Raw genomic sequence first — 57671 nt, 5'->3', positions numbered from 1 at the left:
ACTTTTTAAACTCGCAATTATTCTACAAGTCAGGAAGTGACGTCTATGTTTCGCACAATGATGAAAGCAAAGATCCACCGCGCCACGGTTACTGAGGCGAATTTAAACTATATCGGTAGTATCACGATAGATGAGGATTTAATTGATCTTGTGGATATGCTGCCAGGTGAGAAAGTACAAATCGTGAACAACAACAATGGTGCACGTCTTGAAACGTATATTATTCCAGGGCCGCGCGGCACAGGAGTCATTTGTTTAAATGGCGCAGCAGCAAGATTGGTTCAAACCGGTGATACGATTATCATCGTTTCTTATGCCATGATGAGTGACGAAGAAGCGAAGAAACATCATCCAACGATTGCTATTATGGGAGCAAACAACACGGTTGCCCAGCTGCTGAAGGAAGAAGAGCATTCAACTGTTCTTTAAGATCATAGGCAAAACCACTCCCATGCATGAAATCGGCCTCGGTTACAAAGAATGAGGGTAAGCTTTCGAAGCAAAGGTGGGGATGCCAAATGTTTAAGCATTTATTTTCCACAATGAATGAGGTTTTGGAAGAAATCCAGAAGGAATATCCGAACAGCGATGTGGAGAAAAAGGCAGAGCTTGACGAACAACTGCAAGTGTTGAAGACGATGAGTGATGAATTCATTGAGGCGTGGCTGCTTTTTGAGGAGAAGCTGGGAAAGTTCTATGGGGCGGAGCCAGTCATCAGTACCAAAACCTTACATGACGAGCTGATGGAGCTCGATGTGTCGGGCAAGCAAACGGAGGAATTCATGCGTGGGCAAGGGTACTACAAGTTGTTCATGTATGACCAGGCGATCAAAGAATTCGAGGTGTTGATTAGGCGGCAACCTGATTTCTTATTAGCTCGCGTATATTTGGCTATGGGACATTTGCGCAAAGGGGAGTTTGGAGATGCGTATCAGCACTTCAAATTCCTGCTTCCATTGACGGAAAATTCGAAGATGAAAGCTATTTCTTACAACGCCATGGGTTGTATCCAAGTGCAGAATCAGAACTTAGAGAAGGCTTTTGAGTATTTTCAAAAAGCTTATCATACCGACCCCTCTTGTATGGAGCCACTAATCAATCTAGATGAGTCCTAACGTCCTAACCCGAAACGGTAAAACAAGGTATTCCCTTTTCCTAATCAGATTTGGTATGCTAGGAGAAGTGTAGGACGAAGGGATTGAAGATAGACGTTATGAAATTTGCAGTTTTGGATTTTGAAACGACAGGTAGTCAGCCTGGGGATGAAATTATACAGGTTGGACTCGTCATCATAGATCAATTTGACATTACAGACAGGTATACTTCTCTGGTAAATCCAGGGATTAGTATACCTTCAGCGATTACAACTTTAACAGGGATTACAAATGAGATGGTTGCCGATGCACCTTCACTCGATCAGGTCATGTCAGACATGTTCCCGTTGCTGTTTGATTGCGTATTAGTCGCGCATCAAGCAGCCTTTGATTTGTCTTTCCTACAACGAGGATTAACGAGAACAGGATATCCTCCTTTCTCAGGACGCGTGCTCGATACGATGGATATGTTGCGCATTTTATTCCCATCGATTTCGAGTCTGCAACTCAGCATGGTTGCTGCCTTGTTTGGCATTGATCATGAGAGGCCGCACCAAGCGGATAGTGATGCAGAAGTGACGGCTTTGATTTGGATTCAATGTTTGGATCGTTTATTAGGATTACCGCTGTTAACTGTACAAAGGTTGAACCAAATTTTCGAAAACGGTAACAACGATTTAGGCTGGTTTTTGGACGAAATTTGTTTATATAAAGAGTCAGTAACTAGTGTTGATATGGATACGAATCGCTACTTCCGTCAATTTACTTTGAATGTGACGGATTGGGGCGAAGATGAGGAACTGCGAACAGAGTACGAAGTGACAGAAGCGCTAGGCGCCTCTTTTCAAGCGTTTCAGCAGGGGTTAAAATCCGCTTTGCAGCAACGATTCGAGGTCTACGAAGATCGTGAATCTCAGGACCAAATGATTCTTGAAGTAGAAAAGTCTTTGGAAGCGGATCAGCATTTGATGATCGAAGCGGGAACAGGGACAGGTAAATCTTTAGGATACTTGATTCCATCGATCTATTACGGCTTGAAATATGAGAAGAAAGTAGTCGTATCCACGCATACGATTAATTTGCAGGAGCAGCTGCGGGAGCGGGATATTCCTTTGCTAAAAGAAATTTTTCCTGTGCCCTTCAAGGCGGCTGTGCTCAAGGGCAGAAGTCATTATCTGTGCCTGCGCAAATTTGAAACAAAGTTGACCACGCGGGATTATGAGAATGGCAGGGAAGACCCAATTACGGCTGCGCAAATGGTGGTTTGGTTAAGTGAAACGGAGCATGGGGACGAAGAGGAGCTGCATTTTGGGAACAAAGGCGCTCAATTCTGGTATTCGGTTGCGAGTGATACGGACTCCTGTTTAAATCGGATGTGTCCTTGGTATAAGAAGTGCTTCTACCACCGCGCGCGTAATGATGCCAACACGGCCGATGTGATCATCACGAACCATTCCCTCCTTTTTACAGATATGAAGGCTGAGAACCGCCTTCTACCGTCTTACAAGCACCTTGTCATTGATGAGGCGCATCATTTTGAAGAAGTGGCAAGTAAGCACTTAGGTATCGAACTGCATGCTTCAGCGTTTTATCATTCCTTACTGTGGTTGTACAAGGATAATCGAAGTGGCCAGCTTCCTATGCTTCGCTTCCGATTACAGAAATCGGACGAGGCTGGGGAGCGCGCAGCAGCATGGAGTAACACGATTGATGGATTGTTTCCCAAAATCATTTCAATTAAAGAGGACTGGGAACGATTAAGCGAAGCGCTTTACGAATTGGTATCCTCCAGAAGCGACCCTTCACAATCAGAGAATTCGCAGTATGTACTGCGTTTGAAATCAGAAACATTGCCTGCGAATTGGCGTGAGCTGCTGATTATGGAGGATAATATTTATCTGAATGCCAATGATCTGTTGCGAACGTTAGATAAATTATTGAACGAATTGAAAGAAGCGCAGGATGGTCTAGGGGTTCAAGGGCTGGTTACCGATCTGAATGGTACAGTGAAAGAATTGTATGCGCATCGTGATGCCCTGCACTTCTTTATGAAGATGGCAGATGAAGGCTATGTGTACTGGATTGAAGCGGGTACTTACGCCAAAGCCAAATCGGTTCAGCTTAACTCTGTTCCTACTGATGTAAGCAGCTTGCTGCAACAGCATTTCTTTGAAACGAAGGATAGTATCATCCTGACTTCTGCGACACTTTCGGTCAATAAATCGTTCCAATACTCGGCAGAGCAATTAGGACTCGCGATTCCAGAAGATGAAGAATCGGGCAAGTTGAAAACCGTGCAATTGCCATCTCCATTTAATTATCGGGAACAAGCGCTTGTTGTGATTCCGCGTGATTTTCCCACGATCAAAGGAGCAGGAGATCCCGTATTCATTGATGCCCTGATCGCTTCGCTCAGTGATGTTGCGCAAGTGACGAAGGGGCGTATGCTCGTGCTTTGTACGTCGAATCGGATGTTGAAGCTCGTGCATGCAGGCATGAAAGAGAAGCTGAGCCCGCATGGCATTACCGTGCTTGGACAGGGTGTGGACAGCGGCAATCGGAGTAAGCTGACACGCATGTTCCAAGATAACAAAATGTGCGTGTTGCTAGGTACGAGCTCGTTCTGGGAGGGTGTGGATATCCCTGGCGATGCGCTTAGTTGTCTAGCGATCATCCGTCTACCGTTTCAGCCGCCCAATCATCCACTCGTGGAAGCGAAGTGTGAAAATATTAAAAAGCGGAATGAAAATCCTTTCATGAAATTTTCTGTACCACAGGCCGTCATTCGGTTTAAGCAGGGCTTTGGTCGTCTTGTTCGGAGAGCGTCTGACAAAGGGATCGTTATCATCTATGATACACGTGTTATTGAAACGTATTATGGCAAGCATTTCCTCTACTCGTTGCCTGGTCCGAAGATCGAGCACATGACATGTGAACAAATGTTACCGAGGATCGAGCAGTGGATGGGAGGAGCCTAAAACGTGAAAACACAAAAAATATCAGAAGCCGTTGTCCGTCGTTTACCGATCTATTTGCGTTATCTCAATGAATTGCAAATGAACAATGTATCCACTGTGTCTTCTCAGGATTTAGGTCAGAAGCTGGATCTAAATCCGGCTCAAATCCGTAAGGATCTTGCTTATTTCGGTGAGTTTGGCAAAAAAGGAATCGGTTATGATATCAATTATCTCATTGAGAAGATTAGGCAGATCCTGAAATTGGATCGACATATCCAAGTTGCACTCGTAGGTGCGGGCAACTTGGGGAGAGCCCTTTGCAATTATAATACCTACTTACGGAATGATATGAAAATTGTCGCTGTATTCGATGCCATGCCATCTAAAACAGGTGAAGTTATTAATAACTTGGTCGTACTGCCTATGGATCAAATGAAATCAGTCTTGTCTGACCTTGGTGTGAGAATTGGTATTATTACAGTGCCAGCAAATGAGGCGCAAAATGTGGCCAATGAATTCGTTGCCTGTGGGATTGAAGCGATTCTGAATTTTGCTCCTTGTATTATTAAAGTACCGCCAGATGTTCGCGTACATTATGCAGACTTCACGACGGAACTTCAGAGCCTGGCGTACTACTTAGATTAAATGAAAAAAGGCACGGCCCGCGCAACTTCAGCGGGTCGTGCCTTTTGTTTGATTACATGATTAAACGGAAAATCGCAAAGTACAAAGAGTAGGCTAGCACCATGGAAATTGGAATCGTGATAATCCAAGTGATAAGCATGCGACCTACAGTGCCCCATTGAACTTCATGGAAACGCATGACACTTCCTGTTCCGATGATCGCGGAGGAAATTACATGTGTCGTTGACAACGGTTTGCCGATGAACGTGGAGATTTGAATAACAATGGAAGACGTTAAGTCTGCCGCGAAACCGTTAATGGGTTCAATTTTGACAATTTTACCAGACACGGTTTTGATGATACGCCATCCGCCAATCGACGTTCCAAGACCCATCGCGAGAGCTGCAGCAATTTTTACCCAGAGCGGTACGTTCAAATCATCTTGAACGCCAGCCGCAACGAGACCAAATACGATAATCCCCATCGCCTTTTGTGCATCATTTCCACCATGCGAGTAGGAAAGCAATCCGGCAGACAGGATTTGTAACGTACGAAATCCACGATTTAGCTTAGATCGGGACGTGTTGCCTGTCCAAATTACGATATATTTGATCAACACCATGATGAGATAGCCTAATATGAAGGCAATGATCGGTGACAGAATCAGAATAATAATAATTTGAGTGAACCCACTCCAATTCACGCCATTAAAGCCAGCGCCCGCTATAACTGCTCCAGCTAAGGAACCAAGCAGTGTATGGGAGGAAGAAGACGGAATCGAAAGATACCAGGTGAGCAGGTTCCAAATGATGGCGGCAAGTAAAGCGGCTATTACAACTTCAACACCATTTTCGATTTTGGCTGGATTCGCAATACTACCACCAACTGTTTTGGCTACTTCGGAAGATACCATGGCGCCTACAAAATTAAGTGAAGCTGCCATGAAAATAGCTACCCGTGGGCTTAGTGCTCGCGTAGATATCGAAGTTGCGATCGCATTAGCTGTATCGTGAAAACCGTTGATGAAATCGAATAGCAGTGCTAATACAACGATAATGATCAAATAAGTTAACATGAATTCCTCCTAGCGTTTTCCAATTGGAAAACTTTCCTCGTACACCAAGACATCTCGTCTTAAGAATAACGAAGTACTACACTGTCTAGAATGTTAGCGACATCCTCACAAGCATCAGTTGTTTCTTCAAGGCGCTCATAAATTTCTTTGAGTTTAAAATCTTCGTACACATCTTTGCGCGTGATGAAAATTTGGCGAATTCCTTCGCGCATTAAACGATCTCCATCATTTTCGAGCTTATTTATAGCCACGGTATGTTCCGGAATTTGCATATATTTTTTCTTAGCCAATAGCTTGAAGGCATCTAACATATGCTGACAAGAGTCAACGATTACGCCTGAGAAATCTTTCATATAAGAATCCGTATGAGAAACATTTAAATAGTCGAAACGAGCAATTGTTGCTTCAATGCCGTCTGTAACATCGTCTACTTTAGAAGCAAGAACCATAATATCTTCCCGATCAATTGGGGTGATAAATACTTTGTTCAGACCTCTGAAGATGTCGTGGGTAATCGAGTCACCTGCATGTTCCAGATCATGAATCGCTTTGACATATTCAATTGGGGGTTTTTCACCCATCATCGCTGTGCGAAACAGTTGAGCTGTTTCTAGAGCGTTCTCTGCAGCACGAATGAGAAGTTGCAAGAAATCGACTTCATTCTTTCTGGTGAATAACGTTGTCATAGAATCCTCCTAATTTTTACTATATGTACAAGTTTTTAAACGAATTTGTTAATCGAAAAAGACCAAATTGTAGAAAAAACTCACAAGGTTTAAAGTATCATACTCATTAGTGCTAAAGCAACGAAAATTCCGTGACAATTTACAATTTCTCAACATCTTTGAAATCGTGCTCAGCTTCCTTGATTTTACAAGCCTGAAGATGTAAAGTTTATGGAGCAGTAGCTGTTTATAGAATGAGCATAGAGAGGGTTTTTTACTATGAAAAAAACATTAATTTCAAATGGTATTTTTATTACTAATAAGGAAGACAAATCATCCATCAAGGGCTGTATGGTCATCGAAGGCAGTCAAATTACATATTTGGGAGCAGAAGTCCCAGAACCATTAGAAAATTATGACGAAGTGATAGATGGGACAAATAAATTGTACATGCCTGGACTTGTTAATACACATGGACATGCTGCCATGTCACTGCTCCGCGGGTATGGGGATGACTTAGCCCTACAAGTATGGCTAGAGGAAAAAATGTGGCCAATGGAAGGGAAATTCACTTCGCAGGACGTGAAATGGGGAACACGATTGTCGATCCTGGAAATGATCAAGGGCGGCACAACTACATTTGTCGACATGTATGACCATATGAATGAAGTAGCACTTGCTGTAGAAGATTCCGGTATGCGTGGCGTATTAACTCGAGGTGTTATCGGTCTTTGTCCACCTGATGTTCAAACAGCAAAGCTCAAAGAAGCAACGGAGTTTGCGACAAATTGGCACGGTAAAGCAAATGGCAGAATTACAACGATGATGTCACCACATGCACCATATACTTGTCCTCCTGATTATATCGAGCGCATTGTACAAGTTGCCCATGATCTTAATTTGCCTATCCATACACACATGTCTGAGACAAGACGTGAAGTTGAAGGCAATGTAGAGCAGTATGGGGCACGTCCAGTAGCTCACTTGGAAAAGCTAGGTGTGTTCACACGGCCAACTTTGGTTGCGCATGGCGTTCATTTAAATGATGAAGAAATCGCGATTCTTAGTAAATATGATGTACGTGTGTCCCACAATCCAGGAAGCAATTTGAAACTTGCGAGTGGCGTAGCCCGTGTTCCTGACTTGCTTCGTGCAGGAGTCAAGGTTTCGTTAGGTACGGATGGTGCAGCTTCCAACAACAATTTGGATATGTTTGAAGAAATGCGTTTAGCGGCACTTATTCATAAAGGTGTATCCGGAGACCCTTTGGCAGTACCTGCGAAAGAAGCTTTACTGTTGGGAACGCGTATGGGAGCGGAATCCATCTGGTTAGATAATGTTGGACTGCTTGAACCCGGCATGAAAGCAGATTTCATCGCATTAGACATCGATCAACCTCATTTCTTACCGAAGACCGACTTCGTTTCTCACATTGTGTACTCGGCTTGCGCGAAAGATGTTGTAGATGTTTGTGTAGACGGGAATTGGATTGTACGCAAAGGCGAATGCTTAACGCTTGACGAAGAGAAAATTAAACGTGAATTTGAACTTAGCTTCGATAAACTCATTGGTTAAATGAATGCGGAGTAAGGGCATGTGGGGAGGTGCGCGGCGTTCATGAATGCGAAGCGGACGATTACACTTGGCGTTTTTATTGTACTAACGCTAGGTGTTGTGCTTAGCCGATTCTACCTTAATATACAGAATGAGCACTGGGATGAGAAACGTGTTGCTGTAGAGAAAGCTTACGAGGGCAGTATGATGACTAAAGCCACCAAAGTCGATTTTTTCTATGGTGATGAGGCCTATCAAATTGTATACGGCGAAAATAAGCTTGGCCAGCGTTTAGTTGCTTGGGTGTCAGATCAAGAAGTTCATACAGAGATAACGGATGAAGCATTCACAGAGGAGCAAGCCCGCGCAGCTGTAATGGCGAAAGCGCCGAGTAGTGAAATTGAACGCGTTATGCCAGGAAGATTAGGAAATGATTTTGTATGGGAAGTGTTTTATAAGACGAAGGATGATAGAGGTACTCGGTATTTCTATGATTATTATGCCTTCAAAGATGGAACGTTTTTGGACACCTATCGACTCAGCCTTCAATAAGAAGGTTGAGTTTTTTTAGTTTCCACTGTTTGCATAAGGCATCCCGTATAGATAAAGTGATATACTAATCGTATAGCTTTTTGGGGACAAAATAAATCATTACAGAAAGGTGGACGCCAATCCATGAAGATGAAGCTGCGCGTTTTACCTGTGATTTTTAGCGTGATTATTTCAGCAGGTGTACTTTTCGGCGGCTGGTTCGCCTATACAAGCTTTGCAGTGGAAAATCCACTATCCAATATCATTAATCATGCGCCAGGAGTGACGGATTCCACCATGAAGCTTTCTTCCAATCAAGTGGATATTGAGTTGACACTCAAGCCTGATGCAAACTTACGCCAAGTTGTAGAATTAATTAAAAAAGATGGCGCGTCGAGTATTGCGAAGCGTACTGTGAATATATCGATTAAAAATCAGTCTTCGGAGAAGCTGGATCAATGGTGGTCCAAAGCTTTATTTGAAGTAGCACAAGCGATGGAAACAAAACATTATGCGGATATTCCAACAACTTTACAGAAGTATGCTGATGGTGTGCCTACGATGAAAGTAGATAGTGAGATGGATGAACACAACGTATATATCCGTTTAACAGATGGTGATGCGACGAAATTTATCATGCTGCCAAGAGTCTCCCAGATCGGAGTGTGGCCGAATGAGTAAAATATATAAAGAGATAAGCATTGGATTTATTCCTGTTCTGCTCGTGTTTTTAGCTTTTCAAGGTGTGAATGTGCTGCCGATTATTTTCGTTAGTGCACTTGGTGTTTCTTTATTCTATATGATGAAAACTCGCGGTGGTATCGGAGCTGCTGGAGGCGGCGGAGATCGTAAAAGTAAAAATAAGACTCCGTCTTTTTTGACTTTTGATGAGATTGGTGGACAAGATCGAGCGAAAAAAGAATTGATGGAAGCTCTCGATTTTTTAATTAAGCATGAGGAAATTAAGAAGTTAGGCATTCGTCCTCTGAAAGGTCTACTTCTGACTGGGCCTCCAGGTACAGGGAAAACTTTAATGGCGAAGGCAGCAGCTCATTATACGAATTCCGTCTATATGGCTGCTTCAGGCAGTGAATTTGTGGAGATGTATGTGGGTGTCGGTGCAAGCCGGGTGAGAGATTTATTTAATGATGCCAGAGCGCGTGCGCTAAAAGAGGGCAAGGATAATGCCATTATTTTTATTGATGAAATTGATGTTATCGGCGGTAAGCGTGATGGGGGTCAACAGCGTGAGTATGACCAAACCTTGAATCAATTGTTGACCGAGATGGATGGCATTCATACAAATGATGCGCCGCGCATCTTAATTATTGCTGCTACCAACAGAAAGGAAATGCTCGATAGCGCTTTGCTGCGTCCGGGGCGTTTCGACCGTCATATTGAGGTAGATCTCCCAGATAAAAAGGGCCGCTTAGCTATTCTTCATATCCATGCCAAAAATAAGCCCTTGGCAGAAGGTGTTACGTTGGATACAACGGCGGAACAAACGTTTGGTTTCTCAGGTGCACAGCTAGAAGGCGTGTTGAATGAAGCGGCTATTTATGCCATGCGAGAAGACAAGCCAGCGATTGAGCAGCCACATTTGGCTTCAGCGATCGATAAAGTGATGATGGGTGAACGGACAGATAAAGAAACGGCGAATGAAGAGAAAGAACGTGTGGCGTATCATGAATTAGGCCATGCTATTATTGCAGAGCTAGTTAGACCAGGTTCAGTTTCACAGGTTACCGTAAGCCCACGGGGAAAAGCATTAGGCTACGTTCGTCATAATCCTCCGCAGGATCATTATTTGTATACGAAGGATTATATCGAAGATCAAATTATGATTGCCCTTGGTGGAGCTGCCGCTGAAGAAATGATTTACGGTGGTCGCAGCACGGGATCACGAAATGATTTTGAACAATCGCTTTCCATGGTTCGTAATATGATGGACGCTGGACTAACCAGCTTAGGCATCATTGATCGTGATATGGTGACGAAGGAACAACTTATGAAAGAAAATGCGGCCATTCTGGATGCATTAATGCGAAGAACGAAAAACATGTTAGATGAGCAACGCGGTATTTTCGAGCATGCTTTTGCTATTTTGATGAGGGAAGAAGTACTCTCCGGGGAAACATTTCGCGCCTTATTTGACGCCTCGGTATCTCAAAGTGCATAATATGACCGTTGGCCAATTAGGCCAGCGGTTCTTGTCTTTGCCTAGGGCGGTACTTATACATATACTAAGTGTAAACCATAAGAGATAAGCAAGTTGCATGGAAGAAGGAGAAACGAGCTATGATGTTTAGAACAATTGGTGTAATTGGCGGAGGAACGATGGGACAAGGTATTTCGGAAATGCTGGCAGCCCGTGGCCTTGACGTTATGATTGCAGAGAAATCAACTGAAAAACTAGACCGAGCGATCGAGTTAATTACGGTTAGTTTAGATAAGCAAATTGAGCGGTGGGCATTGACCGAAGCAGAAAAGAAATCGATTTTATCCAAAATAAAAAGAGCTGATTCGATCCAGGACATGGCAAGTTGTGATCTTGTCATTGAAACGATTTCCGAAGATTTGAATGCTAAGAAACATATCTTTTTCCAGCTCAATCAAATATGTTCGCCACACATTATTTTGGCAACGAATACTTCCACATTAAGTGTAACGGAAATCGCTGCCATAACGACGCATCCAGAGCGAGTAATTGGTTTGCACTTCTTGCATCCGGTTGCCAAAGTAAATCTGGTTGAAATCGTTCGGGCTATGAAAACATCAGACGAAACTTATGAACACACTCGCCGTTTTGTTGACGATTTACTGTCGAAAAAGAGTATTAAGGTCAATGAATCGCCGGGGTATATTACGACCCGCTTGATCTGCACGCTCATCAACGAGGCGCTGCACACCTTATCCGAAGGTGTCGCTTCGGCGGAAGATATTGATCAGGCTATGCGCATAGGCTATGAGTTTAAGCACGGCCCCTTAGAAATGTGTGACCGATTCGGACTCGACGCTGTTCTGGCTGCGCTAGAAGGGATGTTCCGAGAATACGGCGATATCAAATATCGACCGTCCTATTTGTTGAAGCAAATGGTGCGTGCGGGGCATCTGGGGACCAAGACTGGGGAAGGCTTCTTCCGTTACGACAAGGATGGTGACCGACTGTGAACATTCTGGTGATTAATGCTGGCAGCTCATCCGTGAAATATCAACTTTATGATATGGAAAATGCGAAGGTGCTCGCCAAAGGCAGAGTAGAGCGCATTGGCATGGATACCGCGATCCTGATGCACGAGCCAGCGAATAAGGCAGAATTACACAAGGTAGATGAAATTCTAGAGCACACGACCGCCATCCGCCGCGTGCTGGATGTGCTGGTTCACCCCGAGCATGGCGTGTTGACCTCCATCTCGCAGATCGATGCCGTTGGCCACCGTGTCGTCCACGGCGGCGAATCGTTCAAGAACTCTGTCCTCGTCACGGACGAGGTGAAGAAAGAGATTCGGCGTCTCTTCGATTTGGCGCCGCTGCACAACCCGGCGCACATGCTGGGCATCACGGCGGTGGAAGTGAACATGCCTGGCGTGCCGCAGGCCGTCGTCTTCGACACCGCCTTCCATCAGTCCATGCCGGCGAAGGCGTATCTGTATCCGGTGCCGATGGCTCTCTACCGGAAGCACAAGGTGCGCCGTTACGGTTTCCACGGCACGTCGCACAAGTACGTCAGCGAGCGTGCCGCAGCCTTTCTAGGACGCCCGCTGGAGCAGTTGAAGCTCATTACCTGTCACATAGGTAATGGCGCTTCCTGCGCCGCTGTATGGGGCGGCCAGTCGGTTGACACGAGCATGGGGATGACCCCGCTCGAGGGTCTGATGATGGGCACGCGCAGCGGCGATCTGGATCCGGCCATCGTGCCTTTCGTGATGGGCAAGGAGGATTTGACGATCGGCGAGGTGAGCTCCATGCTGAATAAGCATAGCGGACTGCAGGCGATCTCGGGGATCTCCAGCGATATGCGGGAGATCGTGGAAGCGATGGAAGCGGGCGATAAGAACGCTACCTTGGCTTTTGAGATGTATGCGTATCGATTACGCAAGTACATCGGGGCTTATGCCGCAGCGATGAATGGCGTCGATGCGATTGTCTTCACCGCCGGCGTAGGCGAGAACTCTGCGCCGCTGCGCAAAGCGGTCTGCGAGGGACTGAGCTTCCTAGGTGTTGATTTTGACGAGGAAGCGAATGGGCAAGGAAGAGGCATTGAGAAGCGAATTACGAAGCTTGATTCACGTGTTGAGGTCCTAGTGATCCCGACCAATGAGGAATGGGTAATTGCTCAGGATACGTATAGTCTGGTGAAATCGCAGACCCCGTGATTCTTTCGTGGAAATCGTCAAATAGTGTACAATAGAGTAGATCTTCAGTGATCTTCAGTTCTAAGGAGGAAGATATTCAAATGAAAAGTACAATAGGTGAAGTTAATCATCATGTCGGCGAGTCAGTCACCATCGGCTGTTGGCTAAACAAGAAGCGTTCCAGCGGTAAAATTCAATTTTTGCAGCTTCGCGACGGTTCGGGATATATACAAGGTGTTGTTGTGAAAAGTGAAGTGAGTGAAGAGGCATGGGAAGCGGCTTCTAAGTTAACCCAAGAGAGCTCCTTATACATAACGGGCAAAGTGAAAGAAGACACCCGCAGTAAAGGTGGTTTCGAGCTAGATGTCACAGGCGTTGAGATCATTCAAGTAACCGAGGAGTATCCGATTACACCGAAGGAGCATGGCGTAGATTTCCTAATGGACAATCGTCATCTGTGGATTCGGAGCCCGCGTCAGCGTGCCGTACTTGTGATCCGTGCTGAAATTATCAAAGCCGTTCAAGGGTTCTTCAATGACCGCGGCTTTCATTTGGTGGATCCACCGATTTTGACGCCATCCTCTTGCGAAGGCACGACCAACTTGTTCCACACGAAATATTTTGATGAAGATGCTTTCCTTACACAAAGCGGACAGCTCTACATGGAAGCGGCTGCGATGGCGCTAGGCCGCGTATACTCTTTCGGTCCAACATTCCGAGCAGAGAAATCGAAGACGCGTCGACATTTGATTGAGTTTTGGATGATTGAGCCCGAAATGGCTTTCGTGGATCACGTGGAAAACCTTGAGGTTCAAGAGCAATTCGTTTCCCATATCGTGCAAACTGTGCTTCAAAACTGTCAAGCAGAGCTTGAGACATTGGAGCGGAATACATCGAAGCTAGAGAAGATTAAAGGCAGTTTCCCACGTATTACGTACGATGAGGCTGTCGATTATTTGCAAAAGAATGGGCATGAATTCGCATGGGGCGAAGATTTTGGAGCTCCGCATGAGACCGCGATTGCCGCGCAATACGAAACGCCGGTATTTATCACACACTGGCCTACGGAAATTAAGGCTTTCTACATGAAGCCAGATCCTAGTCGTCCAGAAGTCGTGCTATGTGCCGACATGATCGCACCTGAGGGCTATGGCGAAATCATCGGGGGCAGTCAACGGATCGATGACCCTGAATTGATGGAGCAGCGCTTCAAGGAGCATGAGTTATCGCAAGAAGCGTACCAATGGTACTTGGATTTGCGTAAATATGGAACTGTACCGCATTCCGGGTTCGGTTTGGGCTTAGAACGTACTGTTGCTTGGATTTGCGGTTTAGATCATGTGCGTGAAACGATTCCGTTCCCACGTTTGTTATACCGTCTATACCCTTAAGTAGTGGCATTGTCCATGGGGAGAAAGGGGAAAGACGTATGAGTACTCAAACGAATACACAGATGAAGGTTGAAGCCATCCTCATGAATAGCTTTATGGAGGGGAGCGTCGCGGTACCGAGTCTATTGCTCAAACATTATCGCGCTATGCTTTTGAGTGAAGTGGATGTCATGACACTCATTCATTTCATTTCTTTTGTTGAAAAGGATAGGAACAACTTTCCGACTTTAGATGAAATTCAGGAGCGGATGTCAGCTTCACCTGATGTTGTTATTGCGAGTGTGCAGAAGCTGATTCGAGAGCAATTTATTGCCATCGATGAGGAAACGCATGAGACGACTGGTTTTCGAAGTGAGCAGTACAATCTAACACCACTGTATAAGAAATTAGCCAAACGCGTGGCTGAGCAGCAGCTCCAAGAGTTAGCGGAGTTGGCGGCACAAGCGCCTGCTCCTTCGGATGATCGAGTTAAGAACATTTATACGACGATTGAAAATGAATTCGCAAGACCGTTAACGCCAATGGAGCTGGAAACGATCAGCAATTGGTTAGATAAAGATCATTACAAAGAAGAGCTGATTATGACGGCTTTGAAAGAAGCGGTATTTGCGGGGAAAGTCCATTTCCGCTATATTGATCGGATTCTACTGGATTGGAGTCGCAATCGCGTCTCGACGGTGGATCAGGCCAAGGAATATTCGCAGCGTTTCAGGCAGACTAGATAAAAGGTGAGGGGGGTGCCACTTCGGTGGTGCTCCCTTTGTCATTTCATTGTCTCCCTTATGCATCAGCACTATTGTGGGAGAGCGTGGTATTTGGGGAATTGATGCAAAAGTGCAGGCTTTTGAGCTGAATATCGGAGTTTTGTAGGAATTGATGCAAAAATGCAGGCTTTTGAGCTGAATATCGGAGTAATAGCTGTTTGAGCTCGAAATTGATGCATTTTCGCATCAATTTTTTATTCTTCGCAGGAAAAGAAGGGGAAAAGATGCACATTTGCAGGAATTTTCGAATTAGGGTAGAGGAGTAGCTGATGCAAACCCAAAAACACCTAGCCAACCAGTACATATCGTACTTGTCAGCCAGGTGTTTATTCGTGTTCACACTTGGATTTCATTCAACTACTTGTTCATTACATGCAAACGGTACACATATTCGAATAAGAATTCGAATGCTTCAAGGTGCCGTTTGGCTTCGAAGGCATTCGCGCCCCAAGCGTAAATACCGTGCTTGCGCAGGACGATACCCGGAATACGCGGCACAATCGCACCTACGACTAGCTCAGCAATACGCGGAATTTCCGCGTAGTTGGGCAGAATTGGAATCTCAATTTGCGCTTCCTCTTCCCAAATATTGAACGCTTTGATAAGCTCAACACCATCCACTGGGATGCTGCCACGCTCACCATAAAGCTCGGAAGCTAAGTTGTTGAAAATCGTGTGCACATGGAAAATCGCGCCAGCGCCCGTTAAGCGATAAATTTCACTATGGATCAACGTTTCCGCAGATGGCTTCAAGCTTGTTGCTTCGGACGGCAAGCCCTTTTCATTAACGAGGAGGAAATCCTCCGGGGTTTGAATGGATTTATCTCTACCGCTGGATGTAATCGCGAAAGTGAACGCGTCAGGCTCGAAACCGCCAACACGCACAGATAAGTTGCCGCTCGTACCTGGAAACCATCCACGCCCCGCGAGATCTGCCTTAATGTCACGCAATTCAGCGAAGGCACGCTGTTTTTCTTCTAATAAAATACTCATTTGACCGGTTCAGCCTCCAATTGCTTAATGATATCGAAGAACGTTTCGAAGGGGTGGTAAGCATATCCGAGTTGCTCACAACGTTCAATGAGATAGGATCTGGCAAAAATCGTATCCACAAGCTTAGCACCCTCAAAATCAGTGATGCTGTCTCCGATAATAATACGCTCGTATTTCTCAGCATCGTAGGAGCGAATGATGCTTGTTTTGCACATCCCACAATCGGTTTGGCAGTGAGCATCGCACGGATTCGGCCATAGAATCTCGATCGTTTCTCCTTCGAAAGAGCTGGCATTGCTGTAAATATGATTCTCCGGAATCGCAAATGGACGAAGCAGTGGGTAAATAAAGAAATCGATACCTCCGCTCGTGACCAGAAGCGTGATCCCTTGCTCCTTACAGTAGGTAACGAATTCTTCAAAACCATCGCGAATGATAGCATTGTTAATCGCAAAGTCCACAATCTCCGCTTTACGCGAGGTAGGCAGCAGATGGAACATCGCCCCAACGCCTTCGCGAATGGAGATTTGCTGCGTCACGATTTGTTCGACGATTCCTTCCCAGCCTTCAGGATTGAAATGCTTCATAATCGCGACGATGTTATCGCTAACGGTTATCGTACCGTCAAAGTCACAAAAGATAATGCGTTCCTTGCTCATTCTCTAATCCCCCATGTGTCGATAGCTGATTGTAACTCTGGATGTGTTTGGGCGTAGTCGCGTAAAGATGTGCCTTGTAGTGTTGCGTCGATAGCTTGGCGGAAAGCTCGTCCACCTGCGATTGTTCCCATCGGATGACCGTGGATCCCGCCGCCTGCATTCACAATGACATCCCCTCCAAAATCCCGCAGGATAAGCGGAACTAAGCCAGGATGAATACCTGCGGATGGCACTGGGAAGCTAGTCGCTAATTTCAATTCTACTTCATTCGGGACTTGATACGTGTAATCTTTATGTAAATCCTTCGTTAAGAGTACATGTTTAATCGCCAAATTTTCTTCCCGCGGCATGACAACAGAGCCGTAAGGCGAAGGAAAGAGGACCAAATCAGCACCAGCCAAGCGCATCAATTTACCTAGAAGCACAGAAGCTGAGATACCGTAATGTGGTGACGGATAAGTCGCGCCTGCCATCGCAGGATGAGCCATAATTGGAATGTTAATGTCCGGATCCGCACTTAACTCATGCAGCACATCAAAGCCGTAAGCTAACACATTGAAAAGCAAAGCATTGGCGCCAGCGGCAATGGCTTTCTTGGCTTGGGCAGCAAGTTTGGAAGTAGGGCCTGTCAAATTGACGGCATATAGAAGCTTCTGACCGGTTTCTCGTGTAGCTTGTTCAGCTGCTTCTAGACAGATGGCGATACGTTTTTCCATCGGTGTTAACGGATTTTCAAATAGGATCTCGTCGTCCTTAATCAGATCAACGCCCCCGGCGGCTTGCAAGTAAAACTGTTCGCGAAGAGCCGGTAATTCGTACCCTACAACGGATTTGAAAATACTCATAAGCAGCGGACGGTCATGCACGCCAAGCAGATCTCGAACACCTTGCATCCCAAATTTCGGACCAGGGAATCCCGCGAGGAAATCGGATGAGAATGCAAGATCGATCAGCTTGATTTTGCCGTCCATAGACAACTTTCCGAATACAGTCACTAATAGCGCTGGGATATCTCGGCTAAAGTTCACATCCGGATAGGCGATAGTGATATCCGCATAGCGTCCCGAAAGGGGCTCACCAGCCCCAGGCTCGTGCACCTCAACAGAAACGACCTTACCTAGATGCTTCTCCATGGAAGCTTTCTGCGCCTCCGGCAATTCGGTCCAACTGCCAACAGTAAGGCCAATGGCGATACCTGTCGCTTTTTTATGAAAATCGGCTTTCTCATCGAAACTCCGATAGGTTGCTAAACAATAGGAACTCATGACGAACTTTCACCTGCTTTAATTAGAATTCAAACGAACTTGTTACTTGTCAATGTCGCTTAGAGTGATTTGCCTACAGGACTTGTGGCAGCAATTTGCTCGCCCATTTCCTTCGCACGTGCAGCGGAAGCAAATACGGCTTGGGTTATTGCTTCGCTAAATTGGAAACGATCCAAGGCTTCAATTGATTTTTGCGTAGCTCCATTAGGAGACGTCACTTTGCGGCGTAACTCCGCTGGATCTTCCTTCGTATGCTGCACCATATGGGCAGCGCCAAGAAACGTTTGGAGTGTCAATTGCCGCGCATCTTCTTCGGTTAGACCGCCATCGATTCCTGCTTTAATCATGGCTTCCATGAAATAATAGACATAAGCAGGGCCGCTTCCGGACACGCCTGTCAAAATTTCTAACTTATCTTCGTCCACAATCGTGACGGTTCCAACGGCTTCAAACATTTGGATAGCGAACTGCTTGAATGTATCATTAACCTTAGCGGAGAAGCTCATTCCTGTTGCGCCCAATCCGATGGTTGAAGAGGTGTTAGGCATGGTACGAACGATTGGCATGTTGGTTTGTAATAGCTTTTCAGCTTTCTCGATGGATAGTCCAGCAATGACCGAAATCAGCAGCTGCCCCTCATTCAAAAGGGGAGCAAGCTCTGCAAAAGCCGTCTCGACATCCTTAGGCTTCATGCAAAGGACGACGACGTCTGCCTCACGAATGAAGGCATCTTTTGTTTCTGGGTCTAAAGTAGCCTCCAGCCCGTATTCCGAGCGAAGATAAGCTAATCTGTCTTGATTGGAACGATTCATCATATAAATATGTTTCGGATTGGCTACTTCCGTCTGAATAAGGCCGCGGGCGATGGCTTCTGCCATTGAACCTGCACCTACAAAGGCAATTTTCGCTTGAGATAGCATCGTGGACATCGGGCATTCCTCCTTAGGATATACAGCTTATTCGCGTATTTGTCCGCTTCCGTAGACGCGGTATTTGGTTGAAGTTAGGGCAGGCAATCCCATGGGACCACGTGCATGAAGCTTCTGTGTGGAAATGCCGATCTCGGCTCCGAATCCAAACTCAAAGCCATCTGTAAAGCGCGTCGAAGCATTATGATAGACAGCAGCTGCATCTACTTCTTGTAGGAATTTCTCTGCATTGGCAGCATCTTCCGTTACGATACATTCCGAGTGCATCGTGCCATACGTACGAATGTGGGACAGCGCCTCATCCAGATCTTTAACAATTTTGATCGATAAAATATAATCACCGTATTCTGTTCCCCAATCAGCTTGTTCAGCAACCAGCATGCTTGGCACTAGGTTCCTTGCCTGCTCGTCACCACGCAGCTCCACATTGACGCCTTGGAACGATTCGGCAATCGCAGCTAAGTGTTGCTCAGCAATCGCTTCATGGACAAGCAAGGTTTCCATACTATTGCAAACAGAGGGACGCTGCGCTTTGGCATTAATGCCTATGCGTACCGCCATATCGAGCCCAGCACTTTGATCTATAAAAGTATGACATACCCCTGCACCTGTTTCAATGACTGGGACGGAGGCGTTATTGACAACATTTTGAATAAGTGAGTGCCCACCACGTGGAATCAGTACATCAATAAGGCCATTAAGCTTCAGCATTTCATCCACAGAGCTGCGATCAGCGCTTAGAATTAATTGCAGGGCATGGGCAGGCAGGGCAGAACGTTCCAAAGCTGCATGCAGAACCTCTACAATTTTCTCATTCGAAAAGAGGGCAGAAGATCCACCACGCAGCACGACTGCGTTGCCAGTTTTGAGACATAACCCTGCGGCATCCACCGTAACATTCGGTCTAGCTTCATAGATAATACCGATAACGCCTAGGGGCACTCGGATTTTGCGAATCCGCAGACCATTCGGGCGGTCAAAAGATTCTAGCGTATCGCCAATCGGATCTGGCAACTCGGCGATTTGACGAAGACCTTCCGCCATCGCTGCGATGCGAGATTCGTTAAGCGCCAATCGGTCGAGTAGGGACGCGCTGGTACCCAACTCTTTGCCTCGCTGCAAATCCTTCGCATTGGCTTCAATAATTGCTTGCTGTTCCGTAACTAAGGCATCAGCCATAAGAAGCAGAGCTTCATTCTTCTGTTCGGTCGTTAGATTGCCCATCGCTTGGGCAGCTTGTTTGGCAAGCTTGGATTTCGAAATAACTTCACTCATGGGAGAACCTCCTAGTTCAATAAGGATTGGCAATGCGGTAACAATTGTTCGACAGTAAGCTCATAAGCGGCACCGTTACGGCGCTCTTTACATTCAACAATATGTTCGCCAGCTTTTTTACCGACAGTGATGCGTAATGGGAAGCCGAGTAAATCGGCATCATTGAATTTCACGCCTGGGCGTTCTTCACGATCATCCCAAAGGACAGAGAAACCTGCGCGAGTTAGGGTTTGGTAGAGCTCTTCAGATAATGTCAATTGAGCTTCATCTTTCATCTGAACGGTTAAAAGATGGAGATCGTAAGGTGCAATTGCATTTGGCCATATAATGCCTCGCTCATCTTGATGCTGCTCAATGACCGCAGCCAATACGCGTGATACGCCAATCCCATAGCAGCCCATAATCATAGGCTCGGACAGTCCATTCTCATCCGTGAAGGAAGCGCCGAGGGATTCACTATATTTTGTGCCGAGCTTAAATACGTGACCAACTTCAATACCTTTAGCAAAAGAGAGTTCATGTCCGCAGTGGATGCAGTTTTCGCCTTGACCGACGTTACGAACGTCAACATAGGTTAACTCACCTAAATCGCGTTCGACATCCACGTGTTGAAGATGATAATCAGCTTCATTGGCACCAACAACGGCATTCTTTAAACCTTGAATCGATGTGTCTGCAATCAATCTGACGGTGGATAAACCAATCGGACCTATAAAACCTGCAATCGAACCAAGCCCTGCAATTTCGGCCTCGGAGAGCATAACGATGTCCTCAACGCCAAGAACCTGTTTCAGCTTAATTTCATTTATTTCGAGGTCACCTCTGACAAGCACTATGACAGGTGTACTGTCTGCTTGGATGGCGACCGATTTAATGATGTGCTGTGGTTCAATGTGGAGGAATTGGCTTAATTGCTTGATCGAAGTTACACCTGGTGTATGCACTTTAACGGGTTGTGTAGTTGCCAAGTCCGTATGGGAATTCATTGTATTAGTAATGCTTCCAGTGGCTTTCTCCAAATTCGCTGCGTACTGACAGGATGGACAATGAACGATGGTATCTTCACCGACATCCGCCAGTGCCATAAATTCATGTGTATCCGTGCCGCCGATAGCGCCAGAATCAGCTTCTACCGCTCGAAATTGAAGACCGCAGCGTGTAAAAATGTTGACGTAGGCGTCAAACATCGCTTGATAACTCGCATCGAGACCACTTTTTGAGCGGTCGAAGGAGTAGGCATCCTTCATTAGAAACTCACGACCACGCAGCAGGCCGAAACGAGGTCTGCGCTCATCCCGATATTTCGTTTGGATTTGATAAAGCGTTACGGGTAATTTCTTGTACGAATGGATCTCATCTTTAACGAGTGTCGTGATGACTTCCTCATGGGTTGCGCCTAGCGCGAACTCGCGACCATTCCGGTCTTCTAACCGCATTAATTCAGGACCGTAAACGTCCCAACGACCGGATGCTTTCCATAATTCGGCAGGATGGAGGGCAGGCATGAGCATCTCTTGTGCGCCTGCACGATCCATTTCTTCACGTACAATCGTTTGAATATGTTGAAGGGCTTTAAGGCCCAGGGGTAAGTAGGAATAAATGCCACTGGATAACTGGCGAATGAGTCCTGCTCGAAGCATAAGTTGGTGACTGGCTGCCTCGGCATCTCCCGGTACATCGCGTAAAGTTGGATTAAGTAATCGTTGTTGTCTCATGTGTAGGGAGAACCTCGCTCTCTATAATCGAAATAAGTAATTACAAGCTTAGGTCAAAGGCACCCATTCATCGCGATGAATGACTTCGATGCGAGATACTTCGACGCGCTTCTGAACTTCATCGGTCGAAAGCCCTGCCGCGGCTTGCACTTGCCAAGCCGCATAATTGACGACGCCGCGGCCGAGCAGCGCGCCTTCACTGCAGATCACCTCGACGACGTCGCCGGGGTGGAAGTCGCCAACCGCTGACGTGATGCCAGCGGGGAGTAAGCTCTTCCCACCGTTGATCAGGGCTGACTTCGCCCCCTGATCAACGATGATTTGCCCTTGGGGCAGCGAGTGGAAGCCGACCCACTGTTTCTTGACCGGCAGATTGTTCAGCGCCGTGTCAAAGTACGTTCCCTTGCCCGTGCCATGCACGGCAAGGTGGAGATCATCGGGCTCAAGCACGCGCCCGATGAAGACCGGCACGCCCCCGCGCATCGCGATGCGGGCGGCTTCGACCTTGGAGCGCATGCCGCCGGTGCCGACCGCGCTCCCAGAGCCTCCAGCGAAGCTGAACAGCTCATCGCTGATGGCGTCTACGCGCTCGATGCGCTGCGCGTTCGCGTTCTTGCGAGGATCGTCTGTGTAGAGGCCGTCCATATCGGTAATGATGATCAATTTGTTCGCCTTGACCAAATTGCCTACCAATGCCGACAACGTATCATTGTCGCCAAATTTCAGTTCATCCACCGAGACGGTGTCATTCTCGTTAATAATCGGGACAACGCCGCGCTGCAGGAGCTCGTCGATCGTCATCATCGCGTTCTGGACGCGCTTGCGGTTGGAGAAGTCGTACCGAGTCAGCAAGATTTGCGCCACGCTCACGCCGTGGGATGCAAATGCTTCATGGTACGCTTGCATTAACAGTGCTTGGCCGACGGCCGCGGCAGCCTGCTTCTCGTGCAGCACCTTGGGGCGTGTGCGATAGCCAAGGGACGTGAAGCCTGCGGCAACCGCACCTGAGGTCACAAGCAGCACTTGGCTGCCGCTACGTTGCAAGTGCGCGAGCTCAGATGCAAAGAAACGTATTTTATCCGGATTCAAGCCACCCGTATCTGACGTTAATGAGGAGCTGCCAATTTTGACGACGATTCGCTGAGTCATATTCATCCCATCCTTCGTTTTCGTAGCTATGTAAATACAAAAAAGACTCTCGTCCTTAAAACATAAGGACGAAAGTCTGTTGCTTCCGCGGTACCACCTTAGATTAGCGCATACTGATGTCCAGATGCACTCAACTCTATTCCCTGAATAACAGTAGGGCACTGTTCAACTCATCGTTGACGGTTCAGGGGCAGGTTCAGATTCGGTTCACGGCAAGCTCTCTCAGTCGGTGGAGCTTACTCTCTGGTTACGTGCTGTACGATTCTTACTATTCCCATCATCACGTTGCTGTTTGTAATTATAATTCTAACTAGAATAGCATGGTACGCAAGTCTTTGTAAAGAAGCAAAAGCCTAGATTACTGCTCATATCTTACATTGGGCCTGCCCAAATGGTTTACGCAAAAAGATTCAATTTCCCAATTCGCTGTACGGCTTCTTCTAAGCGTTCTTCAGAGGATAGAAGCCCTAGTCGGACATAGCCTTCACCGTGTGTACCGAAGCCCACACCTGGTGCCACGACAACCTTCGCTTCCTCTAAGAGGAGATCAGCTAGACTCTGGGAGGAATGACCTTTCGGCACTGGCAACCACGAGAAGAAGGAACCTTGGGAAGGACGAGCATGCCAGCCAATGCTGGCAAGCGCAGTGTAGAGGGCATTTCGACGGCTCTCGTACACATCACGTAACTCAGTTACACAGTCTTGTGAAGCTGTTAATGCTGTAGCTGCCGCGACTTGAATACCTCCGAATAACGAGCAATAGTAGTGATCTTGCATCAAGTTAATCAGGCGGATAACTTCTTTGTTGCCGAGAGCAAAACCGACACGCCAGCCTGCCATATTGTACGTTTTGGATAACGTGTAGAACTCAATGCCTACTTCCTTGGCACCAGGGGTTTGTAAGAATGAGATCGGCTTTTGACCATCAAACCCAATGGCTCCATAGGCGAAATCACTTGCAACTACGACACCATTTTTCTCTGCAAAGGCAACCGTTTCTTCATAAAAGGAAGCGGGAGCGGTAGCACCCGTCGGGTTGTTCGGATAATTAATGAACATGAGCTTGGCGCGATCCAAGTCAGATTGTTTCAACTGCGTGTAATCAGGTAGAAAATTATTTTCTTCCCGCAGCGGCATGAAGGCCATCTCGGCACCAGCCAGAGCGACCCCAGACCAATAATCAGGGTAGCCTGGATCAGGGACTAAGCAGACATCGCCGGGATTTAATAAGCACTGCGCGATTTCAATGAGTCCAGTTTTACCGCCAAATAGGATGGCAACTTCCGTATCTGGATCCAGATCAACGTTATGATCTTCCTTATAACGCTGCGCGATCGCTTGCTTCAAGAAAGGAAAGCCACTGAAGGGTGGATATTTGTGATACAAAGGATTAGCCGATGCTTCTTGTATGGATGTCACAATATGCGGAGGCGTAGGGCGATCTGGATTCCCTTGGCCCAGATTAATGACGTCATGCCCGGCGGCAATTTGTGCATTCGCTTTACCTACGAGCGTTGCAAAGAATTGAGTAGGGAGCCCCTTCATTCTTTCTGCAGGTTGTATGGCAAAGCGAGAAGTTGTTGAAGATACGTTGGTCACGGTTTAATTCACACTCCGGAGGTCGGGATTTTAGATTATACCCTAAATGTAACATGATTAAACTTTTTTTCATAGTCGATGAAGATAATCGATTGTACTTCATTTTGCCGTTATCATATGATGGAGGCAACGAGATACGAAGGAGAGGAATGCAGATGACAGATCAAGCCCAAATCGCTGATGTTTTTCTACAGGAATCGATACGTGCTTTTCAAAGTATGAAAAAGTTGGGAGATCGTGCTTTTGCCCAAACGGATGAGTCATTTTTTTATGAGACATTAGATGAAGAATCGAACTCGTTAGAGGTTCTTATCAAGCACATGCATGGGAATATGTTGTCCCGTTGGACGGATTTCTTAACCACAGATGGGGAAAAAGAGACGCGTGATCGCGATGGCGAGTTTGAAGGGGAACGACTATCTCGGGATGCTTTGCTTGCCTTGTGGGAAGAAGGTTGGCAAGTGCTTTTTACAACACTAGGTTCGTTAACCTCTGAAGATGTTCTTTCACTGGTGCGGATTCGAGGGGAACATCATACCGTCTTGCAAGCGATTCAGCGCCAAGTTTCGCATTACGGCTATCATGTCGGGCAAATTGTGTTGTTGTGTAAGCATGGGTCGAGTCAGGATTGGCAAACGCTGAGTATCGCTAGAGGTCAGTCGAAACAGTTTAAACCTGGGACGTAGTTTAGTTGGATTTTGCCAACTTAATTCGGATGTAGTGAATCAAAAAGTGGAATTAGTTGGATTTTGCCTGCTTAAATGGCTTGTAAAGGGTTGTGAGTTAGAAAAATGGCTGTATAGTTGGGCAAAACCAAACTAATCCAGCATCGGGCATGATTTTATCTAGTTTAGTTCGGCGTTTTCTGACTAATCAGTTTAGCTAGCTTGATTTGAAAAGTTACGGGCGAATAGGTGGGGAATGGGCAGTGTGAGGTAGTGAGTTGTAAGTGAATATTGAGTTGAACGTATTTTTCGACTAGTATGTACTCATATATGTTTTTTTACTGGAAGGGGTCTAACCAAATGTCGCAGTCACAACTGCTTAACCTTGCATTAATTCAAATGGATATTGCGATCGGGGAACCCGATGTGAATTTTGCGCAGCTCGAAATGAAGCTTCACGAGGCTGTTCAAGCGGAACAAAAGCCGGATGTCCTCATTTTTCCCGAAATGTGGAACACAGGCTATGCGCTAACGGAAATTCAACAACTAGCTGATGTGAATGGGGAGAGAACGAAGGCTTTTTTAAGTAACTTCGCTCGTACACATCGTGTGAATATTATTGGCGGATCGATTGCGGATAAAAAAGAAGAACGCGTACTTAATACGATTTATGCATGGGATCGTGAAGGCAACGAGATCGTAGAGTACTCAAAAATTCATCTTTTCCGACTCATGGATGAAGAGAAATTCTTGCACAGCGGGGAGCAACTTGGCTTATTTGAACTAGAAGGTGTGCCTGCTGGCGCAATGATTTGCTATGATATTCGATTCCCTGAACTCTCGCGCAAATTAGCGCTAGAGGGGACAAGAATCTTATTCGTTCCGGCAGAATGGCCGCATCCACGTCTGCATCATTGGCGTACGCTCCTCATGGCACGTGCCATCGAGAATCAAATGTATGTAGTTGCATGCAATCGCGTAGGGACAAGCGGTACGACGAATTTCTTCGGTCATTCGATGGTCATCGACCCTTGGGGCGAAGTGCTGGTTGAAGGAAATGAAAGTGAAGCGATCCTGCGGGCTACGATTGATTTGGAAGAAGTTGTGCGCGTACGGGGTAAAATACCCGTTTTTGAAGATCGCAGGCCTCATTTGTATTAGGGAAGTTGATTTTTGCAGCGATATTCTGTAAACTAAAACCAATTGAATGATCAATTGTGGCTGTGAAGGATGAATAGTACTTGAAGGACTTCATCATCAGCGAGTTGGGGAATGGTGTAAGCCCAGCATGAAGCTCAAGGAAACGGCTATCCGGAGCCAATACGATAAAGGGGATACATGCTTTTGTGAGGTGTATCAACTAGGGTGGAACCGCGGGTGCTAAAGCTCTCGTCCCTAGGCATTATTTGATGCCTTTGGATGTTGAGCTTTTTTGATGTTTGCTCATGTCCAACGGTCGTCATCGGGCGAAGTCCCACTAACTAGAGCTTAAGGAGCGATTGAACAATGAGTGTAACAATGGAGCAAGTTGTGGCATTAGCGAAGCACAGAGGTTTTGTTTTCCCAGGTTCCGAAATTTATGGCGGTTTGGCGAATACGTGGGATTACGGCCCACTTGGTGTTGAATTGAAAAACAACATCAAGCGCGCATGGTGGAAAAAATTCATTCAAGAGTCCCCGTATAACGTAGGATTAGACGCGGCAATCTTGATGAATCCGCAAGCTTGGGTAGCATCCGGTCACGTAGGTAATTTCAACGATCCGATGATCGATTGCAAAAGCTGTAAAGCTCGTCACCGCGCGGATAAATTGATTGAGAACAAGCTGGCTGAGAAAGATATCGAAATCATCGTAGACGGTATGACGTTCGATGATATGATGAAGCTGATCGTGGAACACAACATCGTGTGTCCAGATTGCGGAAGCAAAGATTTCACAGACATTCGTCAGTTCAACTTGATGTTCAAAACGTTCCAAGGCGTAACTGAAGCGAGCTCAAACGTTGTTTATCTTCGTCCTGAAACGGCACAAGGGATCTTCGTTAACTTCAAAAACGCACAACGTACTATGCGTAAAAAGCTGCCATTTGGTATTGGTCAAATCGGTAAAAGCTTCCGTAATGAAATTACGCCAGGTAACTTTACGTTCCGTACGCGTGAATTTGAACAAATGGAGCTTGAATTCTTCTGCAAACCAGGTGAAGATTTGAAATGGTTCGAATACTGGAGAAGCTTCTGCCATAATTGGTTGCTTTCCCTTGGTGCCAAAGCGGATAACCTTCGTCTTCGTGATCACAATGACGATGAATTGTCTCACTACAGTAATGCAACAACGGATATTGAATACAAATTCCCGTTTGGCTGGGGCGAACTTTGGGGTATCGCGGATCGTACAGACTACGATTTGAAACAGCATATGGCGCATTCTGGTGAAGATTTCAACTACATCGATCAAGAAACGAATGAGCGTTATGTTCCTTATTGTATCGAGCCATCCCTTGGAGCAGACCGTGTCACATTAGCGCTTCTAATTGATGCGTTTGAAGAGCAAAAGCTTGAAGGTGATGACAGCCGTACGGTTCTTCACTTCCACCCAGCGTTGGCACCAATGAAAGCAGCGATTTTCCCACTTTCTAAGAAGTTAAATGATGGTGCACAAGCTGTATTTGCAGATCTTGCGAAGCATTTCATGGTTGATTATGATGACACTGGTTCCATTGGTAAACGTTACCGTCGTCACGATGAGATTGGTACGCCATTCTGTATCACCTACGATTTTGAGTCCGAGACAGATGGTCAAGTCACAGTTCGTGATCGTGATACGATGGTACAAACGCGTATGCCGATTTCGGAGCTAAAAGCCTTTATCGAGAACGCTCTACAATTCTAATAAGCATATCCTATGTAGGAATAAACCCCTTGTAAGCACGTCATTTGACGTAAGCTACAAGGGGTTTTTCTCTTAAATGACATAATCTAAGACTTCGCTATAGGGTAAGTAACGTCGGACTTCGCGTAACGGCGGTGTATATACATGCAGGGAAATAGCCGGCTCATGAAATGGATTGTTCAACTGGTGAATCTGATCTGCAGGTGCAACGAAATACTCGCCAGCTTGAATGAAATCGTCTTGATGAGCAATCGGATACCCTTCCGAGTCTAAGGCGAAGGTCGAATTGACTAAAGAACCTGAGGCCAGATAAGCTGCGCCGATGGACGAGCCATGGTTATGGATAGCAGTTGAGCAAGAAGTGGGAATATGAATGACGATGACTTCGAGATCACGTGAGCTAAACACGACATTTCGGCCATATGGTAGGTGAATAGGTTCAGTTTTGAGGTCTGGAACGAAGGATAGATTTCGCTCTATCGATTGAAGCGCCTCTATTAATTGTTCCAGGGTTGGTGCATGCAACTTACAGAATGTCTGTTCAATTGCGCTGATGAGCGTCATTGGCATCTCGCCTCCTAGGCATTCTTATCTCTTTATCAAAATTAATTTGGGAAAGGATAAGTTTTGTTTATATAATATGCCTCGGAGTTTCAAAAGGTTAGGGATAAATGTAAGATTTTAACGTGGAAATCAGTCTGTAGACGGGGAAATGTTCCTACGCTAGCGGTATGACATACGGATATCGAATCTGAGACAATAGTAGATATGATAATCTATGGAAATTGAGAGGATGAACGAGTATGCTGCAGGTTGGAGTGAATGAGCAAGATCAGAAAGAAATTTTGGCGGTATTTGCTGCGTTAAGCAGAGCATGGAATGACCATGATGGTCAGGCATTTGGAGCTTGTTTTACGGAAGATGCTGATTATGTGACGTTTAATGGGCAGCATTTGAAGGGGCGTCAAGCCATAAGTGATGTTCATCAAGCGTTGTTTGATGGTATTTTGCGTGGTTCCAGTATGGTTGAAGGGGGATCTCTGAATATACGATTCGTGACATCAGATATGGCAATTGCGCATGCCGTAGGGGCCATTAAGCTGCGTTGGCAGAAGAAGGCGCCTAAGAATCGTGATTCCATAAATACGAACGTAGTGATTAAGGAAAAGGGGCAATGGAAAATTGCTGCCTTTCATAATTGCCGCATCCAACGGCCGAATTTTATTCAAAAGTGGTTCATGAACAAAGCGAAATCGAAAAATACGTGAGGACTTGTCCTCCATCCCCATTGACCACGTATTATAACCTCATCTGCGGTGTTCCTGGTAGTTACTAATTGGAACATTCCACACCTATTTCGTATATATCCTACGAATGGCACGTGCCTGAAATCCTTACTCTTAGCGGGAAATCTGCGAACCATGTCGTTTAGTAGTGCAAGTATACTATCTTATTGGAATTACTACCTTTGCACTATTTCAAGCATTCGTTTTGAGCCTTATAGTTAGTGACACATGCGCGAAAAATACAAAATTTTGTAAAGGTCGTGAAAATAGAAACGGCGATAAACGACAATTATTTCAATTCTACTCACAGCATGGATGCTATTTCATTACAAGGGTACATAGGGAAGAAGGAGTGGAATTGATGAAAGGATTAGCTGAAGAGACGCAAATGCATGAATTTACAGAGAGAATAGGCATATCACAAGCGGAGATTGCCAAGCTGCATGAGAAATCATTTCTTAATGGCGTTCAGAGAGATTCGACGCGCGTAAGGTTTCGTGTGCAAGGCAAGATGATGGAACGGCTGCTAGCTAAAAACCAAGTACTCATGGATGTCATACTTCGGCAAGCACATTTGAAGACGAATACCTTCTACTTTCCTAATTTATTAATGGTAACGGATAATCACGGGGTCATATTAACAATTAATGGGGATGAAAGATCCATTCTACAAGCCGCGAATTTGAATAATATCGGCATTGGTTCTTCGTTATCACTTTCTAGTGCGGGTACGAATGCAGTGTCGGCTGCCATTGACCTTCAGCGTCCAGTCTGGATAAGTGGTGAAGATCATTATCTGGATACGATGCATAATTGGGTGACGATGTGTGTTCCGATACAACCGGCTGATAATCAGACTATAGGGTACTTAGTTTTGACGGCTTTTGAGCACATTTCCGCACCTTTCATGTATCCATGCATCAAATCTATTGCGCTTCTGCTTGAATATGAGTTAAGAAAAACAGAGCTGCAAAGTAAAACTTGGTTCGTTGAGGAAATGTTGGAAGAACGTCTGAAAGCCTTCAAGTTAACGCTTCGGGAGAAGGAAGTCGCAACGTATTGGCTGCTAGATTATGATTATAAGCAAATAGGAAAAGTCCTGGGAATTAGTGAAAATACCGTTCGTGTCTATGTTACTAAAATAAATCGCAAGCTCAAAGTCAATTCCAAAGCTTCTTTGATTCTAAGTGTTCTTGGTGCTATATAATGCTGTACAAAGATAAAAAGATATTAATATTGCAGTTCTACTAATATGGACGTGCTATTCAGAGAAATGGTTCAAATATGTTGAAAAAAAGCTTCTATCTCACACGCTGTACGTGGGATGGGGCTTTTTTTGTTATCGAAAGACGAATGTAAACGTCTTATTTGCTTGAATAGGGAGAGCCGGTATACAGATGGAAGACCCATTTTTCACTGAAATTGTAGAAAAAACACGATCGATCAGATACATAGGCAAGTGAGAGATAGAAAGATTGAAATTTGCAACAGGAGAAGACGTTTCGAAAGAACTATATGAAATCGCTTCCAAAGTACGAGTTCGGATGAGATATCCCGATTCCATTCTTCTATTGAAGCTTTCAACTAGCTTTAAATCCCTATAAAAAGGCCTATTCCTATTAGGCATACCTTAAGAATTATAGTTCATGCATTAGGTCATTTGAATTAATAAATATGTATGATTTGCTCTACAGAAATTACCGTCTATATTTGAGGCATCCCACCGAAACGGGAGGGAAAATGTCGAGCTTTGAGGGACGGTAGGCTATGAGACAAAGAAGAAAGGCCTTGATCCTGCAGCCTATTAAATGGATTCTTCTTCTAGGCGTCGTCGGTTCTGGAAGTGTATATGGTTTATCGGCGGCAGGATTCATCGAGTGGAATTCAGAGCACAAGTTGGAAAGCCTCATGTTCTGGAAAGCCGCGGACAATACGGCAACGAAAGGTATTGCCTTAGCAGCTGGGGCGGATAAAGATAGTGCGAAGCCATCGGTCAAACCGACACCAACTGTAAGTGGAGCACCAACAGCTACCACATCGGCAGCACCAACAGTAATGCCTGCAAGCACGACAGCACAAACAACGGCACCAGCAGCAACGGCGGGCTTACAAGTGATCTCACAAGCACAAAGTATTGTCGGAGTTAATGCCAATGTCAAAGCATGGCTGGAGCAGGCAGGATTGATCAAACTTGAGCCAGGGAAGTTGTTCTCCTTTCAAGCTTGGTTGGCTGAAGCCAGCAAAGGCAAAGTGCCAGAGAAGAAAGCAGATGAGTTATCTCAGGTAGCGTCGTTACTGTATGAAGCAGCATTACGAGCTGGCTTGCAAGTTGGTGAGCGTTATGCTCATCAAGATAATCCGAGCTATGCAGCTGCAGGTTTCGATGTTGAAATTCAAGGCGAGCAGAAGGATCTAACCTTGTATAACTCGCTGGATGTGCCCTTAACGGTAGGCGTGATGTATAACGGTGAAACGCCAATCCTGACGTTAAATGGAAAACCGAAAGCAGAGTGGAAAGCTCCTAAAATTACGGTTACGAAAGAAGTATTCGCACCGGAGAGCATGTTTGTGACCGATTTTACACTGGCGGGTCAAGGTGAAGCTAAACGAAGTGAAGGCCAATCAGGACTACTAGTCAAAGTGTTCGTTGATGAGAAGAATGATGGCAAGAACGAGCTGATATATAAAGATTTCTACGCACCACGTCCTATTGTTATCGCAAAGGCGCCAACTGCGGAAGAGCTTAAATCACCATAGATCACAAGGTTGCACAGATCCGTTACGTACTCTATCAACAGAAGGGAGGACCCCCCAATGCGCATAGGTGAACTTTTTGTCATGAACGGACTCATTACGGAGGATCAGCTTGAACAAGGGCTGAAGCAGCAAGTGCACACACGGAAGAAAATCGGTGAGATTCTCATCGATAAAGGGTTGATTACAGAAAGACAGTTAGTCGAAGTCCTGGAATTTCAATTAGGTTTTCCAGTCGTCAATATGTTTGAGACGCAGCTGGATATGCCAACAGTTCAATTAATTCCAGAAGCGCTAGCGCGTAAGCACTGTGTCATTCCTATCGAACGTAAAAATGGCAAAATCAAGGTCGCGATGGTTGATCCGCTGAACTACGGCGCGATTGAAGAAATTCGCATGGCGACGAATATGAGTGTGCAGCCCGTCATTGCGATTCGCTCTGAGGTTGAGCAGGCGATTACGAAAAACTATGGCATGAAAGAATCCGTCGATGAGCTCATGGTCGACTTGGACAAAATCGAAATCAAGGACGAGGAATCGGAAGCAAATGACCAAGGTTCACCGATTGTAAAGCTAGTGAACCAAATCATTCAATCCGCTGTGCAGCAGCGGGCGTCCGATATTCACGTTGATCCTCAAGAGAAGCAACTGATCGTGAAATACCGGATTGATGGTGTGCTGCGAACAGAGAAAGCGCTGCCGAAGCATATGCAAGGTGTGTTGACTGCTCGTTTGAAGATTATTGCGAAGCTGAATATCGCGGAACGCAGGTTGCCGCAGGATGGTCGCATCCAGATGCAGGTCGATAACCGCCGAATTGATATTCGGGTATCCACATTACCGACAGTTCATGGCGAAAGTATCGTTCTCCGGATTTTAGATCAATCCGCAGGTGTGAAAAAAATTGCCGAATTAGGACTCAGTGAAGCTAATCTAGTGAAATTCGACAAAATGATTCAAAAGCCAAATGGGATCATGCTGATCTCAGGACCTACAGGAAGCGGGAAAACGTCAACGCTCTATTCCGCACTCGGACAATTGAACGGTGATGATGTCAAAATCATCACGGTTGAGGATCCGGTCGAGTATCGGATGAATGGTGTCACGCAAGTGCAGGTTAACTCGCAAATTGGCTTAACCTTCGCATCTGGTTTACGATCCATTCTTCGACAAGATCCGAACATTGTCATGGTTGGGGAGGTGCGGGACGCGGAAACAGCCGAGATTGCGGTTAGAGCTTCCCTAACTGGGCATTTAGTGCTCAGCACGATCCATACGAATAGTGCCGTCAGCACAATAAGCCGGCTTGTCGATATGGGTATCGATTCCTATTTAATCGCATCATCGCTCTCCTGTATCGTCGCTCAGCGTTTAGTACGGCGAGTGTGTCGGGAATGCGCAGCACAAGTACCTGCTAGAGAAGATGAAATTAAGATGCTGGAAACGGCAGGACTACTGGGTGGCAGTGAGCAATCATTGGCGGGTACAGGAACAGGTGTCGTAGTTCCGCTGACTTCGACAAAAGTAGCCGATAAGCAAGTCTTGGTGACCAGAGGTAAAGGCTGTGGCACATGCAACAAAACAGGCTATAGAGGGCGTATTGCTGTTCACGAGTTGCTAGTCGTGGATGAACCGCTGCGCAGCCTAATTGTGCAGAACCGACCAGTAAGTGAGCTAGAGCAGCATTTGGTTAAGCACGGCTTTAAGAACATGCTATATGATGGTTTGCTCAAGATTCGTCAAGGACACACAACGATTGAAGAAGTGTTGAAAGCCGTGGCGGACGAATAACGACAGCAAAGAAGCAAGTGTTGATTGGGGGTGAATGTTAACTTGGCGAACTTTACGTATGAAGCCGTCAACGAAAGCGGTAAGAAGCTGAAGGGGCTGATCAAGGCCCAGAACAAGCAGTTGGCCATAACGGAGCTGCGAGGACGCGGAATTACCATACGAAGTATCCAAGAGCAGCGGAAAACAGCGATGGATCTGGAGATTCACATTGGACGAGCAGTTAAGTTGGAGGACTTCGTTATCTTCTGTCGACAATTTGCTACCTTGATCCGAGCTGGTATTCAAATCGACCAAGCGGTTTCTATTCTCGAAGATCAATCGACATCCAAGTATTTGAAAGCTGCTTTAGGTGATATTTCGGAGCAAATCCGCAACGGTCATCCCTTATCGAAAGGTATGGGAGAACACCCGAAAGTATTTCCCGACATGTTCGTTAATATGATGGCCTCTGGTGAAACAGGCGGTAACTTGGACGAAGTGTTGGAACGAATGGCGGAACATTACGAGAAAGAACACAAAACGGTTCAAAAGGTGAAGTCAGCTATGACTTATCCAATCGTTGTACTGGTGATTGCCGTCGTCGTTGTCATTTTTCTCTTAATAAAAATTGTTCCGACGTTCGCATCCATGTTTATGGATCAAGGCTCGGAATTACCACTGATTACGAGATTTGTTATGAGTTCAAGCGATGCAATCGTTCATTATTGGTGGATGTTCTTAGCTGGACTTGTTGGATTAATCGTACTTTATCGGAGCTTCACATCAAGTGAGGAGGGGAAATTCTGGGTAGATACGATCAAATTTAAGATACCCGTTTTTGGAATTATTCTCAAAAAAGCAGCAGTTGCAAGAATGACACGGACGATGTCATCGCTATTCGTTAGTGCGGTGCCAGTCCTACAGGCGCTTGATGTGACAGCGAAAGTCGTTGGAAATCGCGTCATTGCCAAAGTGCTGGTAGAAGCGAAAGATAGTTTGCAGCAAGGCAAGATGCTATCGGAGCCGATTCAGAAAAGCGGTATTTTTCCGAAAATGGTCGTTCAAATGTTAATGATCGGTGAGGAAACAGGACAAGTCGATAACATGCTTGCGAAAATTGCCGATTTCTTCGAAGCTGATGTTGATCAAAGTGTGGATCGATTGAAGGCGGTCATTGAACCTCTGATGTTATTGTTTATTTCCAGTATTGTCGGAGTCATTGTCGCTGCAATTATGAGTCCGATGTTCAAAATGTACGATAATTTCTTAGGCTAATGTCATTCAGGCTTGAAGGGAGGTGATAGATAGAAATGTCGGCGGTTTTACAAGCAATCCAACATACAGAAACACCAGTTTGGCAAGAGAATGTACATAACCAAAATAAACCAAGAGGTGGGAATGAAATGAACGCAATGGCCATGGAAAACAAACAAATCGAAGGTTTTAAAGCTCCTAAAATGTCGTTCAGAGAAGCAATGAAGAATGAAAAAGGGTTGACACTCATCGAGTTGCTAGCAGTTATCGTCATTATTGCGATTATTGCAGCAATTGCAATTCCATCCATTAGCTCCATTCTGGAGAGAACGAAAGCGAATGCGCATAAATCAAATGCTCATATGATGGTAGACGCAGCAAGACTTTACGTTACTGGCGAAGGGATTACGGTGCCTACTAACGGAAACGTAACAGTCAATATGGCAGACCTACAGGCAAAAGGATATTTACAAATTATACCACAAGATCCATCGAACAAAGGAACTACGTACACGGCTGGAACAAAAACAACTACGCCTACAGCTCCAGCAACAGATGGATCAAAAGTAGTTATTACAAATACTGCCGGAATATTCACTTATGTTGTTCACCTAGTAAATGGCACACATAATTATCTAACTGTTGATGGTACTGACGTAGGTACACCAGGTGTAGAAGAGGCAAACCTAGATACAATTGCTGTCGTATTACCATAATTCCAAATCAAGCGCGCCGCCTAGCGGCGCGCCCCTTATCCCTTATGCAAACCCGAGAGGAGTTACCGCAATGTTCGCAAAGAAAATTAGCAAATACACATACGGCATGCAAATTTCGGATACAGAAGCGAAGTTAGTTGAAATTATGAATGTGAATGGGCAAGTTACCCTGACACAGCGTCATTCCATCGCGCTGGATAGAGGCAGTATTAAACACGGAAAATTCGTGGACGAAGACGCGGTCATTGGTCGCATTTCAACCTTAGTGAAACAAATAGGGTTACAAGGTGCACAAATCAATGTCACAGTACCGCTTTCTAATGTGGTGCTGCGTAAATCGGTCTTTTCGGCCTTAAAAGATAAAGCATTACGCAACATGATTGACGTTGAATTACATGGCGGGCAGCAGCTGCCATTTAAGAACCCTGTTTTTGACTTTGTTCGATTAGGCGCACCAAAGGATGAGGCAGCGGCTTCGGTGGAAGGCGCTTTGAAATCGTCTAAAGCCTCCGTACAAGAGGAAGTCCTTATTTTTGCAACGCCTAGCGAAGTAGTTGAAAGCTATGCGCACGTTATCAAGCAATCAGGACTCGTTCCTGTGGCTGTTGACCTCGCACCGCTGGCGCTACACCGCATGTTGGTACGCCATACTCGGTTAACTGGCTCCGCGATGAAGGATCGATTCATGCTGCTGCATGTCGAGCCCGATCATGCGGATGTCAGCATATTCGTGAATGGCATTCCGGTATTTTTCAGATCGATTCAAATCAATACGAGCTTTTTCTTGGACACGGGGACAGATCAACTTGCGGCTTATGCGCGCAACTTATCCATGGAGCTTGGTCGTGTATTGAATTATTTCCAATATACGGTGTCTACGGATCAAAAACATGTCGAACTCGTGTATCTCGTAGGTGAGCATGAGTGGGTAACTGCACTGCCAGAACATCTGGAAAGCGCTTTTACAGGGGAGATTACTTCGTTTCCATTGCAGGCTATTTTGAAAGATGAAGATACAACATGTCAAGCTTACGCGGTTCCAGTTGGACTAGCGATGAAAGGAGCTTAAGGACGATGAGCGCAAGTGTACAGAAACTTCAGTCCATCGAAATTAACTTGCTGCAAATGCGGCAGGAAGAGCAAACAGGATCAAGTCCGCTACTTCGCTATGTATTTATGGCAGCAATCGTCGTGGTGGTTGGCGGCATGGGATGGATGTATACGACCGCAAAATCAGAGCTGAAAAAGACGAATGCCGCGATCGAGCAAGTGAACCTTCAAATTAAGGAAGGTCAATCGAAACTTGCTAATTCCCCAACAGCCGGGGCTGTGGCTGATTTCATCGCCATTCCAAAACAAATTATCGCCAGTAAGCCCTTAGCCATGGATGTATTGGATAAACTCTCAGCCCTCATGCCGCTCGCATCCAATATCACCGCATTGAGCTTTGGGGATGGCAATAAGCTCAAAGTGACAGGGAATTTTGCTTCGAGTGAAGATGTGATTACGTTCATGCAGGCGACGAAAGCGTCAACCGCTTTTACTTTAATTGCAACAAGCGGGATGAATAAGTTGGCTGCGGCACAAGAGGATAAAAGTGGAGCAGCAGTAACAGATCCGCCTTTACCCGTCATTCAAGCTACATTTGAGCTGCAGTACAAGTCCGATGCCACCAAGAAAGGTTGATCTCGCGAATGAGCATGCTTAACAGCACAAGAAATCAAATCATCGCAGCTGTCATCCTTGCGTTGGCGCTCGTGATGGTCTACATGAATTTCGTATCTCCACTGCAAAGTGAAAAGGAGTCCAAAGCGAAATTGTTAGTCCAAAAGAAGCAAGAGCTGGATTCATTGAATAAACGGGCTGCTGGAGGAAGCGCAGTAGGCGCTGCCGAGCAAATCAGCCTTTCCAAAGCGCGCAGTCGTGTGCCAGAAGTGCCCGATGTGGAAGGTCTCATTCGCGAAGTGAGAATGCTGGAAGTCATTACGAAAATGTCGTTAGCTTCTTATAACTTTGAGATTGGCAAAGCCGCAGATCCTGTTGCTGCACCAGCTTCTAGTGCACAGCCTGCTAATGGAAGCGCAACGCCAGCTGCGACAGCGGCTGTCATGCCATCACTGGCGATCCCAGTTAAGCTCAATACAACAGTTAAAGGGGATTATCAACAAATTCGCCGCTTTCTTGGTGAGTTGCAAACAGCGAATCGTTTGATGCAAGTGGATAAGCTGACATTTGCTATTAAAGGTGCAGCACCAGTGAAATTAAACGCATCCAAACGGGAGATTACGGTCAACATTTCGCTTGTTTCGTATTATGCGCCTGGATTACAGAAGTTCTTCAAGGCACCGCTGCCGGTTCCATATAACAAGCCAGCTGGCAAGACGAATCCACTTTATTAATGAAATTCATATCCATTCAGGAGGAAATACGATGAGTATGATAGCACCAACCACGTCTGACATGTTATCACTGAAAGATTTGCTGCGTGTTTCTTACGAGTCGAAGGCTTCTGATTTGCATATTAATGCAACCACAGAACCGCTTATGCGGCTTCATGGGAAATTAATGAAGGTGGTTGATTCGGTGCTTTCGCCAGAGGATACCCATCGAATGGCGAAAGAAATATTAACAAAAGAGCAATACGAAACGTTATCCAAAAAAGGGGAGGTCGACTTTTCGTTCGAGCTTCCTGGACTGTCCCGTTATCGAGGAAATGTGTTTAAGCAAAAACGACATATCAACATGGTATTTCGTGTGTTATCGACGACAGTACCATCCCTTTTTAGCTTAAATCTGCCAGATTTGGTTCAGGAATTTGCATATAAGCATCAAGGTCTAGTCCTAGTAACAGGTCCTACTGGAAGTGGGAAGTCCACAACACTTGCCTCCATTATCGATTTTATTAATGAAACGCAAAAGAAACATATTATCACCTTGGAAGATCCAATTGAGTACATACATCCAAGTAAAAACTGTCTTGTCGCGCAGCGTGAAATTGGTATTGATACATTAACGTTCTCCAACGGTTTGCGAGCTGCACTGCGTCAAGATCCAGATGTTATTCTAGTCGGTGAGATGCGGGACTTAGAAACGATTAAGACTGCTATCACGGCTGCAGAAACAGGTCACTTAGTTCTGGCAACATTGCATACCCCGGATGCGCCTCAAACCGTCGATCGGATTATCGATGTATTCCCTACCGAACAGCAGAGACAAATTCGTGTACAGCTTGCCTCTGTATTAATTAGTGTCTTATCCCAGCGTTTAGTTCCGCGTATGGATGGCAGAGGGAGAGCCATGGCGCTTGAAATACTCATTAATACACCCGCTGTTGCGAACTTGATTCGCCAAGAAAAGATTTATCAAATCAAATCTGTCATTCAAACGAACCGCCAAATCGGGATGCAGACGATGGTATCCAGTCTGAAACAGTTGGTTGAAGAGGGTATCATTCACCGAGATGCGATCAAAGAATATGAGATGACCTTAGGAGAGGATTAAATGAAACGAAATAAACATGCACTTGTCACTGCACTACTTGTTATGTCCATCATGTCACCATCTGCTGTCCTTGCGAGCGAAGCAGCCGTTAATACGACAGTTGTAAGCCAAGCGAGCAACCCATTTGCAGTCGTACAGGGGCTCGATTATGAAGCTCGGAGTCTGAAATACGAAACAATGAAGCTGTCACCGGCGGGTTGGGAAGTCGGCATGGTAGTCTCCAAAGAGCCCTATGCCGTTGTAACGAAAGCGGATGCAACAGGTGCACATGTGAAAATCTGGACAGGAGCGATTGCTCGAGATGGTAACGATTTGCTCGTGTTCTGGGATGAAATTGGTGTAGATGGGGCAGGAAAGCTGGATTTTCATGCGACAGAAGTGGAAGAGACGGTACGTTCTTACTTTGAAAGTTCCTCCCAGGAATTTTACCGAGTGAAGGCTTATCTGGGCAAAGTGCCTTGGGCCAACATCCCAACGGACGCGGAAGCGGCGAGCAATGGAAGTGCGAAAGTAACGTCAGACGAGTTGATAAACGTGTATGGTATTGCTTTTCAAAATCCAGATCGCGCTGTTGCGCCGACGCTGGGTTCAGTGAAAAAAGCTGTCGATATGCCAGAAACAATACCTACACTGCGCACTTGGAAACAATCATCGGTAAAGACAGTACCTTCTGATGCAGAGACGCATTGGGCGAAAGAAGAAATTCTCGATTTGATGCAAAAGTCGATCATTGATGGATACGAAGATCACACGATTCGTCCGAACCGAACGCTTTCGAAGGCAGAATTTATTACACTTGTCGTCAAAGCATTAGGGATTGAACCTGTCAAGTCACCGGTCTTGGGCTACGAGGATATGAGCAAGCATTGGTCTACAAGTATGGTAGCTTCCGCGCAAACGATGGGATTACTTGATATGAGACCTGTGGATCTAAATTTCTCACCAGACTTACCGATTACACGGATAGAAATGGTTGGAGTGGTTGATCGCATTTTACAAAAATATGATGTGAAGGTCGGTACGGGAACTGGCGATTTTAATGACATCACAAGCTTAATAGATAAGAATAAGGCATCCCTGCAAAATGTGATAAAGGCAGGCATTGTCGGCGGATATGAAGACGGTTCATTTAGACCACAAGGGTCACTTACTCGGGCAGAAGCATTCAAGGTCATCTCGAGAATCATTCAGTTGGTGTAGGAAGGAGTTCAATCCATGCATTGGTATCTTAAAATGAAAAAGAAAAGCGCGATCATGCTGGCTGGGATGCTGCTTGCGAGTATGCTTCCTGCTGCGTTTGTAGGATCGAGCCCCGCTTATGGGACAGAAGTAGATAATGGTTGTTTAGCCATTAGCGGTGTAGGTAATGTGCCTGTCACCAGTGTTGAGCGGAACCAATTAGTTACGATCAATTATACGCTGGATCCGAGCGGGACACATACAGTTACGCAAAGGCGTGATCCTGTAGATATTGCTTTCGTCGCCGACGTATCAGGCAGTATGGCTTACCATATGGACAAAGATGATAGCAGAACACCTATTCGTCTTCAGATTTTAAAGGATGCCTCAGCTACATTGACCAATAAATTTAATAGCGTGCAGATGGGGGACCGCTTAGGACTTATAAAATTTAGCTCTGAAGCATCAAAAGTACTTGATTTGGATACGAATTATGCGAATGTTCAATCGGAGATTGATAAATTCAAAGCCAATGGAAGTACGAATATTGACGATGGTCTAGCAAAAGCTAAAACGATGCTTACCGCTAGTGGTACTAAGCCGGTAAAACAAATTATTTTGCTAACAGACGGAAAAGCAACGGTATGGACCAATGAGAACGACGGCAATAAGTTGGTTACGAGTGATTCTGGTGCCAAAGCCGCAGCAAAAGCAGATGCAGATGTCTTAGCAGGTCTAGGCATTAAAGTATTTACGATCGCTTTGGCTACGCAGGGTTCTGACGAGATCGATTTGGAATTACTGAACTATATTGCTACTAAAACTGGGGGAACGGCTTATGAAGCAAGTTCTACCAGCCAGCTTTCAGCCGTTTTTGATAACATTACCAAAACGATTGAAGCGCCAACTCAACTTAAAACGGTGACACTGCGTCAACCGATTCCAGCTGGTTTTATCTTGGCACCAGGCGAGAATGCATCAAATGTAAGATATGATGCTGCCACACACGAAGTCGTGGTCAACGTTGGTGATATTAATTTTCCATTTAGCCCGGCGCAAGACAAGATTGATCTAGCCATCAAATTAATTCCCGACACAGCAGCAGGTGACTATCCACTGCAAGATGCCAAAGTAACTTACAAAGATGCATGTAATGCGAACCGACAGTTCAACATTAATTTCAATACACAGCTGTCTGTTAGTGTTCGTGTCCTTGATAAATACGACAATGTGTATATCGGGAATAGTGTAGGTGAATTGCAGCGGCTACGCGCAAGTGATAAGCAGAAGCAATGGACGATTAAAAATAAAAATTCATCGATTACGGATATACATTTTGCGGATTCTGATCATTCGATTGTACGCATTAGCTACAAGGATGGTACATCAGAGCAAATTGATTTGAAGCCGAAAGCGCCAGCGTCTTATGAACTCGTTGATGGGAATGGCAAGCTAATTAATGAGAATGGCTGGCATTTTGGACCAGGAAAGCTTCGTTCGGTGTCTGGTTCCATTTCTCAGCTTCCTAGCACGACTGTCTATGCCAATGATGATTTCCAAGGTAGTTATATTGCGGGATATGAGATTTCCGTGAATAATGGCAATTGGCAAAAGCAAACAACAGACGGTGTGGTCGTTCCAGATGGGGATGGTATGAATTTTAAAACACGAGCATTTACAAATGCAATCAGTGGTAGTGCTTTGACTCCTATTGCTGGGGCAGTTGCGACTGGAAATGTCTCCTTAGATAGTTCAGGGCCATTGATTAGCTGGAGTAACGACATTGATATCACAAAACCGACGAATGATGCCATCATTTATATTACGGCAACGGATGATTTAAGTCCTGTAACGAGTGTGAGAGTCTGGTTCGATAATAAATCACTTTCCATCTCATCCAGCTCTCCGAAAATGACGAAGAATGGCAATACGTATACTTTCCGTTTAAGCGATGTGGCAGGATTGGAAACAATTGAGAAGCGCCAAGGATGGCATCATATTCATTTTGAAGCTACTTCAATAGGGGGGACTACATCTACTGCGCAAACGCCTGAGTATTTCGTTATCAATCCAGGCCCGACGGCAACGCTAAAAGGTGTGAACTACAATGCAGGGGATGTTTCGGATAAGCCTGTCAGTGTAACGGTAGTGGATGAGAAGTATCCAGTCGTTGATCGCACATTTGGCAGCGTTAAAAAGGAAGGATACACACTGAAAGCCATGTATTATGCGATTATGCCATCTTCAGCAACACCAGAGAAAAGCGATTGGAAACCATTAACATCGAAGCGTTTAACGGTAACTACGAAAACGAATACGACAATAGGGACTTCCTACGTGTTCTTAAAGTTGGTTGATAGTTCCAATGTTGAAATCGTTCAACAACCGTTTAGTGTTCAATTCGATACAGAACAAAACAACAACTAGACCGGCGAAATCGGTGAGGTAGTGAGGAGGACTTACGGTGCGCCGCAATGAACGTCTGAAGCAAGTGGAATCTAACGAAGACGGCATGTCACTCGTGGAAATCTTGATTGCTGTGACGATTATGTCGATTATCAGCGTTACGCTGATGGGCTATTTTACTTCAGCTGTAGATAAATCGGCACAAGAAAGCCGCAAAATAATTGGCGCTAACTTAGCTCGTTTGAAAGCAGCTGAGCTGCGCGACGTTTTTAAAACGGGCTATGAAGATGCCATTGTTCCACAGTTGACGAGCAGTCCCAAATTTTCAGGTGACCTATCGAGTAATGGTTCAGAGTTGATGAAGGGCAGATTAAAAGCGACTGAGATTAATGGCACGCTCTACCGCTATTTGGTTGAACTGGATAAGAGCTATTCTCGCTGGGAGGCTGCAGATCCGTTTCGTAATGATTCGGACGACTATTTGGCTCAAATGTTCGTGACCGTGTATTGGTCAGGGGAAGAGTCAGTAGACCCGCCATCAGCCAAATCATCAACGACACTCGATACGTATCTTATCAAAAGGTGGTAGCGCCACATGCAGCGCAATGAGAAAGGGATGACTTTGATTGAGATTCTGGCTGCTTTGCTGATCTTCGGCATGGTAGCCTCCATCCTGTACTCTTTTATGCTAATGGGCGTGTCGATGTATAAACGAGTCACGATGGAAACCCAGATGCGTAATCAAGGAGACGGGTTGTACAGCCAGATTATATCGGAGCTGAAGGAAGCGATCTACGTTCAGGATGAGGGAACGGATAAGAAGATCATTCGATATGCGAAGAAGAACAATGATCCCAAAATGTATATTGATCTTTTTGAAATGGAAGTTATACCGGATCCAAAAGGCGGAGGGAAAATTGAAATTAGGGATGCTGGTACGAATGCGGTTAAACGTGTTTTTCAACTGGGAAGCAAGTTTACGATTCGTGAGGGTAGCTTGAGTGAAGCGAGTCAGAATCATGACCGTGTTCAAGTGACGCTCGAATATGCCAGAGTGAATAGCAATCAGTATAAGGACGCAGATAATCCGAAACTGGTCATTGATTCGCAAATCCCACTATTTCGCAATGATTAAATGGAACGGATTGGAGGAGGCATACATTGAACGCTGTGAATGAAGACAACAACGACCTCCAACCGAGGATGCATCCTGAACAAGGCTCTGCACTTGTCATCGCTTTACTGGCCGTTGTGTTAATGACCATGATGGGGCTCATCCTTATGAGTGTGCTGCGAGGTGGCGCTATCCAAGCCGCTACAACAGAGTCAAGCGTTCAAGCTGAGGCCATTGCACAGAAAGGTTTGGACGACACGTTGGCACAAATCCGGCGAGCGGTTGCGCAAGGAGAATTCAATGGCGGGACCAACTATCGGAGTCGTGTTAGCCATGTAGAAAAGCAACTCGTCGAAATGATGCTGCCATTTATTGATAAGCATGTAGGTGATCCCAATAATCCAAACGATAAGAATGGAGAAGTGGTTAAAGCCAAGAAAGGAAGCTATCAAGTTGATGTTGTGCTTGATGAGCCGACGAATCCAGAGTTATCGCCGAAAAAGCCTTTGGCAATTCCTGATGCCCCCTATGTGCGCAAGTTCACCATTACCTCGCGAGGCATCATGGAGGGGAAGCCAGTTACAGTCGTAACCAAAGTGATGACTGTGTATGTGAGTACAATTAACCCGGTATTTCGGTATCCCGTATCATCCGGCGGTGATCTTCTGCTGAATGGAACGCCTGCCATAACCGGTGATATTTATGTGGCCAATCACCTGAAAATCCGAGATGAAGCTTTATTTACGGGAACTGCGAGCGGAACCAATCTGAGTAAATATGGCATACAAACGGGACTTCCCGCGATCCGCGGATTCATTCGGGTGGGTGGTGATCCGGATACGATTGCGCCAAGGAAATTCAATTTTACACAATCGGATGGTGTGACTGAAACCCTGCCAATAACGGATGCGAGTGACATTGTAAAGCCGGACTATTTTGCTCCTCAGCATTTTCCTTTAGAAGATCCTACCCTTGACGCTGATGTGGATGTCGATGTGCAGGGGTATGTTTCGAATAAAACGCAAACCGAATTACAAGCCAAATTAACTGCTTTGTCTGTAGGTGGTAATTCGGAGCCTGATCCTGAGTTGATTGAGCTTCCGCCGTTATTCGGTGATCTGACAAAGAGTATGCTATACAACGATTTGTGGGTGACTGTTGATGGTGAGGTGAACGTTAAGGACGCTGTCTCCGCTGCAAACGAGGCGGATATGTTCGTGAATAATGGCGTTCTCACGATGGCGAATGATGCCTCGAAGCTCAATCTTAGCAATGGTTCTGTGTATGTGAAGTCGCCTGATCCGAATTTAGTCGCTGCTGACTTGCGAGGAGAACTTTCGCTAGCAGCTGGTAAATTCGTCGCCGTTGATGGCAATGTGACTCTGAATAACGGCTTCCGTTTTCCGAAAGGCACGATGTACATCAAGGGTGATTTGAAGATCATTGGCAATGTATGGCTGCAAGGTACTGTATATGTGGAGGGTAATGTTGAACTGAAACAAATGACGTCGATTAACAAAGAAGTGGAAGGATCAACAGGTTCATCGCAAACACCACTAATCGTAGTAGCCTCTGGTGAAATCGTACTTGGGAACAGTTCGAATGCAGGTGATGAAAATGTTCGCGCCTTCTTCTATACCAAACAAGGAATTCGTTTGTATGGTGTCATCTCGAAGTTGTGGCTGACCGGTGGCATACACGGTGGTACTGGGGGAGTTGAACTTAATGCTGTGAAAGGTGACTTACTCACAGGCGGAGGGAGCACGATTAAGAGATACCAAGGGAGTACGGATTGGAATAGAGACGTGCCAGAAATTCAATTGGGCAATTCGAAACCATCCCGGCTCCAGATTTTCTACGATGATAATCTCTATGACGCACCTCCAGATGGCATCCCAACGACTGACAATTTTAACGTATTTGTGAAGAACGTCAAATACATCAAGTAAGGACAGATTAACCATTCTGGAAGGAGGTACCTTCAATGTCATTCCAAATCCTAGTCGTTGACGATACGAAATTCATGCGGAAAATGTTGACTGATATTTTGAAGCAATACGGTCATGAGGTGGTTGGCGAAGCAGAGAATGGTAGACAGGCCGTGCAGAAGTACGAGGAGCTGCAGCCGGATATCGTTCTCATGGATATTACGATGCCTGAGATGGACGGAATTGAAGCGATGAAAGAAATTCGCAAGCTCAATCCGACAGCTGTCGTTCTCATTTGTTCGGCCATGAGTCAGCAGGATCTCATCTCTGATGCGCTAAAAGCAGGAGCGAACGGTTATGTGATGAAACCGTTTAAACCAAATCGCGTGAACGAAATTGTTCGTAAATATGGTGTGCCGCGTGTAATAGGTCATTTACTGCCACAAGAGATGCAACGCATGGAAACCGTTCCCGCAGAAATGGATGCCGAAGAGACGATATTTGAGAAAGAAGAATTGGAATTGCAGGCTACGATTGCCGAAGGTGCCAACGCCCAACTTGAAGGTCTGAAAGCAGTTGACCAAGCTTATTCAGAGCCTGAGGTATTACTTTATACGAAGCAAGATGAGGAACAAGTACACGTACCAGAAGTTATCGAACTTCGACAATCTATGCTGGAACCTGAAGTGAAGAGTCCAGTCGTGGAGGAACGGAAAGTTGCTGCCAAACCAAATCAAGTCGTTAATGCGCTAGAAGTATTGCTGGCCTTTGCTGAAGTGGAGGAGTCTAAAATTGTGATGGAATCCACGGATTCCATGCAAACGGAAGATGTAACAGAACTTTCACTTTCCAACGAATCTGAAGATCGCCTCTCGGAAATGGAAATACTTGCTGCCGCGATGCAAGGAGACTTGGAGCAAGAATGGCAATTGGAACAAGAAGTACAACAAGAAGTACAACTAGTCCAAATTGAAGAACCGATTACCCTTCAGTTCGAAGAAGTTAATGAGGCAGAGTCCCTTGTCGTAGTGGAGCAAGCTATGGAAGAAATCGTAGTAGATCTGGAGGCGAGTTCAATTGAACTTAGCTTAGAAGATCTCAATGAACTCACAATGGAGATGGAATCGCTTGCGAATATTGAGCCGGTCCATGAAATGGATGATCTAGTCAATGAAGTTACTCAAGTGAAAGATGAGGCTCCTGTCATCACCACATACAAGTCTCCAGAACCGACGGATACGAATAGAGTTGGCTTTAAAGCTGTGAACGGCGGAAAGATCATTAATTTATTCAGGGGGAATGGACCAATGAAGAACTTCACAAGCAGTGTTATGTGTAATTGGAGCGAGGATTTGAATGGCGAAATGTCGCAATACTTGGTCGTATGTACAGAAGCAGAGAATAAAATTGAGATCGATATGACAACTTCAGGTGGGCAAAAGCAATCCATTACGGTTACCATTGAGAGCTTTAATCAATTGGCAGCCTGGCTGCAGGTTCAATTGGGAACTGCACCTGTGAGCAATCGTGAATATGCGAAGAAAGCAGATTTTTAAGTAGGGAATAGCTAGGTTAGACATCTAGAGGGGGTTAGGGCGATGGGGTGGGAAGCATGGAGTTACACAATTCTATTGTTCATAGTGGGTGCATTATTCGGTTCATTCTTTAATGTCGTGGGGCTGCGAGTACCGAAAGGGATATCTGTTATTGCACCGCGATCCAGTTGTGGAAGTTGTGGACGCCAGCTTAACGCGATAGACTTAATCCCAATTTTGGGATGGTTCATCCGCAGAGGGAAATGTCATACCTGTGGGTCATCCATATCCCCTGTGTATATCGTTGGTGAAATGGCGGGGGGAGTATTATTTGCTTCGCTTCCAGCATTGGTCAGCATGGAAGAACTATGGATTGCTTACCCGCTTGTCTCTGTGCTTCTCATTCTTACGGTGAGTGATTTAGCCTACATGCTGCTGCCTAACAAAATCATTTATCCAGCTATGCTATTATTTACAGGATTACGTTTATTCGTACACCCCTTGCCGATTTGGCATTATGCTTTGGGATTTGTAATTGGGGGAGGCGCTTTGATCATCGTATCCCTTGTTGCGACTTGGATGGGGAAGCCGGCTATGGGCTTTGGGGATATTCGATTGATGGCTTTAGTTGGACTTGTAATGGGAATCAAGCTTGTGCTGTTATGCATTTTTCTGTCGGCGCTGCTCGGCAGCGTTATCGGTGTGGCTCTCATCGCCTCAGGCAAGTTGGATCGGCGTTCACCCATTCCCTATGGTCCTTTCATCGCTGTCGCTGGTTTCATCTGCTTTTGCTTCGGAGACCCATTGATGACGTGGTACATGGACCTCATCCTTTGGCAGTAAACCTACATTTCGTAAAAGAGAGGTCGAATTCCTATGAACTGGTTTCTAATGCAATCGTTTCGTGCTAAGCTTCAGCTCGGTTACTATACCGTTGTTGTTTTTTACACAATTATTATTCTAATTCTAATGTTAACGGCAGATGTATCTGTCATTTTTGCCCTATCTTCATCCTTGATTCTCATGGTCTTCAGCTTTCCTTATGTGCGTTTCTTGGAAAAAGCGTTAACCGAGCCTATCGATAATGTAACGCGTGTAGCCATGAATATTGCAAAAGGAGATTTTACGCAAACGGTGGATGCTTCTTCTAAGGATGCTTTAGGGGACATGGGAAGATCGTTCAATGCAATGATTGTGAAATTGAAGGAGCTTCTGAATGAAACTGCCTCCATTTCTAAGCATGTCGCTGACTCAAGCCGTGATATTTACCACAAAAATGAAGGTATTAACACGATGATTGTGGAAGCCACAGGTTCTGTGACTTCACTTGCTGAAGGAGCAAATGAAATCTCGTCTGGGGTTTTTAAAAGCTTCTCCGTCGTTAAGGAAATCGAGACCAAAATTACGGACTATGTGGATTCCACGCATGAAATGAATAATCGTTGTGGACAAACGTTAGAGCTTGTGAAAAAAGGGATGCGAGCCGTGGAAAGTCAATCGGAAAGTGTCTCTCACATTGTTCTTGCGACAAGCAATGTATCGGGTACGATTGATGATCTGGTGAAGGAAGCCGCTGGTATTTCCTCTATCACACGTACGATTTCAGAAATTGCTGAACAGACCAATTTGCTGTCCTTGAATGCCTCAATTGAAGCAGCGCGTGCTGGTGAGCATGGAAGAGGGTTCTCTGTAGTAGCGCAAGAAGTGCGCAAACTAGCTGAAGAGTCGTCCAAGTCAGCCAAAAGTGTATTTCATATGGTACATAACATTGAGAATAGCATCCGAATGGCTCAAAAAAATATTCAAATTAATGAGGAAATCGCACGCAGACAGACAGAATCTATTGAAGCAACGGAAAAAATATTTGCTGAAATGGTTGAAAGTATACAATTTATTACGCAGCGTATGGGTGAGTTCACGGGTGAAAGCCAGAAGATGCTGAATGCAGCCCAATTCATCACGGGTACCATGGAAAATATTTCAGCCATTACGCAACAATCAGCCGCTGGTACTGAGCAAGTATCTACGTCGATGGTCCAACAAACGCGTTCTGTTAAGGCTGTCGTTATTCAGTCAGAGCAAATGCTTCGAATGGTGACACAACTACAGCGCACGATTCAGATATTTAAGCTTTGAGAGAATGAAGTAGAGATCCAGAAAGCGTGCAAGAGAAGGATACCCAAATATACGATGGTGGAGAAGCGAAACAAGTTTTGGATAAGTAGTCGTTTACCTGCTTTTGCCGCTAGAAAGAAAAGGGAGAGGGGGAGAATAATTTTAATGCCATAGAAGGCTACATAGCTATGCTCATAAAGGAAGGCCATAATCGGATTCGCTTCACCAATTAAGTTTAATCGGAGTCCCATATCTGTTAGACCAGCATCTAATAGACTAGCAATACATAAAAAAATAATTAAAGTTCGACTCAAAGGAACCACTCCTTTTGGTTGTTTAAGAGGTTATGCTAACGAATCGTTTGCATAACCTCTTTCATTGTGGAAATAAACGCTTCCGCGGCTTTTGAAATATAGCGACCTTTGCGATAAGCAATTACGAGCTTGCGGGTAGGTCTACCTTCTAATGAAACGTTAACTGGAGAAAGTTCATGTAAACTTCTTTTTGATATCAAGTAAGGGACGAACGCGATCCCCATGCCAGCCGCAACAAGCGATTGCACAGTTTCCATATTGCTCGATTCAAAAACAATATTCGGTGTAAAGCCAGCTTCCTGACATAGATCAAGCGTCAGCTTGCGAAAACCTTGCCCTTTTTTTAATGCGATGAAAGCTTCCTTTTCCAGATGAGAAATACGTATGGGCTCTTTACTTGCTGCTAAAGGATGCAGTGGCGGAACAGCTAAAATAATTTCTTCTTCCAGCAAGGTTTCATACACAAGAGATTCTTCACGTAAAGGTAAGGAAAGAAGAGAAATATCGGTTTGACCATTCACAGTCAACGTCTCGAGGTTGGATGAAGTTTCTTCAACAAGCGAAATTTCAATATCCGGATAGGCGGCTTGAAACACAGGTACTACGAAGGGTAAAATAGTTGATCCTGTGATTGGCATACTGCCAATGACAAGACGTCCTTTTTTCATTTGTGAAATATCTTCCATTTCTTTTTTGAGTCCTTCAATCATATCGAGAATCTTTTGTGACTTCTCGACGAAGAGGGAGCCTGCATGGGTTAATTCAACCGAATTCGTGCTGCGTTGGAACAAGAGTACGCCAAGCTCCTTCTCCAGCTTGGATAATTGCTGGCTTAAGGAAGGCTGAGCGATATGAAGCTTCTCAGCTGCACGTGAGAAATTGCGTTCGATCGCGATCTGGATTGCATATTGTAATTGGCGTAATTCCATCCGAAGAAGTGTCTCCTTTTTCATGGCTTGATGGTAATCATATCAAGCTTTTTGGGCCGAAACAAGCTGATACTAGGAATAAATAACCATAAAGGGCAGCAAGAACTGGTTTCTTCCAGTTTCGCTGCCCTTTATGGTTATTTTCAGGAAATAAACGTTATCTACGAACAGTACTTCGATACATTAAGAATAACAAATATGGAGCACCAATGATCGCAACTACGATCCCCGAAGGAATCTCTTTAGGAATGAGAATCGTTTTGCCTATAATATCAGCTAATGTTAGTAGAATAGCCCCTAAGATGGCCGAAAGTACAACCGACTTCTGATGATGCTGCCCCATGAAGAGACGAACAGCGTGTGGCGCGAGTAAGCCAACGAAGCTTACGGTTCCAACCGCAGCTACAGCAATCGCAGCAACGAACACGCCAATTGCAGCAGATACTAACCTTGTCTTCTGCAGCTTCAGACCTAGTCCAATAGACACGTGGTCACCGAATGCTAATAAATCTACACGTCGACCAAGTAACCAAGCGCTTGGCAGTAAAATGATCGTTGTAATCAGTAGTTGGATGACTTCTTTCCAACCTCTAGAATAGGTACTGCCCGCTAACCATGTAAGTGCGGGAGCGGCACCAAGCTTAGATTGGATCACGAGAAATTGAATAACAGCCGAACCTATTGCAGAAATCGCAATACCGACTAGAATCAGCACGACGGGATTTAGTCCCTTTTTCCATGCGAGGGCATAGACGCTTCCCGCGGAAAGAAGTGCGCCGATTATAGCACCAATAGGAACCCAAGTAGCAGACGCCGTTGGCCAAATCGTCAACACTAGCAGGGCGCCCATTCCCGCACCAGATGTAACGCCTACAACGGAGGGGTCTGCAAGCGGATTGCGAACTGCTCCTTGCATCATAGAGCCGGCAACGGCCAAGGAAGCGCCAGCAAGAGCAGCAACCAGAATACGTGGGAGACGCAAGTTCAGAATGACATTCCGCGCCATTTCTTCGCCTTGCCCAGTTACCACGGCAATAACGTTAGATAGGGGGATATGCAAGGCCCCAGCAGTTAAGCCGAAAAGAACTAAGACGATAAGGGCAATGCTAGATACCACAACTAAGATTGGATATGGAATTTTGGTGCCGACATACCCGACGCTCATAGAACTGCTCTCAGGGGAAGCTTTCATGCGAGATCCTCGAATTGCCAGCCAGATTAACCATGGTGCACCTATTAGTGCGGTTACGGAACCTGCAGGGAGTTCGCCTAGCGTACTGCGGAACATTTTGGCAATGGTATCCGCGCCAAGTAATACAGCTGCCCCCCAGATCGCACTTCCTGGAATCAACGCGCGATGTCGTTGTAAGCCAATTAATCGAACAAGATGAGGCGCGATAAGCCCGATAAAGCCGATGGGGCCAACTACACTCACAGTTACACCTGCTAGTAGAATCGCTGTGGCTAGAGCAACCAATCGAACTAGGTTAATATTTTCACCTAATGAAATAGCGGTTTCTTCGCTTAAAGCAAGCATATCTAGCTTTTGATGGAACAGAAAGGCAACGACGAGACCTATGCAAATCCAAGGGAGTGCATAGTGGACACCTTGCCAATCGTTCTGACCTAATGCACCTGAACCCCACATGAATAAGCCATTCGTGGCATCCTCAAACATGATCTGGAGTCCGCTAGTGAAAGCCGAGAGTACGAGTGTTACGATCATACCCGCAAGTGCCATGCGTAGAGGCGAGCTTTTGCGGCCGCCTGACATGTAATAGGCCATAACGGCTGCGCCACAGGCCCCAACTAAGGCCAAAAGTAAAGCGTGATCCGACTTCAAGGCTGGGAAAAAAACGGCAGCCAAAACAATAATGAAATAAGCGCCTGCATTCAAACCTAATGTTGAAGCCGAAGCGAGAGGATTACGTGTGACGGTTTGTAATAAAGAACCTGCAACTGCGAGTGCCGCTCCTGCGAGCATGCCCATCACGGCGCGCGGCATGCGAAGCCCCCGCACCATTAAATGGTCGGGGGTATCTTGTGGAGCGATCAAAGCTTGTATAACCGTATGAACGGTAATGTTCGCTTCTCCTTGTGTTAAGTTGAGAAAAAGCAAGAGGCAGAGGGCGATTCCCCCACCTCCAAATACAAGAAGTGATTTCCACGCGATATTAGCGAAAGGGTTAGTTTTCGATTTCATCGCAGATTGGATCATTTCGTAAGGGAAGCAGCAGCTAGCTCAGCAAATACTTTGGCAGATAAAGGTCCACCGAAAGTCCAAGTGTTACCTGGAAGCTTAAATGTTTTGTTGTCTTTCACAAATGAAAGGCCTTTCCATACGGCATTGTCTTTCAGTTGTTTCTCAAATACGTTATCCGCATCTTGAACGATGTAGAAGAAGTTTGCATTTTGAACAGCAGGTAAAGCTTCTACGGAAGCAGTAGAGAAGCCATAAAGTTCAAATTTCGTGGATTTAAAAGTATTTTTCAAACCGATACGCTGCATAATTTGAACAACCATGGAGTTGTCAGTGAACATGCGTAGAACCGCATTGTTTTGGTTGCTGAACGCTTGTGTTAAAGCGAACTCAGCGCCATCTTTTTTCGCAGCAACTAATTTTGCTTTCGTATCTGCATATGCTTTGTCAAGGTCAGCAAGTACCTTGTCTCCTTCAGCTTTCTTGCCTACGATATCTGAAATGGTTTTGAATGTAGTGATCATATCGGAATATTGATCGCCTTTTCCTTCAGCTGGGTAGGATTCAAATGCGATCGTTGGAGCGATCTTGGAAAGAGCTTCGTAGTTTTTGCTCGAACGCAATGTGCTTGTAATGATAAGATCTGGCTTCAGACCCGTGATTGTTTCTAGGTTAGGCTCTTGACGAGTCCCTACGTCGACAACGGAAGCATCTAATGCAGGCTTCACATTTACCGCTCCTAAGTAGCCTTTATTATCAGCTTGACCTACAGGTTGAAGGCCAAGTGCCAACACATCTTCTGTGTATGCCCATTCTAAGGTTACGATGCGTTTTGGTGTACCTTTAATTGTTGTTGTTCCGAGTGCGTGTGTAATTGTCTTATCTGCAGCAGGTGTTGCTGTTGGCGCCACACTTGCTGCGGCAGCTGTACTTGGTGCAGGCGATGTTGTTGTCGTAGAGTTTCCGCATGCAGCAGTTACGATTAACGATAGAAGTGCGACTGAAAAAGTAAGTGGTTTAAATATGGATTTCACAAAAATTTCCCCCTAGATATTCTTTTTTCTTTCTAGAATCGATGGCCAACTCGAGTCCACTAGGAGAATGATAATCATTATCATTCGTAATGTCAACCTTATTTTGCTATATAGGAACAATCTATCAAGCTTATAGTTATTATATCTTGGAACTATGAGATAATCCGTGCTACATTACTATATGAGGGTAAGACATTAGCAAACTAATGCGGATAATGACAAGAGGTGACTGGATATGAGTAAAAAGACAATGTTCGAGAAGATTTGGGATAATCACGTTATTAACCAGGAAGATGGCAAGCCTAGTGTTATTTATATTGATTTGCATCTAGTACATGAAGTAACTTCACCGCAAGCTTTTGAAGGACTTCGTATGTCAGGTCGTCAAGTTCGTCGTCCAGACTTAACGTTCGCAACGATGGATCACAACGTACCAACGAAAGATCGTTTCAATATTACCGATCCAATTTCGAAGCAACAAATCGATACACTATCACAAAACTGCCGCGATTTCGGCGTTACACTTTTTGACTTAGACAGTCTCGATCAAGGTGTTGTCCACGTTATGGGTCCTGAGCTTGGTCTTACGCACCCAGGTAAAACCATCGTATGCGGCGACAGCCATACATCTACACACGGTGCTTTCGGCGCACTTGCTTTCGGTATTGGTACGAGTGAAGTTGAGCACGTTATGGCGACTCAAACACTTCAACAATCCCGAGCTAAATCTCTTGAAGTTCGCATCACGGGCAGCTTGAAGCCAGGCGTTACTGCAAAGGATTTAATCCTTGGTGTTATCGCAAAATACGGTACAGACTTCGCTACTGGTTATGTAATTGAGTATACTGGCGAATCGATTCGTAATCTTTCCATGGAAGAGCGTATGACCGTTTGTAACATGTCTATTGAAGGTGGAGCTCGTGCAGGACTAATTGCTCCTGATGCTACAACATTTAACTACTTGCGTGGTCGTGAATACGTACCTCAAGGTGCTGATTTCGACGCAGCGGTAGCAGAATGGTCCAACCTTGTTACAGATGAAGGCGCTGTGTATGATTGGGTATTGGAATTCGACGCAGATACTTTGATCCCGCAAGTAACCTGGGGTACTAGCCCTGGTATGGGAACAAGCGTAACTTCTCTCGTTCCAGATCCACAAAGCTTTGAAACCGAAAATGAACGTAAAGCTGCTGAAAAAGCACTTGAATATATGGATTTAACACCAGGCACGCCGATGACTGAGCTGAAAGTAGACTATGTCTTCATCGGATCTTGTACAAATGGACGTATCGAGGATCTTCGTGCAGCAGCAAAGATTGCACAAGGTTATACGGTAGATCCTAGCGTTACAGCAATCGTAGTTCCAGGTTCGGGTCGTGTTAAAATTCAAGCTGAAAAAGAAGGTTTGGACAAAATTTTCTCCGACGCTGGTTTCGAATGGCGCGATGCAGGTTGCAGTATGTGTTTGGCGATGAACCCAGACGTGCTTCAACCAGGACAACGTTGTGCTTCCACGTCCAACCGTAACTTTGAAGGACGTCAAGGACGCGGCGGACGTACTCACCTTGTTTCCCCAGCTATGGCAGTTGCTGCAGCAATCAAAGGTCATTTCTATGACGTTCGTGATTGGGAAATTAAAGAATACCAACAAGCTTAATTTCGGCTAAATCAAGCAATGCTTAAGATGCTAGTTTTGCAATAGCAAAACTTTAAGGAGAATGAGAACATGGAAGCTTTCAAACAACATACAGGTCTAGTAGGCCCTGTTGATCGTGTAAACGTAGATACAGATGCAATTATCCCTAAGCAATTTCTTAAACGTATTGAGCGTTCTGGGTTCGGACAATTCCTATTCTTCGAGTGGAGATGGGACGAAGCAGGCAACGTCATTGAGAACTTCCCGTTAAACCAAGATCGTTATCAAGGAGCTTCCGTTTTGATTTCCAGAGCGAACTTTGGTTGCGGATCTTCCCGTGAGCACGCGCCTTGGGCAATCCAAGATTTCGGATTCCGCGTAATCATCGCGCCTTCCTACGCAGACATTTTCTACAACAACTGTTTCAAAAACAGCATTCTGCCAATCAAATTGTCAGAAGAGCAAGTTGAAGATCTGTTCCAACGTACGGCTAAGCACGAAGGATACAAGCTGAATGTTGATCTTGAGAACAAGAAACTGACAGATGAGTACGGACTTCAAATCGACTTCGATTTGGATGAGCACCGTCGTCAATTCTTGCTTCAAGGCTTGGATGACATCGGTTTGACGCTGCAACACGAAGCGAAAATCACTGCATATGAGCAAGCACATCAAAAGCGTTTAGCTTATAAATAAGGATGGACTAAAGGCGTATCCCTTTGAGGGATGCGCCTTTTTTTTGCTATAATTTGCATATTTTCTTGAGCAATCTTGCAACTTTTGGCAGTTAGTAACGTCTAATAGATTACTAGATTGTCGAAGGGAAGGAGGTAGCGCTGTCAGGTAAAGGTTAATTTTGCTATAATAACAAGGAAGTTGATAGAATGATAGAGTTGGCTAAATAACTTCGTAGTGACATCCCCCCCATTCCGACATTACATAGAGGTGAATAATGAAATTTCCTGCAATTTGTTTGTTTTTGCTCACTTGTCTGTTGCTGCTGCCAACTACTGCCCTCGGTGCTGAAGCGCCTAAGCCAATAAAGCTATTTATGAATGAAAAGCTGTTGGATGTCCAGGGGGCTCAACCCCGCATTGTGAATGATAATACAATTGTTCCTGTAAGAATTATTGTCGAGCAAATTGGTGCGCAAGTGAGCTGGGACGAAGCGACCAGTAAAGTAACCATTGTGAAAGACAAAGTGAATATCCAACTCGTGATTAACAATCTGACCGCACTTATTAATGGGAAGAAAGAGACATTAGAAGTAGGTCCGAAGATTGAAAATGGTTCTACCATGCTACCGCTGCGATTCATAGGTGAGGTATTTGGAATCGAGTTCAAATGGGATGGCCCTACATCGTCTGTCCATATGTTCAAAAAGGATGATTCCGATTCAAAACCCGTAACCGGACCTATAGATGTGAAAGACCCGAATGGCAATAATGGAAATCCTGAAACAAAGCCGCCAGGAACGAAGCCAACAACCGGGACTGGGAATGGTAACGGCAATGGAAACGGCAACGGAACGCCGATTCCAGATCCATCGGTTCACGTAATCACGTCTATTTCACTAACAGAAACAGAATTAACAGTTACTGCGAAGGATGGAACCCTAACTCCGAATGTATTAAATCTATCAAATCCTTCACGCATGGTGTTTGATTTCCCGAACACGACATTAGATGAGTCACTTCAGAAGCTGCTCGTTAAAAATGCAGGAGAACTGCCATCCAAGCAGCCACTTGTATCCAAAGTACGATTCTCTAACTTTAATGATAATCCGGCTACTGTAAGGATTATTCTGGATTTGAATGGTCCAGCTGGTTACCAAACGATAGCTACAAAACTG

At 45.4% G+C, this 57671-nt stretch carries 50 protein-coding genes and 1 pseudogene (1 of these 51 cut by a window edge); 36 read left to right on the top strand and 15 right to left on the bottom strand.

The window, feature by feature from the left end; translation table 11 throughout:
- The first annotated feature begins 45 nt into the window (after positions 1-45).
- The 4 genes from panD to AC58QT_RS07655 all read left to right on the top strand — a co-directional run bounded on the left by panD (position 46) and on the right by AC58QT_RS07655 (position 4696).
- On the top strand, positions 46-429 hold the full coding sequence (gene panD, locus AC58QT_RS07670; protein ID WP_497408436.1) for an aspartate 1-decarboxylase: 384 nt from the start codon (positions 46-48) through the stop codon (positions 427-429).
- 89 nt (positions 430-518) lie between these two features.
- Positions 519-1115 (top strand): tetratricopeptide repeat protein, encoded by a 597-nt coding sequence (locus AC58QT_RS07665; RefSeq protein ID WP_497408435.1) that lies wholly within the window; start codon positions 519-521, stop codon positions 1113-1115.
- Between the two features lie 98 nt (positions 1116-1213).
- A complete protein-coding gene (gene dinG, locus AC58QT_RS07660; protein WP_497408434.1) occupies positions 1214-4072 on the top strand; it encodes an ATP-dependent DNA helicase DinG in 2859 nt (952 codons plus the stop codon).
- Between the two features lie 3 nt (positions 4073-4075).
- The gene (locus AC58QT_RS07655) at positions 4076-4696 is read left to right on the top strand and encodes a redox-sensing transcriptional repressor Rex (protein ID WP_497408433.1); all 621 of its coding nucleotides are present in this window, start codon (positions 4076-4078) and stop codon (positions 4694-4696) included.
- A gap of 52 nt (positions 4697-4748) precedes the next feature.
- Here the strand turns inward: AC58QT_RS07655 and AC58QT_RS07650 are convergent, their stop codons facing one another.
- A complete protein-coding gene (locus AC58QT_RS07650) occupies positions 4749-5750 on the bottom strand; it encodes an inorganic phosphate transporter (protein ID WP_497408432.1) in 1002 nt (333 codons plus the stop codon).
- Positions 5751-5809: 59 nt separating this feature from the next.
- Entirely contained in the window at positions 5810-6436 is a 627-nt protein-coding gene (locus AC58QT_RS07645; protein WP_310223556.1) for a DUF47 domain-containing protein, read from the bottom strand.
- Between the two features lie 258 nt (positions 6437-6694).
- On the opposite strand from AC58QT_RS07645, the gene AC58QT_RS07640 reads away from it, so the two are divergent.
- The 8 genes from AC58QT_RS07640 (at position 6695) to AC58QT_RS07605 (ending at position 14971) form a co-directional block, all read left to right on the top strand.
- Positions 6695-7990 (top strand): amidohydrolase, encoded by a 1296-nt coding sequence (locus AC58QT_RS07640; protein WP_497408431.1) that lies wholly within the window; start codon positions 6695-6697, stop codon positions 7988-7990.
- A gap of 42 nt (positions 7991-8032) precedes the next feature.
- Entirely contained in the window at positions 8033-8521 is a 489-nt protein-coding gene (locus tag AC58QT_RS07635) for a cell wall elongation regulator TseB-like domain-containing protein (RefSeq protein WP_497408430.1), read from the top strand.
- Between the two features lie 123 nt (positions 8522-8644).
- Positions 8645-9181: a hypothetical protein gene (locus AC58QT_RS07630; RefSeq protein WP_497408429.1), complete on the top strand. Its 537-nt coding sequence runs from the start codon at positions 8645-8647 to the stop codon at positions 9179-9181.
- Entirely contained in the window at positions 9174-10679 is a 1506-nt protein-coding gene (locus tag AC58QT_RS07625; protein WP_497408428.1) for an AAA family ATPase, read from the top strand. The genes AC58QT_RS07630 and AC58QT_RS07625 overlap by 8 nt, the downstream gene beginning before the upstream one ends.
- Positions 10680-10798: 119 nt before the next feature.
- Positions 10799-11671 (top strand): 3-hydroxyacyl-CoA dehydrogenase family protein, encoded by an 873-nt coding sequence (locus AC58QT_RS07620; RefSeq protein WP_497408427.1) that lies wholly within the window; start codon positions 10799-10801, stop codon positions 11669-11671.
- The gene (locus AC58QT_RS07615; RefSeq protein ID WP_497408426.1) at positions 11668-12876 is read left to right on the top strand and encodes an acetate kinase; all 1209 of its coding nucleotides are present in this window, start codon (positions 11668-11670) and stop codon (positions 12874-12876) included. Before AC58QT_RS07620 ends, AC58QT_RS07615 begins: the two co-directional genes overlap by 4 nt.
- 74 nt (positions 12877-12950) lie before the next feature.
- Positions 12951-14246: an asparagine--tRNA ligase gene (asnS, locus tag AC58QT_RS07610; protein ID WP_497408856.1), complete on the top strand. Its 1296-nt coding sequence runs from the start codon at positions 12951-12953 to the stop codon at positions 14244-14246.
- A 38-nt stretch (positions 14247-14284) separates the two neighbouring features.
- Positions 14285-14971 carry a DnaD domain-containing protein gene (locus AC58QT_RS07605; RefSeq protein ID WP_497408425.1) on the top strand — a complete coding sequence of 229 codons (687 nt, stop codon included), beginning with the start codon at positions 14285-14287 and terminating at the stop codon, positions 14969-14971.
- 396 nt (positions 14972-15367) lie between these two features.
- Here the strand turns inward: AC58QT_RS07605 and mtnB are convergent, their stop codons facing one another.
- The 8 genes from mtnB to AC58QT_RS07565 form a co-directional block, all read right to left on the bottom strand.
- Positions 15368-16003, bottom strand: coding sequence for a methylthioribulose 1-phosphate dehydratase (gene mtnB, locus AC58QT_RS07600; RefSeq protein WP_497408424.1), 636 nt, complete (start codon positions 16001-16003; stop codon positions 15368-15370).
- Positions 16000-16662 carry a 2-hydroxy-3-keto-5-methylthiopentenyl-1-phosphate phosphatase gene (locus AC58QT_RS07595; protein WP_497408423.1) on the bottom strand — a complete coding sequence of 221 codons (663 nt, stop codon included), beginning with the start codon at positions 16660-16662 and terminating at the stop codon, positions 16000-16002. The genes mtnB and AC58QT_RS07595 overlap by 4 nt, the downstream gene beginning before the upstream one ends.
- Positions 16659-17927 (bottom strand): 2,3-diketo-5-methylthiopentyl-1-phosphate enolase, encoded by a 1269-nt coding sequence (locus tag AC58QT_RS07590; protein ID WP_497408422.1) that lies wholly within the window; start codon positions 17925-17927, stop codon positions 16659-16661. Before AC58QT_RS07590 ends, AC58QT_RS07595 begins: the two co-directional genes overlap by 4 nt.
- Positions 17928-17986: 59 nt before the next feature.
- Positions 17987-18856 carry a pyrroline-5-carboxylate reductase gene (gene proC / locus AC58QT_RS07585; protein ID WP_497408421.1) on the bottom strand — a complete coding sequence of 290 codons (870 nt, stop codon included), beginning with the start codon at positions 18854-18856 and terminating at the stop codon, positions 17987-17989.
- A 27-nt stretch (positions 18857-18883) separates the two neighbouring features.
- A complete protein-coding gene (locus tag AC58QT_RS07580; protein WP_497408420.1) occupies positions 18884-20131 on the bottom strand; it encodes a glutamate-5-semialdehyde dehydrogenase in 1248 nt (415 codons plus the stop codon).
- A gap of 11 nt (positions 20132-20142) precedes the next feature.
- The gene (locus AC58QT_RS07575; protein WP_497408419.1) at positions 20143-21846 is read right to left on the bottom strand and encodes a proline--tRNA ligase; all 1704 of its coding nucleotides are present in this window, start codon (positions 21844-21846) and stop codon (positions 20143-20145) included.
- A gap of 48 nt (positions 21847-21894) precedes the next feature.
- Positions 21895-22995 carry a glutamate 5-kinase gene (gene proB / locus AC58QT_RS07570; RefSeq protein WP_497408418.1) on the bottom strand — a complete coding sequence of 367 codons (1101 nt, stop codon included), beginning with the start codon at positions 22993-22995 and terminating at the stop codon, positions 21895-21897.
- Between the two features lie 396 nt (positions 22996-23391).
- Positions 23392-24594, bottom strand: a complete 1203-nt coding sequence (locus AC58QT_RS07565) for a pyridoxal phosphate-dependent aminotransferase (protein ID WP_497408417.1) — start codon at positions 24592-24594, stop codon at positions 23392-23394.
- A gap of 155 nt (positions 24595-24749) precedes the next feature.
- Between AC58QT_RS07565 and AC58QT_RS07560 the strand changes: the two genes are divergently transcribed.
- From AC58QT_RS07560 to AC58QT_RS07550, 3 genes are all read left to right on the top strand, one after another.
- Positions 24750-25280: a DUF1572 family protein gene (locus AC58QT_RS07560; protein ID WP_497408416.1), complete on the top strand. Its 531-nt coding sequence runs from the start codon at positions 24750-24752 to the stop codon at positions 25278-25280.
- A 339-nt stretch (positions 25281-25619) separates the two neighbouring features.
- Positions 25620-26420: a carbon-nitrogen family hydrolase gene (locus tag AC58QT_RS07555; protein ID WP_497408415.1), complete on the top strand. Its 801-nt coding sequence runs from the start codon at positions 25620-25622 to the stop codon at positions 26418-26420.
- Positions 26421-26765: 345 nt separating this feature from the next.
- A complete protein-coding gene (locus AC58QT_RS07550; RefSeq protein WP_497408414.1) occupies positions 26766-28148 on the top strand; it encodes a glycine--tRNA ligase in 1383 nt (460 codons plus the stop codon).
- A 72-nt stretch (positions 28149-28220) separates the two neighbouring features.
- Here AC58QT_RS07550 and AC58QT_RS07545 read toward each other — a convergent pair whose 3' ends face one another.
- Positions 28221-28712 (bottom strand): cysteine dioxygenase, encoded by a 492-nt coding sequence (locus tag AC58QT_RS07545; RefSeq protein WP_497408413.1) that lies wholly within the window; start codon positions 28710-28712, stop codon positions 28221-28223.
- Positions 28713-28951: 239 nt separating this feature from the next.
- Between AC58QT_RS07545 and AC58QT_RS07540 the strand changes: the two genes are divergently transcribed.
- The 18 genes and pseudogenes from AC58QT_RS07540 (at position 28952) to AC58QT_RS07455 (ending at position 49727) form a co-directional block, all read left to right on the top strand.
- Positions 28952-29416 (top strand): SgcJ/EcaC family oxidoreductase, encoded by a 465-nt coding sequence (locus AC58QT_RS07540; protein WP_497408412.1) that lies wholly within the window; start codon positions 28952-28954, stop codon positions 29414-29416.
- Positions 29417-29795: 379 nt separating this feature from the next.
- On the top strand, positions 29796-30641 hold the full coding sequence (locus tag AC58QT_RS07535) for a helix-turn-helix transcriptional regulator (protein ID WP_497408411.1): 846 nt from the start codon (positions 29796-29798) through the stop codon (positions 30639-30641).
- 560 nt (positions 30642-31201) lie between these two features.
- Positions 31202-32191 (top strand): VanW family protein, encoded by a 990-nt coding sequence (locus tag AC58QT_RS07530; protein ID WP_497408410.1) that lies wholly within the window; start codon positions 31202-31204, stop codon positions 32189-32191.
- A 57-nt stretch (positions 32192-32248) separates the two neighbouring features.
- Positions 32249-33979, top strand: a complete 1731-nt coding sequence (locus tag AC58QT_RS07525) for a GspE/PulE family protein (protein ID WP_497408409.1) — start codon at positions 32249-32251, stop codon at positions 33977-33979.
- A 42-nt stretch (positions 33980-34021) separates the two neighbouring features.
- Positions 34022-35233 (top strand): type II secretion system F family protein, encoded by a 1212-nt coding sequence (locus AC58QT_RS07520; RefSeq protein WP_497408408.1) that lies wholly within the window; start codon positions 34022-34024, stop codon positions 35231-35233.
- 35 nt (positions 35234-35268) lie between these two features.
- Complete coding sequence (locus AC58QT_RS07515; RefSeq protein WP_497408407.1) at positions 35269-35928, top strand: prepilin-type N-terminal cleavage/methylation domain-containing protein; 660 nt, start codon at positions 35269-35271, stop codon at positions 35926-35928.
- Positions 35929-35998: 70 nt separating this feature from the next.
- Positions 35999-36997 (top strand): type IV pilus biogenesis protein PilM, encoded by a 999-nt coding sequence (gene pilM / locus AC58QT_RS07510; protein ID WP_497408406.1) that lies wholly within the window; start codon positions 35999-36001, stop codon positions 36995-36997.
- A gap of 5 nt (positions 36998-37002) precedes the next feature.
- On the top strand, positions 37003-37614 hold the full coding sequence (locus tag AC58QT_RS07505) for a PilN domain-containing protein (protein ID WP_497408405.1): 612 nt from the start codon (positions 37003-37005) through the stop codon (positions 37612-37614).
- Positions 37615-37622: 8 nt separating this feature from the next.
- Positions 37623-38327 (top strand): hypothetical protein, encoded by a 705-nt coding sequence (locus AC58QT_RS07500; protein ID WP_497408404.1) that lies wholly within the window; start codon positions 37623-37625, stop codon positions 38325-38327.
- Between the two features lie 31 nt (positions 38328-38358).
- Positions 38359-39429 (top strand): type IV pilus twitching motility protein PilT, encoded by a 1071-nt coding sequence (locus tag AC58QT_RS07495; protein WP_497408403.1) that lies wholly within the window; start codon positions 38359-38361, stop codon positions 39427-39429.
- On the top strand, positions 39430-40629 hold the full coding sequence (locus AC58QT_RS07490) for an S-layer homology domain-containing protein (RefSeq protein ID WP_497408402.1): 1200 nt from the start codon (positions 39430-39432) through the stop codon (positions 40627-40629).
- Between the two features lie 15 nt (positions 40630-40644).
- Complete coding sequence (locus AC58QT_RS07485; protein ID WP_497408401.1) at positions 40645-43035, top strand: vWA domain-containing protein; 2391 nt, start codon at positions 40645-40647, stop codon at positions 43033-43035.
- Positions 43036-43072: 37 nt separating this feature from the next.
- Complete coding sequence (locus AC58QT_RS07480) at positions 43073-43603, top strand: type IV pilus modification PilV family protein (protein WP_497408400.1); 531 nt, start codon at positions 43073-43075, stop codon at positions 43601-43603.
- Positions 43604-43609: 6 nt separating this feature from the next.
- Positions 43610-44149, top strand: coding sequence for a PulJ/GspJ family protein (locus tag AC58QT_RS07475; RefSeq protein WP_497408399.1), 540 nt, complete (start codon positions 43610-43612; stop codon positions 44147-44149).
- Positions 44150-44175: 26 nt separating this feature from the next.
- Positions 44176-46077 carry a hypothetical protein gene (locus tag AC58QT_RS07470; RefSeq protein ID WP_497408398.1) on the top strand — a complete coding sequence of 634 codons (1902 nt, stop codon included), beginning with the start codon at positions 44176-44178 and terminating at the stop codon, positions 46075-46077.
- Between the two features lie 35 nt (positions 46078-46112).
- A pseudogene (locus tag AC58QT_RS07465) lies at positions 46113-46463 on the top strand (response regulator); the annotation flags it as partial.
- A 1191-nt stretch (positions 46464-47654) separates the two neighbouring features.
- Positions 47655-48434 (top strand): prepilin peptidase, encoded by a 780-nt coding sequence (locus tag AC58QT_RS07460; protein WP_497408397.1) that lies wholly within the window; start codon positions 47655-47657, stop codon positions 48432-48434.
- 33 nt (positions 48435-48467) lie between these two features.
- A complete protein-coding gene (locus tag AC58QT_RS07455; protein WP_497408396.1) occupies positions 48468-49727 on the top strand; it encodes a methyl-accepting chemotaxis protein in 1260 nt (419 codons plus the stop codon).
- Here AC58QT_RS07455 and AC58QT_RS07450 read toward each other — a convergent pair.
- From AC58QT_RS07450 to AC58QT_RS07435, 4 genes are all read right to left on the bottom strand, one after another.
- Positions 49709-50020 carry a DUF5658 family protein gene (locus AC58QT_RS07450; protein ID WP_497408395.1) on the bottom strand — a complete coding sequence of 104 codons (312 nt, stop codon included), beginning with the start codon at positions 50018-50020 and terminating at the stop codon, positions 49709-49711. The genes AC58QT_RS07455 and AC58QT_RS07450 overlap by 19 nt on opposite strands.
- 35 nt (positions 50021-50055) lie before the next feature.
- Complete coding sequence (locus AC58QT_RS07445) at positions 50056-50949, bottom strand: LysR family transcriptional regulator (protein ID WP_310223628.1); 894 nt, start codon at positions 50947-50949, stop codon at positions 50056-50058.
- A gap of 157 nt (positions 50950-51106) precedes the next feature.
- Positions 51107-53152: a Fe(3+)-hydroxamate ABC transporter permease FhuB gene (gene fhuB / locus AC58QT_RS07440; protein ID WP_497408394.1), complete on the bottom strand. Its 2046-nt coding sequence runs from the start codon at positions 53150-53152 to the stop codon at positions 51107-51109.
- A gap of 11 nt (positions 53153-53163) precedes the next feature.
- On the bottom strand, positions 53164-54183 hold the full coding sequence (locus AC58QT_RS07435) for an ABC transporter substrate-binding protein (RefSeq protein ID WP_497408393.1): 1020 nt from the start codon (positions 54181-54183) through the stop codon (positions 53164-53166).
- A 235-nt stretch (positions 54184-54418) separates the two neighbouring features.
- Between AC58QT_RS07435 and leuC the strand changes: the two genes are divergently transcribed.
- The 3 genes from leuC to AC58QT_RS07420 form a co-directional block, all read left to right on the top strand.
- A complete protein-coding gene (leuC, locus tag AC58QT_RS07430; protein ID WP_497408392.1) occupies positions 54419-55840 on the top strand; it encodes a 3-isopropylmalate dehydratase large subunit in 1422 nt (473 codons plus the stop codon).
- 69 nt (positions 55841-55909) lie between these two features.
- On the top strand, positions 55910-56515 hold the full coding sequence (leuD, locus tag AC58QT_RS07425) for a 3-isopropylmalate dehydratase small subunit (RefSeq protein WP_497408391.1): 606 nt from the start codon (positions 55910-55912) through the stop codon (positions 56513-56515).
- Positions 56516-56771: 256 nt separating this feature from the next.
- Positions 56772-57671 carry the 5' portion of an N-acetylmuramoyl-L-alanine amidase family protein gene (locus AC58QT_RS07420; protein ID WP_497408390.1) on the top strand. 567 nt of this gene lie beyond the right edge of the window, so only the first 900 of its 1467 coding nucleotides appear in the window; it begins with the start codon at positions 56772-56774; its stop codon lies beyond the right edge, outside the window.

It is taken from the genome of Paenibacillus sp. J31R109 (genome assembly GCF_059692055.1).
This window is presented reverse-complemented; position numbering and strand designations above follow the sequence as displayed.

Coding starts and splice junctions, on each gene's coding strand:
- AC58QT_RS07590 (WP_497408422.1), bottom strand. CDS start 17,927: ATGAGTTCCTATTGTTTAGCAACCTATCGGAGTTTCGATGAGAAAGCC.
- AC58QT_RS07505 (WP_497408405.1), top strand. CDS start 37,003: ATGAGCGCAAGTGTACAGAAACTTCAGTCCATCGAAATTAACTTGCTG.
- AC58QT_RS07500 (WP_497408404.1), top strand. CDS start 37,623: ATGAGCATGCTTAACAGCACAAGAAATCAAATCATCGCAGCTGTCATC.
- AC58QT_RS07580 (WP_497408420.1), bottom strand. CDS start 20,131: ATGAGTGAAGTTATTTCGAAATCCAAGCTTGCCAAACAAGCTGCCCAA.
- AC58QT_RS07650 (WP_497408432.1), bottom strand. CDS start 5,750: ATGTTAACTTATTTGATCATTATCGTTGTATTAGCACTGCTATTCGAT.
- AC58QT_RS07455 (WP_497408396.1), top strand. CDS start 48,468: ATGAACTGGTTTCTAATGCAATCGTTTCGTGCTAAGCTTCAGCTCGGT.
- AC58QT_RS07635 (WP_497408430.1), top strand. CDS start 8,033: ATGAATGCGAAGCGGACGATTACACTTGGCGTTTTTATTGTACTAACG.
- AC58QT_RS07515 (WP_497408407.1), top strand. CDS start 35,269: ATGTCGGCGGTTTTACAAGCAATCCAACATACAGAAACACCAGTTTGG.
- AC58QT_RS07555 (WP_497408415.1), top strand. CDS start 25,620: ATGTCGCAGTCACAACTGCTTAACCTTGCATTAATTCAAATGGATATT.
- dinG (WP_497408434.1), top strand. CDS start 1,214: ATGAAATTTGCAGTTTTGGATTTTGAAACGACAGGTAGTCAGCCTGGG.
- AC58QT_RS07530 (WP_497408410.1), top strand. CDS start 31,202: ATGAGACAAAGAAGAAAGGCCTTGATCCTGCAGCCTATTAAATGGATT.
- AC58QT_RS07630 (WP_497408429.1), top strand. CDS start 8,645: ATGAAGATGAAGCTGCGCGTTTTACCTGTGATTTTTAGCGTGATTATT.
- AC58QT_RS07525 (WP_497408409.1), top strand. CDS start 32,249: ATGCGCATAGGTGAACTTTTTGTCATGAACGGACTCATTACGGAGGAT.
- AC58QT_RS07595 (WP_497408423.1), bottom strand. CDS start 16,662: ATGAGCAAGGAACGCATTATCTTTTGTGACTTTGACGGTACGATAACC.
- leuD (WP_497408391.1), top strand. CDS start 55,910: ATGGAAGCTTTCAAACAACATACAGGTCTAGTAGGCCCTGTTGATCGT.
- AC58QT_RS07485 (WP_497408401.1), top strand. CDS start 40,645: ATGCATTGGTATCTTAAAATGAAAAAGAAAAGCGCGATCATGCTGGCT.
- leuC (WP_497408392.1), top strand. CDS start 54,419: ATGAGTAAAAAGACAATGTTCGAGAAGATTTGGGATAATCACGTTATT.
- AC58QT_RS07575 (WP_497408419.1), bottom strand. CDS start 21,846: ATGAGACAACAACGATTACTTAATCCAACTTTACGCGATGTACCGGGA.
- AC58QT_RS07605 (WP_497408425.1), top strand. CDS start 14,285: ATGAGTACTCAAACGAATACACAGATGAAGGTTGAAGCCATCCTCATG.
- pilM (WP_497408406.1), top strand. CDS start 35,999: ATGTTCGCAAAGAAAATTAGCAAATACACATACGGCATGCAAATTTCG.
- proB (WP_497408418.1), bottom strand. CDS start 22,995: ATGACTCAGCGAATCGTCGTCAAAATTGGCAGCTCCTCATTAACGTCA.
- AC58QT_RS07645 (WP_310223556.1), bottom strand. CDS start 6,436: ATGACAACGTTATTCACCAGAAAGAATGAAGTCGATTTCTTGCAACTT.
- AC58QT_RS07475 (WP_497408399.1), top strand. CDS start 43,610: ATGCAGCGCAATGAGAAAGGGATGACTTTGATTGAGATTCTGGCTGCT.
- AC58QT_RS07625 (WP_497408428.1), top strand. CDS start 9,174: ATGAGTAAAATATATAAAGAGATAAGCATTGGATTTATTCCTGTTCTG.
- proC (WP_497408421.1), bottom strand. CDS start 18,856: ATGTCCACGATGCTATCTCAAGCGAAAATTGCCTTTGTAGGTGCAGGT.
- panD (WP_497408436.1), top strand. CDS start 46: ATGTTTCGCACAATGATGAAAGCAAAGATCCACCGCGCCACGGTTACT.
- AC58QT_RS07460 (WP_497408397.1), top strand. CDS start 47,655: ATGGGGTGGGAAGCATGGAGTTACACAATTCTATTGTTCATAGTGGGT.
- AC58QT_RS07560 (WP_497408416.1), top strand. CDS start 24,750: ATGACAGATCAAGCCCAAATCGCTGATGTTTTTCTACAGGAATCGATA.
- AC58QT_RS07540 (WP_497408412.1), top strand. CDS start 28,952: ATGCTGCAGGTTGGAGTGAATGAGCAAGATCAGAAAGAAATTTTGGCG.
- AC58QT_RS07545 (WP_497408413.1), bottom strand. CDS start 28,712: ATGACGCTCATCAGCGCAATTGAACAGACATTCTGTAAGTTGCATGCA.
- AC58QT_RS07445 (WP_310223628.1), bottom strand. CDS start 50,949: ATGGAATTACGCCAATTACAATATGCAATCCAGATCGCGATCGAACGC.
- mtnB (WP_497408424.1), bottom strand. CDS start 16,003: ATGAGTATTTTATTAGAAGAAAAACAGCGTGCCTTCGCTGAATTGCGT.
- fhuB (WP_497408394.1), bottom strand. CDS start 53,152: ATGAAATCGAAAACTAACCCTTTCGCTAATATCGCGTGGAAATCACTT.
- AC58QT_RS07665 (WP_497408435.1), top strand. CDS start 519: ATGTTTAAGCATTTATTTTCCACAATGAATGAGGTTTTGGAAGAAATC.
- AC58QT_RS07490 (WP_497408402.1), top strand. CDS start 39,430: ATGAAACGAAATAAACATGCACTTGTCACTGCACTACTTGTTATGTCC.
- AC58QT_RS07535 (WP_497408411.1), top strand. CDS start 29,796: ATGAAAGGATTAGCTGAAGAGACGCAAATGCATGAATTTACAGAGAGA.
- AC58QT_RS07495 (WP_497408403.1), top strand. CDS start 38,359: ATGAGTATGATAGCACCAACCACGTCTGACATGTTATCACTGAAAGAT.
- AC58QT_RS07640 (WP_497408431.1), top strand. CDS start 6,695: ATGAAAAAAACATTAATTTCAAATGGTATTTTTATTACTAATAAGGAA.
- AC58QT_RS07620 (WP_497408427.1), top strand. CDS start 10,799: ATGATGTTTAGAACAATTGGTGTAATTGGCGGAGGAACGATGGGACAA.
- AC58QT_RS07550 (WP_497408414.1), top strand. CDS start 26,766: ATGAGTGTAACAATGGAGCAAGTTGTGGCATTAGCGAAGCACAGAGGT.